The organism is Streptomyces sp. SAS_270 (genome assembly GCF_052543295.1).
Map to the genome: position 1 here is coordinate 1 of NZ_JBMNDS010000080.1, position 47,308 is coordinate 47,308.

At 71.4% G+C, this 47,308-nt stretch carries 38 protein-coding genes; 25 read left to right on the forward strand and 13 right to left on the reverse strand.

Translation table 11 applies throughout. From position 1 onward, the window contains the following. Window positions 1–880 (forward strand): NmrA family NAD(P)-binding protein (locus tag ACN6LB_RS36715; RefSeq protein ID WP_445029640.1); only part of this gene is annotated, 880 nt, incomplete at its 5' end. Here ACN6LB_RS36715 and ACN6LB_RS36720 read toward each other — a convergent pair. The 4 genes from ACN6LB_RS36720 to ACN6LB_RS36735 form a co-directional block, all read right to left on the reverse strand. Continuing rightward, window positions 873–1,523 (reverse strand): hypothetical protein, encoded by a 651-nt coding sequence (locus ACN6LB_RS36720; RefSeq protein WP_356133890.1) that lies wholly within the window; start codon window positions 1,521–1,523, stop codon window positions 873–875. The genes ACN6LB_RS36715 and ACN6LB_RS36720 overlap by 8 nt on opposite strands. Window positions 1,524–1,631: 108 nt before the next feature. Continuing rightward, on the reverse strand, window positions 1,632–4,085 hold the full coding sequence (locus ACN6LB_RS36725; protein ID WP_445029641.1) for a dolichyl-phosphate beta-glucosyltransferase: 2,454 nt from the start codon (window positions 4,083–4,085) through the stop codon (window positions 1,632–1,634). Further along, on the reverse strand, window positions 4,082–4,825 hold the full coding sequence (locus ACN6LB_RS36730; RefSeq protein ID WP_356133885.1) for a GntR family transcriptional regulator: 744 nt from the start codon (window positions 4,823–4,825) through the stop codon (window positions 4,082–4,084). Before ACN6LB_RS36730 ends, ACN6LB_RS36725 begins: the two co-directional genes overlap by 4 nt. Before the next feature lie 135 nt (window positions 4,826–4,960). Beyond that, window positions 4,961–6,316, reverse strand: a complete 1,356-nt coding sequence (locus tag ACN6LB_RS36735; RefSeq protein ID WP_356133882.1) for an aspartate aminotransferase family protein — start codon at window positions 6,314–6,316, stop codon at window positions 4,961–4,963. A gap of 185 nt (window positions 6,317–6,501) precedes the next feature. Between ACN6LB_RS36735 and ACN6LB_RS36740 the strand changes: the two genes are divergently transcribed. The 3 genes from ACN6LB_RS36740 to ACN6LB_RS36750 all read left to right on the forward strand — a co-directional run bounded on the left by ACN6LB_RS36740 (window position 6,502) and on the right by ACN6LB_RS36750 (window position 9,629). Continuing rightward, window positions 6,502–7,119 (forward strand): type 1 glutamine amidotransferase family protein, encoded by a 618-nt coding sequence (locus ACN6LB_RS36740; protein ID WP_445029642.1) that lies wholly within the window; start codon window positions 6,502–6,504, stop codon window positions 7,117–7,119. Next, window positions 7,116–7,583 carry a MarR family winged helix-turn-helix transcriptional regulator gene (locus ACN6LB_RS36745; protein WP_445029643.1) on the forward strand — a complete coding sequence of 156 codons (468 nt, stop codon included), beginning with the start codon at window positions 7,116–7,118 and terminating at the stop codon, window positions 7,581–7,583. The genes ACN6LB_RS36740 and ACN6LB_RS36745 overlap by 4 nt, the downstream gene beginning before the upstream one ends. A gap of 78 nt (window positions 7,584–7,661) precedes the next feature. After that, the gene (locus tag ACN6LB_RS36750) at window positions 7,662–9,629 is read left to right on the forward strand and encodes a protein kinase domain-containing protein (RefSeq protein WP_445029644.1); all 1,968 of its coding nucleotides are present in this window, start codon (window positions 7,662–7,664) and stop codon (window positions 9,627–9,629) included. A 242-nt stretch (window positions 9,630–9,871) separates the two neighbouring features. On the opposite strand, the gene ACN6LB_RS36755 is transcribed toward ACN6LB_RS36750, so the two are convergent. Further along, window positions 9,872–10,654, reverse strand: coding sequence for an SLATT domain-containing protein (locus ACN6LB_RS36755; RefSeq protein ID WP_445029645.1), 783 nt, complete (start codon window positions 10,652–10,654; stop codon window positions 9,872–9,874). 267 nt (window positions 10,655–10,921) lie between these two features. Between ACN6LB_RS36755 and ACN6LB_RS36760 the strand changes: the two genes are divergently transcribed. The 4 genes from ACN6LB_RS36760 to fxsT all read left to right on the forward strand — a co-directional run bounded on the left by ACN6LB_RS36760 (window position 10,922) and on the right by fxsT (window position 15,071). Further along, the gene (locus ACN6LB_RS36760) at window positions 10,922–11,266 is read left to right on the forward strand and encodes a YbaB/EbfC family nucleoid-associated protein (RefSeq protein ID WP_356133872.1); all 345 of its coding nucleotides are present in this window, start codon (window positions 10,922–10,924) and stop codon (window positions 11,264–11,266) included. A gap of 77 nt (window positions 11,267–11,343) precedes the next feature. After that, complete coding sequence (recR, locus tag ACN6LB_RS36765; RefSeq protein ID WP_356133870.1) at window positions 11,344–11,943, forward strand: recombination mediator RecR; 600 nt, start codon at window positions 11,344–11,346, stop codon at window positions 11,941–11,943. Further along, window positions 11,936–12,595 (forward strand): DUF5063 domain-containing protein, encoded by a 660-nt coding sequence (locus ACN6LB_RS36770; protein WP_356133868.1) that lies wholly within the window; start codon window positions 11,936–11,938, stop codon window positions 12,593–12,595. The genes recR and ACN6LB_RS36770 overlap by 8 nt, the downstream gene beginning before the upstream one ends. A 133-nt stretch (window positions 12,596–12,728) precedes the next feature. Next, window positions 12,729–15,071, forward strand: coding sequence for an FxSxx-COOH system tetratricopeptide repeat protein (fxsT, locus tag ACN6LB_RS36775; RefSeq protein WP_445029646.1), 2,343 nt, complete (start codon window positions 12,729–12,731; stop codon window positions 15,069–15,071). Window positions 15,072–15,077: 6 nt separating this feature from the next. On the opposite strand, the gene ACN6LB_RS36780 is transcribed toward fxsT, so the two are convergent. Beyond that, the gene (locus ACN6LB_RS36780; RefSeq protein ID WP_445029647.1) at window positions 15,078–15,809 is read right to left on the reverse strand and encodes a TSUP family transporter; all 732 of its coding nucleotides are present in this window, start codon (window positions 15,807–15,809) and stop codon (window positions 15,078–15,080) included. A gap of 32 nt (window positions 15,810–15,841) precedes the next feature. Continuing rightward, window positions 15,842–16,255, reverse strand: coding sequence for a hypothetical protein (locus ACN6LB_RS36785; protein ID WP_445029648.1), 414 nt, complete (start codon window positions 16,253–16,255; stop codon window positions 15,842–15,844). 78 nt (window positions 16,256–16,333) lie between these two features. Between ACN6LB_RS36785 and ACN6LB_RS36790 the strand changes: the two genes are divergently transcribed. The 7 genes from ACN6LB_RS36790 (at window position 16,334) to ACN6LB_RS36820 (ending at window position 22,422) form a co-directional block, all read left to right on the forward strand. Next, window positions 16,334–17,155 carry a helix-turn-helix domain-containing protein gene (locus tag ACN6LB_RS36790; RefSeq protein ID WP_445029649.1) on the forward strand — a complete coding sequence of 274 codons (822 nt, stop codon included), beginning with the start codon at window positions 16,334–16,336 and terminating at the stop codon, window positions 17,153–17,155. Then, a complete protein-coding gene (locus ACN6LB_RS36795; protein ID WP_445029650.1) occupies window positions 17,148–17,390 on the forward strand; it encodes a DUF397 domain-containing protein in 243 nt (80 codons plus the stop codon). Before ACN6LB_RS36790 ends, ACN6LB_RS36795 begins: the two co-directional genes overlap by 8 nt. A 293-nt stretch (window positions 17,391–17,683) precedes the next feature. Next, a complete protein-coding gene (locus ACN6LB_RS36800) occupies window positions 17,684–18,682 on the forward strand; it encodes a hypothetical protein (RefSeq protein ID WP_445029651.1) in 999 nt (332 codons plus the stop codon). A gap of 50 nt (window positions 18,683–18,732) precedes the next feature. Further along, on the forward strand, window positions 18,733–19,311 hold the full coding sequence (locus ACN6LB_RS36805; protein ID WP_445029652.1) for a Uma2 family endonuclease: 579 nt from the start codon (window positions 18,733–18,735) through the stop codon (window positions 19,309–19,311). A 41-nt stretch (window positions 19,312–19,352) separates the two neighbouring features. Then, window positions 19,353–19,745 (forward strand): hypothetical protein, encoded by a 393-nt coding sequence (locus tag ACN6LB_RS36810; protein WP_445029653.1) that lies wholly within the window; start codon window positions 19,353–19,355, stop codon window positions 19,743–19,745. Continuing rightward, window positions 19,742–21,775, forward strand: a complete 2,034-nt coding sequence (locus tag ACN6LB_RS36815) for an NB-ARC domain-containing protein (RefSeq protein WP_445029654.1) — start codon at window positions 19,742–19,744, stop codon at window positions 21,773–21,775. Before ACN6LB_RS36810 ends, ACN6LB_RS36815 begins: the two co-directional genes overlap by 4 nt. Window positions 21,776–21,924: 149 nt before the next feature. Then, window positions 21,925–22,422, forward strand: a complete 498-nt coding sequence (locus tag ACN6LB_RS36820; RefSeq protein ID WP_445029655.1) for an SgcJ/EcaC family oxidoreductase — start codon at window positions 21,925–21,927, stop codon at window positions 22,420–22,422. Here ACN6LB_RS36820 and ACN6LB_RS36825 read toward each other — a convergent pair. Together ACN6LB_RS36825 and ACN6LB_RS36830 are read right to left on the reverse strand one after the other, a co-directional pair. Next, on the reverse strand, window positions 22,388–23,686 hold the full coding sequence (locus ACN6LB_RS36825; protein WP_445029656.1) for a sensor histidine kinase: 1,299 nt from the start codon (window positions 23,684–23,686) through the stop codon (window positions 22,388–22,390). The genes ACN6LB_RS36820 and ACN6LB_RS36825 overlap by 35 nt on opposite strands. After that, entirely contained in the window at window positions 23,683–24,387 is a 705-nt protein-coding gene (locus ACN6LB_RS36830; RefSeq protein ID WP_356133844.1) for a response regulator transcription factor, read from the reverse strand. The genes ACN6LB_RS36825 and ACN6LB_RS36830 overlap by 4 nt, the downstream gene beginning before the upstream one ends. A 283-nt stretch (window positions 24,388–24,670) precedes the next feature. On the opposite strand from ACN6LB_RS36830, the gene ACN6LB_RS36835 reads away from it, so the two are divergent. From ACN6LB_RS36835 to ACN6LB_RS36850, 4 genes are all read left to right on the forward strand, one after another. Then, window positions 24,671–25,945 (forward strand): aspartate kinase, encoded by a 1,275-nt coding sequence (locus tag ACN6LB_RS36835; RefSeq protein ID WP_445029658.1) that lies wholly within the window; start codon window positions 24,671–24,673, stop codon window positions 25,943–25,945. Further along, window positions 25,945–27,018 (forward strand): aspartate-semialdehyde dehydrogenase, encoded by a 1,074-nt coding sequence (locus ACN6LB_RS36840; protein WP_356133840.1) that lies wholly within the window; start codon window positions 25,945–25,947, stop codon window positions 27,016–27,018. The genes ACN6LB_RS36835 and ACN6LB_RS36840 overlap by 1 nt, the downstream gene beginning before the upstream one ends. Window positions 27,019–27,412: 394 nt before the next feature. Then, window positions 27,413–28,093 (forward strand): SigE family RNA polymerase sigma factor, encoded by a 681-nt coding sequence (locus ACN6LB_RS36845; RefSeq protein ID WP_356133838.1) that lies wholly within the window; start codon window positions 27,413–27,415, stop codon window positions 28,091–28,093. 89 nt (window positions 28,094–28,182) lie between these two features. Beyond that, entirely contained in the window at window positions 28,183–29,376 is a 1,194-nt protein-coding gene (locus ACN6LB_RS36850) for a hypothetical protein (protein WP_356133836.1), read from the forward strand. A gap of 19 nt (window positions 29,377–29,395) precedes the next feature. Here the strand turns inward: ACN6LB_RS36850 and ACN6LB_RS36855 are convergent, their stop codons facing one another. Beyond that, on the reverse strand, window positions 29,396–30,250 hold the full coding sequence (locus ACN6LB_RS36855) for an SURF1 family protein (RefSeq protein WP_445029659.1): 855 nt from the start codon (window positions 30,248–30,250) through the stop codon (window positions 29,396–29,398). 159 nt (window positions 30,251–30,409) lie between these two features. Between ACN6LB_RS36855 and ACN6LB_RS36860 the strand changes: the two genes are divergently transcribed. Next, window positions 30,410–32,236, forward strand: a complete 1,827-nt coding sequence (locus tag ACN6LB_RS36860; RefSeq protein WP_445029660.1) for a prolyl oligopeptidase family serine peptidase — start codon at window positions 30,410–30,412, stop codon at window positions 32,234–32,236. A gap of 198 nt (window positions 32,237–32,434) precedes the next feature. Here ACN6LB_RS36860 and ACN6LB_RS36865 read toward each other — a convergent pair whose 3' ends face one another. Together ACN6LB_RS36865 and ACN6LB_RS36870 are read right to left on the reverse strand one after the other, a co-directional pair. Continuing rightward, a complete protein-coding gene (locus ACN6LB_RS36865; RefSeq protein ID WP_445029668.1) occupies window positions 32,435–34,468 on the reverse strand; it encodes an NAD-binding protein in 2,034 nt (677 codons plus the stop codon). A gap of 122 nt (window positions 34,469–34,590) precedes the next feature. Beyond that, window positions 34,591–35,415, reverse strand: coding sequence for an alpha/beta fold hydrolase (locus ACN6LB_RS36870; RefSeq protein ID WP_445029661.1), 825 nt, complete (start codon window positions 35,413–35,415; stop codon window positions 34,591–34,593). Between the two features lie 244 nt (window positions 35,416–35,659). Here ACN6LB_RS36870 and ACN6LB_RS36875 point away from each other — a divergent pair, with 244 nt between their 5' ends. Continuing rightward, the gene (locus tag ACN6LB_RS36875) at window positions 35,660–36,694 is read left to right on the forward strand and encodes an ATP-binding cassette domain-containing protein (protein WP_445029662.1); all 1,035 of its coding nucleotides are present in this window, start codon (window positions 35,660–35,662) and stop codon (window positions 36,692–36,694) included. Then, complete coding sequence (locus ACN6LB_RS36880; protein WP_445029663.1) at window positions 36,691–37,485, forward strand: ABC transporter permease; 795 nt, start codon at window positions 36,691–36,693, stop codon at window positions 37,483–37,485. Before ACN6LB_RS36875 ends, ACN6LB_RS36880 begins: the two co-directional genes overlap by 4 nt. On the opposite strand, the gene ACN6LB_RS36885 is transcribed toward ACN6LB_RS36880, so the two are convergent. Beyond that, window positions 37,463–40,666 (reverse strand): ATP-binding protein, encoded by a 3,204-nt coding sequence (locus ACN6LB_RS36885; RefSeq protein ID WP_445029664.1) that lies wholly within the window; start codon window positions 40,664–40,666, stop codon window positions 37,463–37,465. The two genes, ACN6LB_RS36880 and ACN6LB_RS36885, sit on opposite strands and share 23 nt — an antisense overlap. A 158-nt stretch (window positions 40,667–40,824) precedes the next feature. Between ACN6LB_RS36885 and ACN6LB_RS36890 the strand changes: the two genes are divergently transcribed. The 3 genes from ACN6LB_RS36890 to ACN6LB_RS36900 all read left to right on the forward strand — a co-directional run bounded on the left by ACN6LB_RS36890 (window position 40,825) and on the right by ACN6LB_RS36900 (window position 47,190). Continuing rightward, window positions 40,825–41,715 (forward strand): hypothetical protein, encoded by an 891-nt coding sequence (locus tag ACN6LB_RS36890; RefSeq protein ID WP_445029665.1) that lies wholly within the window; start codon window positions 40,825–40,827, stop codon window positions 41,713–41,715. A gap of 194 nt (window positions 41,716–41,909) precedes the next feature. After that, window positions 41,910–43,775, forward strand: coding sequence for a trypsin-like serine peptidase (locus ACN6LB_RS36895; protein ID WP_445029666.1), 1,866 nt, complete (start codon window positions 41,910–41,912; stop codon window positions 43,773–43,775). Window positions 43,776–43,953: 178 nt separating this feature from the next. Beyond that, window positions 43,954–47,190, forward strand: a complete 3,237-nt coding sequence (locus ACN6LB_RS36900) for a BTAD domain-containing putative transcriptional regulator (protein WP_445029667.1) — start codon at window positions 43,954–43,956, stop codon at window positions 47,188–47,190. Window positions 47,191–47,308: the final 118 nt, after the last annotated feature.

Consider the following 47,308-nt stretch of genomic DNA (forward strand, 5'->3'; position numbering starts at 1 on the left):
ACCCTCCCCCCCCCCCCCGCTGCCGGGCGGCCTTGAGGTCGTCGCGGGGACGCGTTCCCCGGCGCCCGGCTCGGGTGAGCGGCGTATCGACTTCGACGATCCGGCGTCCCTGGCAGACGGCTTCGCGGGCGTCGACGTCCTGGTGTTCGTCTCGGCCGGGTACGCCGAGGACGACGTGGTTCTGGCCCGGCACGGCGCGGTCGTGGACGCGGCCGCCGCGGCCGGGGTCCGGCATGTGATCTACACCAGCCTGGCCGGTTCCGGAGAGCGCCTCACCATCGCCGTCCCGCACCGCTGGACGGAGGAACGGCTGGCCGCGGCCCCGTTCGCCACCACTGTGCTGCGCAACGGGCTGTACGTGGAGGTGCCGGTCGGGCTCGCCGTCGCGGGCGCCGGACCGGCCGCCGGGACAGGCGTGTTCAGCGCGCCGTTCGGCGACGGCCGTATCTCGGTGGTGGCCCGCGAGGACCTCGCCGACGTCGCGGCCCGGGTGGCGCTGGAGGCCCACGCCGACCTCACCACCGGGACCCCCGGACGTCACGCCGGACGCGTCTACGAGCTGGAGGGCGTCGACGCGCTGCACGGCGACGACATCGCGGAGGTGCTGGCCCGCGAGCTGGGCCGTGCGGTGCGCTACGAGTCGGCGCCGCTGGGTGCGACGCGCGCCGCGCTCACGCGCAGCGGTCTGCTGCCCTACCAGGTCGGCCACGCCGTCTCGGTGTTCGCCAACCTCAAGGCCGGGTGGCTTGCGGCGGACGGCGGCGCGAGCGACCTGCCGGGACTGCTGACCGCCCCTCCGCGCCCGGTACGGCAGTTGATCGCGGATGCCGTACGGGCGGGCGGGAACGTCTCGCAGTCGGTGCAGAAGCCCCCTAGCTGAAGATGATCATCGATCCTTGCGCCAGGCTCCGTGTCGCCGCCGCGTGCAGGCCGAGCCAGACGTGGCGCTCGCGGGCGAACGGGCTGGAGTCGTACGGGGCGGGAGCCGCCGGTTCCTCCAGGGCCGTGGGGGCGGCCGGGGGCTGCGGGGGCACGGGCGGGTTCGCCGGGTCTATGCCGATCGACGGGGCCACGAACTCGAGTTCGCGCAGCAGCGTCTGGGAGGAGCCCAAGGGGCCGCCGCCCGCGAGGAGATCGTCGTTGGCGAGGGGGTGCGGGAAGTCCACCGGGACGTAGGCACCCGCGTGGTCGTAGTGCCAGACCAGGTGCGACTGCTGGGCGTTCGTCTCGAACATCTCCAGCAACTGTTCGTAGTCGCCGCCGAGTTCGTCCACCGGCGTCACCGCCAGGCCGCACATCTGCAGCAGGTACGCCCGGCGCAGGAAGTGCAGCGCGTCGTAGTCGAAGCCCGCGACCGGGGCGACCTCGCCGGACAGCCCCGGCATGTACTGGTACACCGGTACCGGCGGCAGGCCGGCCTCGGCCAGCGCCTTGTTGTAGAGCGCGAGTTCGTCGGCGAACGGGTTGTCCGGCGTGTGGCACAACACGTCGACGAGCGGGACCAGCCACAGGTCACAGGCCAACTGACAGCTCCTCTAGCTCCTTGGACGGCATATCGGTCAGGGCAGCGTAATGCGTGCGGGGCGCATCCCGTCCCCCCTCGGATGTGCTCGGGTTCGGCTTCTACGCGCTCAGTTCCCCGCGTGCAGGTCCCATACCCACACCCCGTCGACCCACTTCCCGGGCCGCCCCACCAACTGGTCCACCGCCTTGCGCAGCACCGCGTCGTTCGGCTGCGGGGCCAGCACCAGCGCGCCCGCCTTCCAGAAGGCGAAGTCGCGCTTCGCCTGGGCCCGCCAGTTCTTGCCGATGACCGGGGGGACGCCGGTGTAGCGGACGTCGCGCAGGAGGTTGGAGGTGTAGCGGGGCGCGGCGCCGTAGATGCCGATGCGATCCTTGCCGTAGGGGCCGTTGAAGTAGCCGCCGGGCAGCGAGAAGCCCAGGTCCGCCGCGGTCTGCCAGTGCAGCGCCTCCGCGTTGCCCGGGTCGGGCACAGGCACCGGGACGAGCGACTCGCCCTCGCCGACGTACGCCTTCCACGTCCCGTCGGCGATGAAGTCGGGCACGGCCACGCGGTCCACGGCCTTGAGGGGTGCGGGAACGAGCGGGATCAGCGCGGCCGCGACGGCGACGAGGCCGACGTACTGCGTGCCGAGGCCACGCACCCTGACCAGGCGTTCGATCGCGATCGCGACCAGCATGCCCAGGGCGGGCGCGCAGATCATCGCGACCCGTCCCTCGATCACCGACTCGAAGAGCGGCTTGTGCGCGAGCAGCGCCCAGGGGCCCGGCAGCACCACGTCCGTCAGCGGGATGCGGAACTTGGGGCCGAGCGAGAGGAAGGCCGCCGCGAGCGTCGTGAAGGCGAGCGCCTTGACGAGGGCCTGGTCCCACAGCCGTATGACGACCGCGAAGGTGAACACGGCGAGCGGCCAGCCGTAGAAGGCGTTCTGCTCGGTGGGGTTGAGGGAGAGCGCGTTCGCCGTCTCCGCGTTCCCGGCGACGAGCGAGCGCTCGGCGAAGGAGAGGAGGGCGAGGGGGCTGTTGCCGGCGTTGTCGCCGTGCAGCACGCTCTTGTAGCTCTGCGGCCCCGCGAACTGCCAGTACAGGGGGAACAGGACGAGGGGCAGACAGACGGCTCCGGCGATCGCCAGACCGTTCAGCAGCGGGCGCCAGGACTCCTTCGCGACATCCCTGCGCACGGCCGCGTAGCCGAGCGTGAAGAGCAGCAGCCCCATCGCGGCGAGCAGCAGCGGCTCCTCGCCGAGGAAGATCTGGTACGCCGCCATCAGCCCGAGCACGACCCCGTCGCGCACCACCCGGGTGCCCGCGCACAGCCGCAGCGCCCGGTCGATGATCAGCGGGACCATGAACAGGATCATGAAGTTCGGGTGGGCGTTGGCGTGGCTGACCATCGGGGGAGCGAAGGCCGCGAGGGCCGCGCCGAAGAAGGCCGCGACCCGGTGGCGTACGACCCTTTTCACGACCAGCCAGTACCAGGCGGCGGCCGTCGCGGCCAGGCCCAGCGTCATCACCAGGGTGAGCGAGACCGCCGGGCCGAAGAGCAGGGTGACCGGCGCGAAGGGCACCGACAGGCCCAGCATGACCGTGTTGGCCATGAGGTTCACGCCGTCGGGGAAGCCCTGGAGGGTGGTGAAGAGCGGGTTGCGGAAGTGGCTGACGTTGTCCGCGGTCACCGCGAAGAACCACTCCCACTGGTTCTGGTCCTGGAGGGAGTCGGGGAGGTAGCGGTTGCCGGGGTCCGTCCAGCGGCCGGAGTAGAGGGCCACGGCCATCAGGAGGAAGAGGGTGACCGCGAGGACGTCGGCGCGGCGTACCGAGCGGATCTTGAGGAGGGTCAGTTCGGCGAGGACGCGGCCGTAGTCGAGGGGCCGTACCTTCGAGCCGGGCTGGTGCGCCCAGCGGACCGGGACCTCGGCCACGGACCAGCCGGAGCGGCGGAAGTGCTGGAGGACCTCCACGTCTATGCCCCAGCCGTTGAGCCGGGACGCGGCGAACGCCTCGCGGGCGCGGTCGCCGTCGAAGAGCTTGAAGCCGCACTGGGTGTCGCGTATGCCGGGCACCGCGACGCTGCGTATCAGGAAGTTCCCGGCGCGGCCGAGGAACTCGCGCAGCCGGTGCTGGTGCGTCTCTATCGTCGCGCCCGCCGTCGCGCGCGAGCCGATCGCCGCCGCCTGACCGTCGGCCAGCGCCTTGTCGAGCCGCTCCAGCTCCTCGATGGGCGCAGCCAGGTCGGCGTCGGTGACCAGCACCCGGCGGCCGTAGGAGGCGGCGACGCCGAGGCGCAGGGCATGCCCCTTGCCGCGGTTGCGGGGGCTGGTGACGAGCTGGATGCGCGGGTCGCGGGCGGACGCGGCGGTGACGACGTCGCGGGTGCCGTCCGTGGAGCCGTCGTCGACGACGATCAGCTCCCACTCGGCCTCGGTGTCGTGGAGGTAGGCGGTGATCGCCTCCAGCGTCGGCGCGAGGCGCTGCTCCTCGTTGTACGCGGGAACGACGACCGTCAGGTCGAGGGCGGTGGCCGGCATGTCCTCTATGACGTCGGAAGCGGCGGTCGCGCTCATCCGGCGGATCCGTCGATTTCCGCGGATTCCCCACCGGCGGGCCCCGCGGAGGGGGCGGCCAGCCGCTCGATGAGGGCGAGCGAGTGCGCGTTGTAGGCGGCCACGATCGCGTGCGCCCCCTCCGCGTCCCGGTCCACGAGGGCGTCCACCAGTTCCGTGTGCTGCGACCAGAGCCGGCCCTTCAGGTCGGTCACCAGGCGCAGGTGCTGCACCGCGCACACCCAGGACTGCACGCGCAGGCGGTGCAGGAAGTCGGAGAGGTAGGGGTTGCCGAAGAGGCCGCTGAGCTCGCGCCAGAAGCGGAGGTCGTAGCCGATGAGGATGTTCAGGTCGCCGGCGCCGGCCGCGCGCTGGGCCTCCTCGCCGCGCCGCCGGACCCCGCCGAGGGCGGCCGCGATGCGGGGGTCGTCCAGCTGCTGCGCCCGGGCGCTGCGGAAGATGCCGTCGGTGACCAGGCTGCGGGCCTCGATCATGTCGCGGTAGTCGCCGAGCGAGTACTCGTGGACCTGGAAGCCGCGGTGCTGGACGGAGTCCAGGAGGCCCTGCGCCGACAGGTCGACCAGGGCCTCGCGGACGGGCGTCGCGGAGACGCCGTACTGCTCGGCGATCTCCTTCACCGTGAACTCCTGGCCCGGCTGGAGCCGGCCTGCCAGCACCTCGTCACGGAGTGCGTCCGCGATCTGCTGCCGCAGGGTGCTACGGGTTACGGCGCCATTGCCGCCGGTACCGGTGCCGGGCATGGTGTGTCGCTCCCCCATCGCGTACGGATACGTGGTCGTCGGCGCTTGCCTGTATCTACGAGCACGTCACCATACGCGGTGGGGTTCCCGGGACCGGCTGTCAGCCTGTCCGGAGGGTGAGCGGGCGGGGACGGGTCACACCGTGTGCTCGTCCGCCACGGACAGGGCCTCGTCCAGGGCCGCGAGCCCTTCCTTGGCCTCGGCCTCGGAGACGTTGCACGGCGGCACGACGTGCGTACGGTTCATGTTGATGAAGGGCCACAGTCCGTGGGCCTTCGCCGCCGCCCCGAACGCGGCCATCGGCGCGTTGTCGGCCCCCGCCGCGTTGTACGGCACCAGCGGCTCCCGGGTCTCCCGGTTCTTCACCAGCTCCAGCGCCCAGAAGACACCGGTGCCGCGGACCTCGCCCACGCTGGGGTGCCGCTCGGCCAGGGCGCGCAGCCCGGGGCCGAGCACGCTCTCGCCGATGCGCGCGGCCTGCCCGACGATGTCCTCGTCCTCCATCACGTTGATGGTGGCGACGGCGGCCGCGCAGGCGAGCGGGTGCCCGGAGTAGGTGAGCCCGCCCGGGTAGGGCCGCTTGGCGAACGTCTCCGCGATGGCGCCGGAGATGGCGACACCGCCGAGCGGCACGTATCCGGAGTTCACGCCCTTCGCGAAGGTCATCAGGTCCGGTACGACGTCGAAGTGGTCGGCGGCGAACCACTTGCCGGTCCGCCCGAACCCGGCCATGACCTCGTCGAGGATCAGCACGATGCCGTAGCGGTCGCAGATCTCGCGGACGCCGGTGAGGTAGCCCGGCGGCGGGGTCATGATCCCGGCCGTCCCCGGGATGGTCTCCAGGATGATCGCGGCGATGGTGGCCGCGCCCTCGAAGACGATGGTGTCCTCAAGGTGCTGCAGCGCCCGCTCGGACTCCTGCTGCTCCGTCTCGGAGTGGAAGGGGCTGCGGTAGAGGAAGGGCGCCCAGAAGTGCACGACCCCGGCCGCGCCGCTGTCGTTCGGCCAGCGCCGCGGGTCACCGGTGAGGTTGATCGCGGTGGAGGTGGCGCCGTGGTACGAGCGGTAGGCGGAGAGCACCTTCGGGCGGCCGGTGTGCAGCCGGGCCATCCGGGTGGCGTTCTCCACGGCCTCCGCGCCGCCGTTGGTGAAGAAGATCTTGTCCAGGTCGCCAGGGGTCCGCTCGGCGATCAGCCGGGCCGCCTCCGAGCGGGCCTCGACGGCGAAGGCGGGCGCGAAGGTGGTCAGGGTTGCGGCCTGCTCCTGGATCGCGGCGACGACCTTCGGGTGCTGGTACCCGATGTTGGTGAAGACGAGCCCACTGGTGAAGTCCAGATACCGCTTGCCTTCGTAGTCCCAGAAGTACGACCCCTCCGCGCCGGCGACGGCGAGCGGGTCGATGAGCTCCTGCGCGGACCAGGAGTGGAACACATGCGCACGGTCCGCGGCCTTCACGGCGGCGCCGGCCTGGGGGTTGGGCTGAGGGGTCATGCGCCCGAGCGTAAATGTCCGCGATACGGACGCGATATCGGCGTCCTGTCTGCGGTCGGGGGGTTTCCGCGACAGGTTGTCGCGTGGTGGGTCGGGACAGCCAGGGTCCCCTGCGCGCCATTGACAACATGCTGTCGAAATGACAGCATGTTGTCATCGAATGCAGGTCTGCCCGAGGAGGAGCGATGAGCACAGTGACCGCGAACCGCAAGCCCGTGCATCTCGCCGTGTACGACACCTTCGCCGACTGGGAGACGGGGCACACGACCGCCTACCTGGCCCGCGCGGGCTACGAGATCCGGACCGTCGGCCCCACCCGCGCACCGGTGACGAGCATCGGCGGCCTGCGCGTCGAGCCCGACCTCGCGCTGGACGACGTGGAGCCGCAGGAGAGCGCGCTGCTGATCCTGCCCGGCGCCGACCTCTGGGACGCGGGCGACGACCTCGCCCCCTTCGCCCGCAGGGCCCGCGCGTTCCTCGACGCGGGCACGCCCGTCGCCGCGATCTGCGGAGCGACCGCCGGGCTCGCCCGGGAGGGTCTGCTCGACGACCGCGACCACACCAGCGCGGTGTCGTTCTACCTCGCCGCCACCGCGTACAAGGGCGCCGAGCGCTACGTCGACACCGACGCCGTCACCGACGGGAACCTGGTCACCGCGGGCCCGACCGAACCCGTCGCCTTCGCCCGCGAGGTCTTCCGCCTGCTCGGCGTGTACGACGGTGAGGTGCTGGACGCCTGGTACCGGCTCCACCACGACTCGGACGCCGAGGCCTTCGCCGTGCTCCAGCAGGCGGCTCGGTGAGCCGCGAGCGTCAGGACCTGCTCAGCCGCACCGCACTCGGCGTCTTCCGGCTCAACGGCCAACTGCTCGCCGTGTCCGAGGAGTTGGCCCGCCCGGCCGGGCTCACCGCGGCCTGGTGGCAGGTGCTCGGCGCGGTGCTGCGCGAGCCGCTGCCCGTCTCCGGGATCGCCCGCGTCATGGGCATGACCCGGCAGGGCGTGCAGCGGGTCGCCGACCTGCTGGTGCGGGAGGGGCTGGCCGAGTACCTGCCCAACCCCGCCCACCGCCGAGCCAAGCTCCTCACGCCGACCGAGCAGGGCCGCGCCGCGATCGCGAGGATCGGCCCCGGCCACGCGGCCCTCGCCGACCGCCTGGCGGAGGCGCTCGGCGAGCCCGCGTTCGCGGAGACGGTACGGGTGCTGGAGCGGCTGTCGGCGGTGCTCGACGAGGTCACGGAGGGACCGAAGCCTGTTACGGAACCGTAGACACCGCCCCACCCACCTCCCCGGGGAGCCGCACTATCCTCGATCTGTTGCACACGTACGGGGGAGGGTGGCGCAGCGATGGAGAAGCTTGGGCCGGGGGATCCGCAGCGAATCGGCGCGTATCGGCTGCTGGCGCGGCTGGGCGCGGGCGGCATGGGCCACGTGTACCTGGCGCGGTCCGACCGCGGACGTACCGTCGCGGTCAAGCTGGTGCGCGAGGAACTCGCCGAGCAGGAGGAGTTCCGGGCCCGCTTCCGGCAGGAGGTACAGGCCGCGCGGAGGGTCGGCGGCTACTGGACCGCGCCCGTCCTCGACGCCGACACCGAGGCCCACATCCCGTGGGTGGCCACCGGCTACGTCGCCGGGCCCTCCCTCCAGGCCGTCGTGGGCCACGACCACGGCGCCCTGCCCGAGCGCTCGGTGCGCATCCTCGCCGCCGGTCTCGCGCACGCACTCCAGGACATCCACTCCGCCGGGCTCATCCACCGTGACCTCAAGCCCTCCAACGTGCTGGTCACGATCGACGGCCCGCGCGTCATCGACTTCGGCATCGCACGCGCCCTGGAGACGGTGACCGACGGCGGCCTCACCCGCACCGGTGCGCTCGTCGGCTCGCCCGGGTTCATGGCGCCCGAGCAGGTCCGCGGCGACCGGATCACGCCCGCGTGCGACATCTTCTGCCTGGGCTCGGTCCTCTCCTACGCCGCCACGGGCGCCCTTCCCTTCGGGGCGGCCAACAGCGGGGTGCACGCGCTGATGTTCCGCATCGCGCAGGAGGAGCCCGACCTGACGAACCTGCCGGAGGGCCTCACCGACCTCGTACGGGAGTGCCTGCGCAAGGATCCCGCCGGGCGGCCCACGCTTGAGGACATCCTGGAGCGGACGGGCGCGGAGGACACCGTCTCGGACGGGCGGACCCGCGATCCGTGGCTGCCGAGCGCGTTGGTGGCCCAACTGGGGCGGCACGCCGTGCAGTTGCTGGACACGGAGGATCCGGACGAGCCCGCCCCGCCGGAGCGGCTCGCGCTTCCCGCCGCCCCGCCGCCCACGGACCTGTCCAAGCCCCCGTCCACCGCCGCTCCCGCCGCTTCGGTACAGGACGCCCCCGAGGCCTCCCCGGAGCACGCTGCGGCCTCCGCCGACGACGGCCCGCCCGCGCTTCCGCCGGGGCCGCCGGCGTCGCTGGACCACCTGCCGACGATGATCTCGGGCACGAGCCAGCCCCCGCCGCCGGCCACCCCGCCCGCGGCGGGCCCCGGCCCCGTGCACCCCGCCTACGGCTATCCCCAGCAGCACCCGCAGTCGCCGCCGGTCCACCCCGCGTACGGCTACCCGCAGGCCGGCTGGGGCGCCGCCCCGACCCCGGGGTACGGTCCCGCCCTCGGCTCGACCCCGCCGTACGGGCCCGGCACAACACCCCCCTACGGTCCGGGAGTCGCCCCCGCCGGGCAGCCGGAGCCGCCGCGCCGGAACGGTCGTTCCACGGCGGTGCTGATCGTCGTGGCGCTGATCGTCGCGCTCGGCGCGGGCGGTTCGGTGTACGCGCTGATGCGGGACGACGGGAAGGGCGACGAGGCAAACCCCGGCCCGACCACCACGGCCCCGACGACACCGGGCCCGACCACGCCTGAGCCCTCGCCCACGAGTCCGACGACGACGCCGCCCACCACTACTCAGCCGCCGCAGGACGGGAAGATCCCGACGGGCTACCTCGGCACCTGGCAGGGGACCATCGACAACGACACCGGGCACAGCACCCGCAAGCTGGTCATCCAGCAGGGCGAGGTCGGCGACACGGTCGTCTCGGTCACGGCCGACGGCCCCACGAAGGACGGCGGCAGCTACCACTGCGTCTTCCAGGCCGAGTTGGCCGAGGCCCCGACCGGCGACGGCCCCCTGGAGATCGGCCCCTCCACCGTCACCGTCGGCGAGGCCCCCACCTGCAGCCCGGGCCAGGCCTCCGAGGTCACCCTCCTCCCGGACGGCCGCCTGCACCGCGTGACGAAGAACTCCATCGAGTCACTCACGTACACGAAGTCCGGCTGACCGGTATTCCCACCTGCTGGGTTCGCGCCTTCCAGCTCCGGCCGGGCGAGGTTTTTCAGCCCGTCCGGCGTTTGAGGACAAGCCCGTTCAGGGCGACCGGGGGCCTGGGGGGGGAGCCCCCAGGGACGGGGCCCCCCCCCCCCCCCCCCCCCCCCCCCCCCCCCCCCCCCCCCCCCCCCCCCCCCCCCCCCCCCCCCCCCCCCCCCCCCCAGGGACGGGACCCCGGGCCACAGGACCCGGCGTCACCGCGGCTCCGGCGGCCGCTGCCGAGGCATGTTCGGCCGAGCCCCCGGCGGCAGCGGAAACCGCCCGGGCGGGAGGGAACCCTCCCCCCGGGGAGCGACCACCGACGACTGCAACCCCAGCGGCGCAGCCCCCGTTCGGAACTCCACCATCCAGTCCGCCGTCTCCGCCCGCACCAGCTCCGTCACGTCCTCGGAGAACCGCCGCAGCACCCCGAGACACCGCTCCGCCGCCTCACCCGCGGTCCCCTCGGCGGGCCCCAGCACCTCCCGCACACTCTCGCTCGCCCAGTCGAACTGGAGCACCTGGAGCCGCCGCTGCACGGCCTGCGCGGTGGCCACGTCCCTTATCCACCCGGAGGTGACCCCGAAGAACCGGTCACCGGCCACGCACGCGACCGCGAGCAGCAGCGCCAGATATCCCCAGGCCGCGACCCCGCCGACCACGCCGGTGAGGTCGATCAGCGGCAGCGCGGCTCCGGCGACCGCCCCGAGCGCCGCCCCGCCGCGCAGCACCCGCGCACCCCGCCGCTTCCAGACCCGGTCGGCGAGGTACCACTCAGCGGTGCCGAGAGCCCCCCGCTCCACCCACCGGTACAGCTCGTGAAGCCGCTCGGCGGGCTCCCCCCAGTCGCCGAGCGGAAACGGCCGGCCGGTCAGGTCACCCGCAGCCCCCGGAATGCCGGGCAGCCCCGGCACTCCCGGCCGCGGACCCGCCCCACCGCCGTCCCGTCCGTCACCGTCCTGGAGCGGCCCCTCGGGCTGCATCTCCGGCTGGTTCACCCGGCACTCCCTACTGACGACATTGCGTGACGGCCCGTGAAGCCTGCGTGACGCCTGGTGCTGAAGCGCCGCCCCCTTCCTACCGCCCAATGGGTGGCGATGGACCGGTTTTCGCCACTTTTACGCCTGGACGAGGGTCTTGATCAGGTATAGGCCTGACCAGGTCCTCACTCGAAAGAGTGCTTGGGCGATGGGCCCGTCAACCACGTAGGCTCGGGCTGACGGGAAAAGTCCGTCCACACAGCCGTACGAAACCAGGAGCTGATCGTGATTCCCGGTGGTGGCCAGCCCAACATGCAGCAGCTGCTCCAGCAGGCCCAGAAGATGCAGCAGGACCTCGCGAACGCGCAGGAGGAACTGGCGCGCACCGAGGTCGAAGGACAGGCGGGCGGCGGCCTGGTCAAGGCCACGGTGACGGGCTCGGGCGAGCTGCGCGGCCTGGTCATCGACCCGAAGGCCGTGGACCCGGAGGACACCGAGACCCTCGCGGATCTGGTCGTCGCGGCGGTCCAGGCGGCGAACGAGAACGCCCAGGCGCTCCAGCAGCAGAAGCTCGGCCCGCTCGCCCAGGGTCTCGGCGGCGGCAGCGGCATCCCGGGCCTGCCTTTCTAAGACGGGCGGCGGCCAACTACCGTACGTACTGACCGGATGTACCGAAGGACTCCAGGAACAGGAAAGGGTGGCAGTCCGTGTACGAAGGCGTGGTCCAGGACCTCATCGACGAACTGGGGCGGTTGCCCGGCGTCGGTCCCAAGAGCGCGCAGCGGATCGCCTTCCACATCCTGCAGGCCGAGCCGACGGACGTCCGCCGGCTCGCGCAGTGCCTCATGGAGGTCAAGGCGAAGGTCCGCTTCTGCGCGACCTGCGGGAACGTGGCGCAGGAAGAGCTGTGCAACATCTGCCGCGACCCGCGCCGCGACCTCTCCGTCATCTGCGTGGTCGAGGAACCCAAGGACGTCGTCGCCGTCGAGCGGACCCGCGAGTTCCGCGGCAAGTACCACGTGCTCGGCGGCGCGATCAGCCCCATCGAGGGCGTGGGCCCGGACGATCTCCGTATAAGGGAACTCCTGGCCCGCCTGGCGGACGGCACGGTCACCGAGCTGATCCTGGCCACGGACCCGAACCTGGAGGGCGAGGCCACGGCCACGTACCTCGCCCGCATGATCAAGCCCATGGGCCTCAAGGTCACCCGCCTGGCCAGCGGCCTCCCGGTGGGTGGCGACCTGGAATACGCGGACGAGGTCACACTCGGCCGCGCCTTCGAGGGGAGACGACTCCTAGATGTCTGACGCCACGCTGCACGAGACCGGTCAGGACCCGGACGACTTCGCGGTCCAGATCGCGGACCAGGTCGCGAGCTTCCTCGTCGCGGTCGCCGAGATCGCCAAGGGCGACGAGCCGGACTCGGCCGTGCCCTTCCTGCTCCTCGAGGTCTCCCAGCTCCTGCTGGCCGGCGGCCGTCTGGGCGCGCACGAGGACATCGTCCCGGACGAGCGGTACGAGCCCGACCTGGGCCCGGAGCCGGATGTCGACGAGCTCCGCGAGCGCCTGGCGGTCATGCTCGAACCGATCGACGTCTACTCCGAGGTCTTCGACCCGTACGAGCCCCGCAAGGCGCCGGTCCCGGCCCGGATCTCGGACGACCTGGCGGACGTGATCGCCGACCTGCGCCACGGCATGGCCCACTACCGCGCGGGCCGCACCACCGAGGCCATGTGGTGGTGGCAGTTCTCGTACTTCTCCAACTGGGGCTCCACCGCCTCGGCCACCCTCCGCGCCCTTCAGTCCCTGGTCGCCCACGTCCGCCTGAACCAGCCCCTGGAGGAGCTGGACGGCCTCGACACCGACCAGGACCTCGGCGAGGAGGCCCTCGAAGAGGCAGCGGGCAAGGTCATGGCGGAGGAGATCGCGGGCCCGCTGGGGTTGCGGACGGTCAAGTAGCCCGACCGGCCGGAGCAGTTCAGCCGTAGCCGGGAATTGGGGTGCGGGCGGCGAGCAGCCGGGCCCTCAGGTCCGCTGCTCGACTCTCCGCACTCGCCTGACGTCCGGTTCGCCCGCGGGTCATGATGTGCCCATGAGTTCCCTGTTCGAGCGACGGCCCGGTGTGGCGGCATCCGGCGAGTCCGCCGTCGCCGCCGGCGGGAACATTGCCCAGGCGATCACCGGGCAGGGTGCGGTCGGCCTGCACATCGACGCCGACACGCTGACGATGCTGTCACCGGAGGCGTACCCGTCGCCCGAATCCGTCGACTGCCCGAAGGACTTGGCCAACATCCCTGAGCGGGCGGCGCTGTTCGTGGGTCGCGGCCGGGAACTCGCGCTGCTGGACGCCGCGTTGAACGCCCCGGGTCAGGCCGTCGTGCATGCGGTGCACGGGCTCGGTGGCATCGGCAAGTCCACGCTCGCCGCCCGCTGGGCGTCCGGCTTCGCCAGGGACCACGCGCCGGTGTGGTGGATCACCGCCGACAGCCGCGACGCGGTCGACGCCGGCCTCGCCGGTCTCACGGCCGCCCTGCGGCCCGCCCTGGTCACGCTGCTGCCCCAGGAGCAGTTGGCCGAGTGGGCCCTGCAGTGGCTCTCCTCGCATACCGGCTGGCTGCTCGTCCTCGACAACGTCGCCGACCCGGCGGACATCAAACCCCTTCTGGCCAGGGCGGCTTCGGGCCGGTTCCTGATCACCAGCCGCCGTGCGGGAGGCTGGCAGGGCATCGCCGAGCCCGTCTCCCTCGACGTCCTGTCCGTCGAGGACGCGGTGGACCTGTTCACCCGGAAGCGGGGCGGGGCCGACACCGGCCGTGAGGGGGTCGCCGAAGTCTGCGAGGAGCTGGGCTGTCTTCCGCTGGCGGTCGCGCAGGCGGCCGCGTACTGCGAGCAGACCAGCAGCACGGCCCGCGAGTACCTCGCCGAACTGACCGCCCACCCCGCCCACATGTACGCCGCCACGGACGAGGGCGGTGACAACGAGCGCACCGTCGCCCGCATCTGGCACCTGACCCTGGACCGGCTCGCCGACGACCCGCTGGCCGGCACGATCCTCCTGGTCCTCGCCTGGTACGCCTCCGACGGCGCCCCCCGCTCGCTCCTCAACGCCCTTGGCCCTTCCTACGCCGTACGCACGGCCCTCGGGCGGCTCAAGGCACACAGCATGATCACGTTGCACGAGGACACGGTGTCCGTGCACCGGTTGGTGCAGGCTGTGTCGCGCACTGCGGACGACGGTCGGCACCGAAGCGCCGAAACGATCGCGCGGGCCCGCGCGACGGCGATGGACGCACTGGCGGGGGCGCTGCCCGCGGACACCCGGGATCCGGCCGCCTGGCCGGTCATGCGTGCCCTGCTGCCGCATGTCGAGGCGCTGGCCGAGTCCGCGCCGCCCGAGACGGACACGGCGGCGATGGCGCGGCTGCTCACGAGGGCGGGCAACCACATGCTCTCCGTCGCGACCCGCCTCGCTCCCCGTGCGCTCGACCTGCTGCGCCGGGCCGAGGCCGACTGCGTACGGCTGCACGGCACCGAGGCGGTGGAAACCCTGGAGGCACGGACCGAGCTCACTCACGCCCACCGGATGAACGGCGACGTCGCGCAGGCCACCACGATGGCCGAGGAGACACTCGCCACCTGTCGCAGGGTCCTGGGCGACGACCACGAGGTGACGCTCTCGGCGCTCATGAACGCGTCCAAGACGGCCGCGCTCGCGGGGGATGTGGAGCGGGCGCTCCGACTGACCGAGGAGGTCATCGCCGAGTGCTCACGCGTGCTGGGCGAGGACGATCCCCGGACCTTCGCGGCACGCAACTCGCTGGTGTTGCAGATCGTCGAGACCGGTGACCTGGCGCGGTCGCGCGCCATGATGCAGGAACTGCTCGCCGACTGTGAGCGCGCGCTGGGTGCTGAGCACCCCGAGACGCTTTCCGCGCAGGCCATGGCCATCATGCTGGCTCAGGCACCCGACTTCCTGGGCGCCCCGGTCGGTGACCTGGTAAGGGGACTTCTCGGCGGTCTGGGGAGCCGCGAGGACCTCGGCACGGTGATGCGTGACTTCGTCGAGCAGACCGTGGCCGCCACGCCGCCGCAGCTGCCCCGGGCCTCCGCGGAGGATGTGGCACAGGCGGAGGCGTACGTCGCCACCTGTGTCCGCGTACTCGGTGAGGATCACGGCGACACCGCCGCCGCGCGCGTAGCGCTGATGCAGGTCTACACGGCCACGCGCGACGAGCGCTACAGCGAGCGGTTGCAGAGCCTCATCGTGGACATGTTCTCGGACCTCGGCGATGAACATCCGCTGTCCATCATGTTGTTCGGCCTGTTGGAGGGCATGGGAGACGCCGTCCGAGACCTGTCCGAGGAGGCACTCCTCCGACTCGAAGCTGCATACGAGCAGGGCACCGAAGCCACCGACGGCCCCGCCAAGCCTTAGTACGGCTCACAGCCCCCACAGCCCTTTGCCCAGGGTGCTGGCCCCACCCCCCAACGCCAGCAACAGCACAAGCTGCCGGGCCCGCCGCTCCGGCACGCGCTCCGCGAGCACCTTTCCGATCCCGGCCCCCACTGCCATGGCTGCCACGGCCAGCCCCCACACCGGGGCACCGAGCCGGGGGAGGCCGTTGGAGGCCACGGAGAACGCGTTGACGAGTACGCCGTAGAACTGCGCGTTCGGCACGAACTCCCGTACGGTCCAGCCCGCGTTGACGGCGTACAGGGACACGGGCGGGCCGCCCACCCCCGCCGCAGAGTTCATGAACCCGCCGGCGGCTCCCGCGACGACCGCGCCCCGGCCGCCCCGCAGTGCGGGCGCCCGTACGCCCCGCATCACCACGACCACGGCCACGCACACCAGCAGCCCCATGCCCACCAGCAGCACCGACTCGGGCAGCCGCCGCGCCACCCAGCTCCCCAGCGGCACGGTGCACGCGGCGGCGGCGCACAGCGGCACCATCGCGCCGAGCCGCACCCGTCGCCAGCCGCCCGCGAGCCCGACACAACTGATCGCCCCCGCCACACAGTTGGCGAGTACGACCCCTTCGGCCGGACCGAGTACGAGCACCAGCGCGGGCACGGCCACCAGCGCGAACCCCATCCCGGTCAGCCACTGCACACAGGACCCGAGCAGCACGATCCCCGTCAGCAACGCCTCGCCCGCCCACCCACCGGTCACGCCCGGCATCCTTCCCGCCCGGGCAGCCGTGATCAATCCCCGGCGACGGCCCTGAGCAACTCCGCGTCCACGTATGGCGATTCGGGCGTCGGCTCGGAGTACCACCGCAGTGGCCAGGTGTTGCCGTCCAGCGCGGGGATCCCGATGTACGTGATGGTCCGGCACCCCGCCCCACCGAACCGCTGCACCCCGAGCGGCCACTCGTGCCTGCGCACCTCGCCGGGTGCGAGCAGGAAGTACATCCACCGGAGCCCGGTCGCCTCACAGACGACGGGCCCCGCGTCCCCGTCGGCGATCTCGATGAGCCGGGCAGCGACCAGCTCCCCTCGTACACCCTCGATCCGTACGGCGTCGAAGTGGACACCGGTCACCCGGAGTTGATGCCCGGAGGCGGGGACCCAGTCGGGCTGCCAGTCGGCGTCGTGAATTGCGTTGGTCATGGTCACACGGTGGCGGTCAGGGGGCTACGCTCGGTAGCGACTGAGGTGATACACGCCGGGTTGTATCGGTCGGAGGTGCGTGCTGTGTCGGGCCAGTACAACTCGAATTCCCAGGCGCCGGTTGCCTGGCGCTACACGGGCAACCAGATGAAGCGCTGGCGCACCAAGGCGAACGTGAGCCGCGAGGAACTCGCCGCCGCCTCCAACTACTCCCCCGACACAATCAAGTCGATGGAGCAGGGCGTACGGATGCCGACACCACGCGTGTTGGACGCGGCGGACGAGTTGTGCCAGGCAGAGGGGTTGTTGAGCGCGGCCAAGGAGTACCTGAGGCGGGAGCCGTTCCCGGCGCGGGCCCAGAACTTCATGGAGCGCGAACGGGAAGCGACCAGTCTCTGGTGGTACGAAACCACGCTGATCCCAGGGCTGTTGCAAACGAAGGAGTACACGCGGTCGTTGATTGCGAACCGCATCCCGCCTCTGGATGTGGAGATGGTGGAGGAGAGAGTCGAGGCGCGTATGGAGCGGCAGGACATCCTCACCCAGCGGAAGCCGCCCGTGGCCATCAGCTTTGTCCTCTTCGAACCCGCCCTGTACAGCCCGCAGGTGAACGCCGAACAGCTTCGCTGGCTGGTGGAGGTCTCGCGCTTCCGGAATGTCGCATTGCAGGTGCTTCCCTTCGAACGGGCCATCAGCGACGCGCTCATGGGGCCAATGGTGCTGCTGGAGACCCGTGACCACGAACGGTTCGCCTTCACAGAGGGACCGTTCGCCAGCGAGCTTTCGACAGACCTAGAGGTTGTCAGCCGCGTGAACCAGCGGCTTAGCATGATCCGCGCGCAGGCACTCAGCCCCGCTGAGTCAGCCCCTTTCATCGAGCGGATGGTGGTGGATCGTCATGAGTGACCAGCTGGCGTGGTTCAAGTCGAGCTACAGCGATGACGAGGGCGGAGCCTGCGTCGAAGTAGCTCTGTCTTGGTTCAAGTCGAGCTACAGCGACAACGAAGGCGGCGCCTGCGTCGAAGTCGCGTTCGCCGCCGCCATCCATGTCCGAGACTCCAAGAACCCCTCGGGCCCCGAACTTCACCTCACCGCCCCCGCCTGGGCCGCGTTCATTTCCGCAGTTCAGCCCGGAGCTTGAGCCCCGGGCTCCGAGCTCCTCCATTGGGCTTTTGGGTTTCTGGGCTGGTTGAAATCCAACCCAACCAACCAAGTCTGTACGTGAGTTGAGCCGTCGTAACCCGAAAGGGTGACGTTCCGTGATCGGCTTGCGTCGGAAGGTAAAGCCGCCCTAGGTTCGCGGCAAACAAGCAAATAGTTCGGCCCCGGTCGGTGCTACGAACACCGGCTCCGGGGCCTGACCTACGGATCGAAGAGGACTCGATCGTGGCTTACGCCCAGCCTAGCCCTGCCCTGCCGTCCCCGTCGCATCCCATGGCCAAAACGGGCTATGGAAAACGCGCCGCAGGTGACGAAGACCCGCACGCGGACCCGGACTTCGCACACCTGAGCCCCCAAGACCGTGAAATCGCCGTCTTCGTCGACCACCTCGAAGAGGGCCACGCGATGGGCCACAAGGCGATCGCGGCGGAACACCCCCGCTACGGCCAGCAGGCATCACGCTCGTCACTCGGCCGCATCACGCTCGCCGGCCATCTCCGCTGGATCAAGGAACACATCACGGTCGAGGACAACTCGATGCGGTGGGTGACGCGTACGTATTGGTCTCGTACGCCCAGGTCACTGGAGTGGTGGGCGAATTTCGCCCGCGAGCTGGACGGCAAGGACGTCACCGAGGACTACCAACCGGGCCTGGCCCGAGTTGAGGAAGCACCCCCGCAAGCCGAACAGCCCGAACAGCCCGAACAGGCCGAGCAGGTCGAGCAGGTCGAGCCGCACGAAGCGGCTCCCGAGCAGGCCGACGAGCCCAGCGAGGCCTACCGCACCCTCGCCGAACTCCGCGCCACCGACCCCCGTATGCCCCTGTCCGCATCCGACTGCCGTGCCCTCGAACCCAGAGCAGCGGAGTGGCTCTCTCGTGGTGCGACCCCGCACGACATCACCAAGGCCCTGACCGACGGGCTACCGCCCGCCGTCAGCAACCCGGGCGGACTCGCCCGCAATCGATTGGAGTCGAAGATGCCCCCGAAGAAGGCGAAGGTACGGCAGAAGGCCGCCCGTCGTGCCCAGGTGTCCCGCGTGATCATGGCGTGTGGTCTGTGCGACGCGGACGAGCGGACGACGGAGATCGTCAGCGGGCTGTGCCGGGAGTGCCTCGCCGAGATCGAGGCGGAAGGGCCGGTGCGCGTTTACGGGGCCGTCCCGGAGACGTTCCTCCCCGGCCCCCGAGTCAACGGTCTGCCCGGCGCCGACGAGGTCATCGACGTCACCGACCGCGTCAACGCCCTGCGCCGCGCGGCAGGGCTGCGGTGAGCGTGCAGGACGTGCCGGTCAGGGCACCATGGAGTCAAGGAGGCGACGCCATGACCCCCAGGACCGAGCACCAGCCGCAGATGTCCGTCGAGGACTTCGAGGAGTTGGAGCGCCATGCCCCGGACACCGTGTGGCTGGAGTTCATCAACGGAAAGGTAGCGGTCAAGCCCATGGCGGACGGCAACCATCGCGAGATGATCGCGTGGCTGCAACGGGTGTGTATGCAGCATCGCCCCGATCTGTGGCTCCACTCGGAGAGCGGCCTGAAGACGGAGCAGTACCGCAAGGGACGCGCCCGTGCGGATGGCGTTCTCGTACCTGTAGGAGGCCTCAAGGGGCATGGCGAATGGTCGGAAGCCGAGGGTGCTCTGATGGCCGTGGAGGTCACCTCGTACGACTCCGACATCAACCAGCGCGACCGGGTGGACAAGCCGGACGGCTATGCAGCTGCCGGTATCCCGGTCTATCTCCTCATCGACCGTGACGACGGCTCGGTCGTCGTATTCAACCAGCCGGAGGGTGGTCGCTACCGGCACGAGGAAAAGCTGCCGTTCGGTGCTGCCGTGAAGCTGCCCGAGCCGGTGAACATCACCCTCGACACCGAGCCACTCAAGGAGTTCGTGGACTGAGAACGCCTGCGCCTCGGCGGCCCGAACGCGATGATGTTCCCATGACGGTGCGGTCAAAGGCGTTGATGTGGACGGGAATCGGGCTCTGTGCGGCAGGGGCCGTGGGGCTTGTCGTGGGTGGGGTGCTCGACGTTCAGGCGGCGGATCCGTGGGCGAGTGTGGCGGGGAGCGTTGCGGGGCTGATCGGGCTTGCGCTCACGATCTATGCGCTCATGGGGCAGACCGCGGCCGGGGCGGTTACCGCGAGCGGTGAGCGATCCATCGCCGCGGGCGGCAGCATCGGCTCCGCCGCGACGGGCAACGGTACGACCGCCGCGGCCCCGCCCTCGATGCCCCCCTCGGCCCCGCCGCCCGGAGGCACGGTCACCGCCTCCGGCGACCGTTCCGTCGCGGCGGGCGGTGACATCGGGAGCGTGTCGACGGGGGACGCGTGAGCGCGGAGGCGGCGGGGGAGCGGTCCGTCGCCGCCGGCGGTGACATCGGGAGCGTCTCCACCGGTGACTTCGTCACCCAGATCGCACAGGCAACGGTGCTGCCCGCCGAGGCATTCGGAACCGGACCGTGCACAACGAAGGTGCTCCATCTCCCGGACCGGACGGCACAGTTCGTCGGGCGCGAACGCGAACTGCGGTTGCTGGGCGAGGCGTTCGGTGAGGCCGGAGGAGTCGTCGTGCACGCCGTGCACGGGCTGGGCGGCATCGGGAAGTCGACGCTGGCCGCGCGCTGGGCAGCGGACCGTACGGCGGACTTCAACCCGATCTGGTGGATCACCGCCGAATCGCCGGCCGAGCTGGACGCGGGCCTCGCCGCCCTCGGCCGCGCCCTGCGGCCCGCCCTGGTCGGCGTCCTCACGGAGGAGGCTTTCCGGGAGTGCGCGATCCAGTGGCTGTCGTCCAACGACGGCTGGCTGCTCGTACTGGACAACGTCTCCGACCCGTCCCACATCAAACCGCTGCTCGCGCGGGCGCCGGACGGGCGGTTTCTGATCACCACCCGGCGGGGGGCGGCGAGTTGGCGGGGGACCGCCACGCCGCTGGACCTTGACGTCCTCCAACCGGCCGAAGCGGTCGAGCTGTTCGGCCGTATTTACGACGGCCCTGTCGACGGCGTCGAGGAGCTGTGCGCCGAACTGGGCTGCCTGCCCCTGGCCGTCGACCAGGCGGCGGCGTACTGCCGCGAGGCGGGGGTGACTCCGCGCACGTACCTCGAACTTCTGGCCCGGCACCCGTACGACATGTACGCCCTGACAGCGGAGGGCGGCGACGCGCAGCGGACGGTGGCCCGGGTGTGGCAGGTGACGCTGGACCGGCTCGCGGACACGCCGATGGCTGCGGGCATCCTGCGTGTCATCGCCTGGTGGTCGCCGGACGGCATTCCCCGGGCCTATCTGGAGAGGCTCGCGGGCAGCCCTCTTGAGCTGACGGAAGCGATCCGCCGCCTCGCCGCGTACAGCATGATCACCCTGCACGGAAGCGCGACGATCTCGGTGCACCGGCTGGTCCAGGCGGTGGTGCGAACCCTCATTCCGCGGCTGACCGACACGATGCGCGAGGTCTCCGCCCTGGTGCTGCACGCCTCCCTGCCCGGCGGCCTCTGGGGCGAGGCCACGCTGGAGTGGGCGACCCACGTCGAGACGCTGGCGAGCCATACGGCCCTCGACTCCGAAACCGAGGAACTGACCCGGCTCTTCCTCGAAGCCGCCCTCCGACTCGCGAGGACCTACCCGGAGCGTGGCACGGCCCTGTGCGAGCGGGCAGCCGCGTTTGTCGGGCGCAATCCGGGGACGGACGTGGAGCTGGTCCTCGACGCGCTCCAGACGGCGGCCATGATCCATATGGCCCAGGGCGACGCGATACGGGCCCGCCGTGTCCTCGAAGAGCAGATCGCCCTGGCGGACCGCGAGTTCGGCGAGGATCATCTGTACGCCTTCCAGGCGCGGGGCGCGCTCATCTCCGTACTGATGGGGCGGGACCGGGCTGCTGGGGAGTCACTTGCCTCGGAGACGCTGGAACGTGCCATGCGGGTCCTGGGGCCCGAGAACATGCTGACCCTCCACTTCCGCGTACAACTGAACGACCTGGCCACCGAGATGGTCGACCTCCCGGCCATGGAGGCCAGGCTCGCGGAGGCGGAGCGGGCAACGGGGGTCGGCAGTCCCTTCTCCGCTGGATTCCGGTATCGGTATCTCGACGCGCTGACGGAGGCAGGGGAGTACGAACGGGCCGTCGTGCAGGCCGAGAAGCTGGTGGACTGGTACGGGGCCGAAATGGGGACCATGGACCGGGTGACCATGCAACTGAGGTCTCAGCATGTGCTGTTGCTGGTGCGCGTCGGCGAACCGGAACGTGCCGCCGAGCTTCTGCCCGACCTCATCTCCGAATGCATCGGGGCGATGGGTGATACTCCCGAAGGGCGGGTCCTGATCGGGGATCTGACTGCTCTGCTCGCTGCGATCAGCGTGTAATCACCCCGCCACCCTCCGCACTTTGGCCGCCCCTTGTACCGCCCCTGTACGTCCGTTGCACCACCCCTAACCAGCGCAAAGCGAGTCTGGAGTCACTCCTCCGGAAGACACCGGAACGGAGAAGCCAACTCGCCGCACTGGAGCCAGCGATGACCCGCAAGACCCGCATCCGCGCCGCCCTCGTCACCGCGGCCGCCCTCGCCACCACCGTGACGGCGAGCGTCGGTATCAGTGCCGCCGGCACGGAGAAGGACAGCAAGCCGACCAAGAAGCAGATAGCCGCGCTGTTCGTCGGCTGGAACGCCGCCCTGCAGACCGGTGACCCGGAGAAGGTCACCGAGCGCTACGCCGACGACGCCGTGCTGCTGCCCACCGTGTCCAACAAGATCCGGACCGACCACGCCGGGATCGAGGACTACTTCGAGCACTTCCTCCAGAACAAGCCTGTCGGCAAGAAGACCAAGACGATCATCAACGTCCTGGACAAGAACTCCGCCATCGACACCGGGTCGTACGTGTTCACCCTCACCGACCCCAAGACCGGCGAGAAGCGCAACGTCAACGCCCGCTACACCTTCGAGTACGAGAAGCGCGGCGGCGAGTGGCTGATCGTCAACCACCACTCCTCTGCGATGCCCGAAGGCTGATCGCCACGCAGAGCCCTCCACCGGGAGCGTCCCGCAGGGCCACGGTTCCGCCGTCGTCGGTCACCAACTGCTTGACGACGGCGAGGCCGAGACCCGAACCGGAGCGCCCCGTCAGGCCCTGGCCGCGCCAGAAGCGGTCGAAGGCGCGGGACTTCTCGGGGTCGGACATGCCGGGCCCCTGATCCAGCACCGACAGCACCACCTCGTCGCCCCGGGGCTCGTACCGGACCGTGATCGTCGCGCCGTCCGGCGAGACCTCCAGGGCGTTGGAGAGCACGTTGTCCAGGACCTGGTCGAGATGACCGGGACTGGCCAGCACAAGCGGCCGGCCGTCGGCAACTCCCCCAAGAGCGATGGTGACACCTCGCTCGTCGGCGGCCGGTCTCCACACCGAGAGGCGTTCGGCGACCACGTCGTGCAGGGACAGCGGTTCCGCCGCCGTCACCTTCGCCTCGGCGCGGGCCAGCACGAGCAGCCCGTTGACCAGACGGCTCATCCGGACCACCTCCGCCGTCGCCTGCTCCACGTCCTCCCGTACGAAGTCGTCGTCCACCCCGTCCGCGATGTTGTCCAGCGACAGCCGCAACGCGGTGAGAGGCGTACGGAGCTGGTGCGAGGCGTCCGCGACGAAGATGCGCTGCGCGGCGACCAGCGTGTCCAGCCGTTCCGCGCCCTGGTTGAGCGTGCGGGCGAGGGTCTGCGTCTCCGAGGGGCCCGTCACGGGCGAGCGGGCCGTCAGGTCGCCGTCGCTGAACTTGCTTGCCATGTCGTTGAGTTGACGCAGCGGGCGGGTCAGCCGGCGGGCCACCAGCGCGCCGAGACCGGCCGCCACCGCGAGGACCGCCACGGCGAGGATCGCCCGGAACCCCCAGATCTGCCACAGCCGGCGAGTGAGGTCCGAGGTCGGATAGCTGATCCGGACCGCGCCCACGATCCGGCCGTCGGCCGTTTTCGCGGGCGCCGTCGCCGTGAGGGCCCCGCCGCCCCAGTGCGCCGTCGCGCGCGCGGGCGCATCGGCGGCGGGGAGCACCTTCATCGTGCCGGGCGTCTCCTGGGCGTACCGCTCGGACATCCGGGTCAGCGTGGCCTTCGAGGCCGTCGAACCGTCCGACAGGAGCAGCGCCATCGCGGCCGCCTCCCGCCGTACCGAGTGCTCGGTGTCGCCGCGCAGCTGCGCGGTCAGCGTGAACGCCACCGGCACGGTGAAGGCCGCCAGCGCCCCGGCCACCAACAGCACGTAACTGACGATCAGTTGGCGGATCATGCCGAGGGCGCGCCCTTCTCCTCGCCCGTGTCCCCGCCCGCGATCTCCAGCCGGAAGCCCACCCCGCGCACCGCCTCGATCGTGATCGCGCCCGCCAGCTTCCGCCGCAGCGCCGCCACATGGACGTCGAGCGTCTTGGTCGGCCCGAACCAGTTCGCGTCCCAGACGGCTTCCATGATCTGCTCGCGCGACATCAGCGCGCCCGGCTCCTCGGTGAGGAACGAGAGCAGGTCGTACTCCTTGGGCGCGAGCGCGACCTCGGCGCCGTCCAGGTGGACGCGGGCGGCCTTGCGGTCCACGGTCAGCCGGGAGCCGTACCGGTCGGGTCCCGGCGCCTCGGCCGTACGCGGCTGCACGCGGCGCATCACCGCCCTTATCCGCGCGATGACCTCCCGTACGCCGAAGGGCTTCGAGACGTAGTCGTCGGCGCCCAGCTCCAGACCCACCACCCGGTCCGTCTCGTCGCTGCGCGCGCTGATCACGATGATCGGCACGTCACCGCGCCCGCGCAGCGCCTTGCAGACGTCGAGACCGTCGGTGTCGGGCAGCCCGAGGTCGAGGAGCACGACGTCGTACGGGCCCGGGTGGGCCAGCGCCGCGGCGCCCGTGGTCACCCACTCCACCTCGAAGCCGTAGCGCAGCAGGCCGCGTCTGAGCGACTCGGCGACCGGTTCATCGTCTTCCACCAGGAGTACGCGCACGAGACCGAACCTTAGTGCTTGAAAATTAAGTCACAGCCCTCCCGTGTGACACGCCGCACTTTTCCGAGTGGGCCGCCCACGAGCAGGGCAGATGCCGTCCTGGAGCGGCCGAAGATGCCGGTAGGAAACCGGAGGAAGCCCGAAGGAAACCCAGATGATCGCAGGGTGAGCGGGACATCTCACCATGCGATATCGGGGCAGGGAATTTCGGCCGCTCGTTAGACTGAGCCGACCGCAGTACATGTGTATGTGCGGGTAGAGACGGACTGAGCGAGGAGCGCACGTGGGCCTTGTCGTGCAGAAGTACGGAGGCTCCTCCGTAGCCGATGCCGAGGGCATCAAGCGCGTCGCCAAGCGGATCGTGGAAGCGAAGAAGAACGGCCACCAGGTGGTCGTCGTCGTTTCCGCGATGGGCGACACGACGGACGAGCTGATCGATCTCGCCGAAAAGGTGTCTCCGATGCCTTCCGGCCGGGAATTCGACATGCTGCTGACCGCCGGGGAGCGGATCTCCATGGCCCTGCTGGCGATGGCGATCAAAAACCTGGGCCACAGCGCCCAGTCGTTCACGGGCAGCCAGGCAGGCGTCATCACCGACTCGGTCCACAACAAAGCCCGGATCATCGACGTCACGCCGGGCCGCATCCGGACCGCGCTGGACGAGGGCAACATCGCCATCGTCGCCGGTTTCCAGGGTGTCTCCCAGGACAAGAAGGACATCACCACGCTCGGCCGCGGCGGTTCGGACACGACGGCCGTGGCCCTCGCGGCCGCCCTCGACGCCGAGGTGTGCGAGATCTACACCGACGTGGACGGCGTGTTCACCGCCGACCCGCGGGTGGTGAAGAAGGCGCAGAAGATCGACTGGATCGCCTTCGAGGACATGCTGGAGCTCGCCGCGTCCGGCTCCAAGGTGCTGCTCCACCGCTGTGTGGAGTACGCCCGCCGCTACAACATCCCGATCCACGTGCGCTCGTCCTTCTCGGGACTGCAGGGCACCTGGGTCAGCAACGAGCCGAAGCAAGGGGACCAGAAGGTGGAGCAGGCCATCATCTCCGGTGTCGCGCACGACACCTCGGAGGCCAAGGTCACGGTCGTCGGTGTTCCGGACAAGCCGGGCGAGGCCGCCGTCATCTTCCGCGCCATCGCCGATGCCGAGATCAACATCGACATGATCGTGCAGAACGTGTCCGCCGCCGCCACCGGTCTGACGGACATCTCCTTCACCCTCCCCAAGACCGAGGGCCGCAAGGCCATCGACGCCCTGGAGAAGGCCAAGAGCGCGGTGGGCTTCGACTCGCTGCGCTACGACGACCAGATCGGCAAGATCTCCCTGGTCGGCGCCGGCATGAAGACCAACCCGGGTGTCACGGCGGGCTTCTTCGAGGCGTTGTCCGACGCGGGCGTGAACATCGAGCTGATCTCGACCTCCGAGATCCGCATCTCGGTCGTCACCCGCGCCGACGACGTCAACGAAGCGGTGCGCGCCGTCCACACGGCCTTCGGTCTCGACTCCGACAGCGACGAAGCCGTCGTCTACGGAGGCACCGGCCGCTGATGGCCAGTGCTCGTACGGGACGTCCGACGCTGGCGGTCGTGGGAGCGACCGGAGCCGTCGGCACGGTCATGCTCCAGATCCTGTCCCAGCACGCGGACATCTGGGGCGAGATCCGCCTGATCGCCTCACCCCGCTCGGCCGGCCGCAAGCTGGCCGTGCGCGGCGAGGAGGTCGAGGTCGTGGCCCTGTCGGAGGAGTCCTTCGACGGGGTCGACGTCGCGATGTTCGACGTACCGGACGAGGTGGCCGCGCTGTGGGCGCCGGTCGCCGCCGCCAAGGGCGTGGTCGTCGTCGACAACTCGGGTGCCTTCCGGATGGACCCCGACGTGCCCCTCGTGGTGCCCGAGGTGAATCCGCACGCGGTCCGGCTGCGGCCGCGCGGCATCATCGCCAACCCCAACTGCACGACGCTCTCCATGATCGTGGCCCTCGGCGCGCTGCACGCCGAGTTCGGGCTGCGTGAGCTGGTGGTCTCCTCGTACCAGGCGGTGAGCGGCGCCGGACGCGCCGGCGTCGACACCCTGCGCCGGCAGCTCTCCCTCGTCGCGGGTACGGAGCTGGGGACGAACCCCGGTGACGTACGGCGGGCCGTGGGGGACCTGACCGGGCCGTTCCCCGAGCCGGTGGCACTGAACGTGGTGCCCTGGGCCGGGTCGCTGCGCGAGGACGGCTGGTCCTCGGAGGAGATGAAGGTGCGGGACGAGTCCCGCAAGATCCTCGGTCTGCCCCGGCTGCCCGTGGCCGTCACCTGCGTCCGCGTGCCGGTGATCACCACGCACTCCCTGACCGTCCACGCCCGCTTCCAGGGCGAGGTCACCGTCGACGGAGCGCGCGAGATCCTCGCCACGGCGCCCGGGGTCGTCCTCTTCGACAACCCCGCCGCCGGTGAGTTCCCCACCCCCGCGGACGTGGTCGGCACCGATCCCACCTGGGTGGGGCGGGTCCGCCGGGCACTCGACGATTCGACGGCACTCGAACTGTTCGTGTGCGGGGACAACCTGCGCAAGGGCGCCGCACTCAACACCGCACAGATCGCCGAACTGGTCGCGGCCGAGCTCAGAGCCGCCCGATGAGCCCGCCGTCCTGCATGAACCCCGTGCCGCTCACCGTGAAGTTCTCCGCCCGGAGTGTCCGACAGCCGGAATCTTGCTGGCGATCCATGGATAAGTTTGTAGGATCTGTGTGAACTTTGTGGCCCGGCCATGGTCCGGACCACTTGGACCCGGGATGCCTGGCGTTCGAAGAAATTGCTCCCCGCCCTCCGCAACCGTGCGGAGGGCGGGGAGCGTCTTTGCGGACGCCCTTCAGGGGGCATCCGGGGCGCCACGGCATATGGGGCATAGGGGAAGAGCGGGTACGTATGACGGCACTTGGGGCATCTTCAGGGGTGCGATCGGGCGCGGGGCCTGACGCAAAAGTGATGCCTGTCTCGTACAACCCTTACGGGGGTAGGCGTGTCCAACTGGCGTGGCAGAGGTTCTCGAATTCACCGCGGTACAGACGAGGGGTACAGCCCTTCGTCCACCCCGCCGACCCCGCAGCCCCGGCACGCCCGGCGGCATGCCGGTGATCGCGCCGATGCCCGCAGCGCGGCCGACCCGCATACCGAATCAGCGTGACGGCGCCGAAGGCCCCGTCGAGGACAGCCTGGCGGCCGGCACCACGGTCGACCACCTGACCGAGACCTACCGCGCCCACTACCGGTCGCTCCTGGGTCTCGCGGCTCTCCTGCTCGACGACACCGCCTCCTGCGAGGACGTCGTCCAGGAGGCCTTCATCCGCGTGCACTCCGCACGCAAGCGGGTCCGCGACCCCGAGAAGACGCTCGCCTATCTGCGCCAGACCGTGGTGAATCTTTCGCGGTCGGCCTTGCGCCGACGCATCATCGGCCTCAAGCTCCTCTCCAAGCCGATGCCCGACATGGCGAGCGCCGAGGAAGGCGCCTACGACCAGTTGGAGCGCGACGCCCTGATCAAGGCGATGAAGGGCCTCCAGCGCCGCCAGCGCGAGGTCCTGGTCCTGCGCTACTTCGCGGACATGACCGAGGCTCAGGTCGCCGAGACGCTGGGTGTGTCGCTGGGGTCCGTGAAGGCGTACGGCTCGCGCGGCATCGCGGCGCTGCGCGTCGCCATGGAGGCGTCGGCATGAGCGGGTACGGGAAATGGCGGCGACGCGACGAGGACCCGCGCCCCGGACACGAGCACGAACACGAGCAATCGCACGCTGGGAACGAAACTGTGAATCACGGCCCCGAAGGACAGGATCACGGCGGGCAGAGCCCGGGTGACCACGACCTCGACGGCCAGGGTCTGAACAGCCATGGTCTGGACGGACTGCTGAGCGCCCTGGGGCAGAGCCCCGCGAGTGGCGAGGGCAGCCGCTCTCAGGGCGTCAAGCAGGGCTTCAAGGCCGGTCAGGGCTTCGACGAGCTCGGCTCGGACGAGCTGGCGCTGCGCAGGCTGCTGCACCAGGCCGTCGACGAGATCGAGCCGACCGACGGCACGCTGGAGCACCTGCGGCGCGCGGTACCGGCCAGGCGGGCCCGCAAGCGCCAGGCCGTCGTCGGCATGGCGGCCGCCGCGCTCTTCATCGGCACGGCGATCCCGGCCCTCGTCCACGTCTCCAACGCCACCGGGTCCGACGCCGACCCCTCCATCGCCGGCAACAGCTCGCAGACACAGGGCGGCTCCAGCCAGGGCAAGGAGACGGACGGCGGTTCGCGCGCCTCCGGCGGCTCGTCCAGCACGTCCAAGGGCACCGACAAGGGCAAGGACGGGAAGAAGGACAGGGACAAGGACAAGGGTCCCGGCACCGCGACCGGCGGTGCCAGCGCCGGCCCTTCGGCCTCGGTGGCGGTCGCGTCCGAGTGCACGGCGACACAGCTCGGCGCAGGCGCCACTTCCGTCGGCACCCCTGACTCCACCGGCGCGATCTACGGCTCGCTCCCCATTTCCAACATCTCCACCACCGCCTGTACGGTCACGGGCGCGGGCGGTGTGTCCACGGCTGTGGCAGGCGCGGCGGACGCGTCCAAGGTCAGCGTGGTCAACCATGTGGCGGGCGACGCGGCGGTCGGGCTGCCCGACCCCGCCACGGAGGTCGCCCAGCTGCTGCTGCAGCCGGGAACGTCCTACGTGGTGAAGTTCGCCTGGGTTCCCTCGGAGACGTGTCCGACCACTGGTGGAAGCACCGGGAGCACGGACCCGTCACCGGACCCGACGCCCACGGAGGGCTCCACCGACACCGGCGGCACGACCACCACCACGGACGGCACCACCGGCACGTCGGCCCAGCTGGTCAGGGAGGACGGGGTGGCCGACGGCAGCGTCACCGTCTCGCTCACCGCACCGGTGGGCTCGCCCATGGCCTCGGCGACCGTGTCCAACGCGTGCGCGGGGACGGTGTACCGGACGGGGATGCTGGCGTCCTGAGGACCGGACCGGTCCCGGGTTACGGGACCGGGGTGCCGGCGGCAGGGGCCTCGGTCCCAGCCTCGGTCTTGGTCTCGGCCCCGGCCTTGGTCCCGATCTTGGACTCGGTCCCGTCGGGGATGATCCCCAGCTCGGCGTCGCGGGCGAACTCCACCTCGCGGCGCAGCAGCCGGAACCACATGAACACCACGAAGCCCGCGAAGACGAACCACTCCCCGGTGTAACCGAGGTTCTGGAACGCCTTCAGGTCAAGCCCGGTGTCGTCGGGCGTGGTGGCGGGCACCGCCTTCATCCCGGCGTCGGCGTCGGCGAGTGTGATCCAGGCGTCGTACAGCTGCTTGTACGGCACGAGGTTCACCAGGGACGCCGAGCTGATCACGCCGGTCTGGCCCGCGGGAAGACCCCCGGCGGCGTTGACCCCGTTCGCCCCCGGGCTCTCCGGTGCCTGCAGCGCGCCGGTCACCGTGACCTCGCCGGTGGGCGCGGCCGGCGCCTTCGCCGGGTTCGCGTCACCGGGCAGCCAGCCCCGCACGACGGGCAGCACCGAGCCGCCGTCCGTGCGCAGCATCGTCAGGACGTAGAAACCGTGCCTGCCGTCGAGCTCGCGGTCCGGCACGAGCAACTGCTTGCCGTAGCGGCCGGTCGCGATCGCCTGCTTGCCGGAGGTCACCTTGTCCACGGGCAGCAGCTTCGCCAGCGGCCGGGCGGCCTGCGTCTTGGCGGCCTCGGCCTGCTCACCGGCGCTGCGATGGTCCTGCACCCGGTCCTCGAACCGCCCCAACTGCCATGACCCCATGAAGATGCAGAAGGGGATGGCCAACAGCACGAAGACGTTGATCCCCCACCAGCGGGGCGTCAGCAGAAACCGGTACACGCCTTCCACGGTACGGGGCAGGGGAGCGGGGCCGGGTCGCGGGGTCGGGGGCGTCCTCGCCTGCCCACGATCGGACCGGCTGCCGGCCCGGCAGGTGAGTTGTCCACAGGCTGCGGATCTCGGCGGCGGATTGTCGTGCAGGGCAGGCACTATGGGGCCATGACTGAGAGCAACGCGGCCGGGCCGGCCGTCGAGACCACGCCCGACGAGACCATGCCCGACTGGGAGAAGCGTTTCCGGGCACCGCGGGTGTCGCTGCCGGACTGGGCGGAGGACGCACCGCACCGCTCCCTGTTCGTCTCGAACGCGACAGGGACGTACGAGCTGTACGCGTGGGACCGCTCGACCGGTGAGCAGCGCCAGGTCACCGACCGGCCGAACGGCACGACGGACGGGGTGCTCGCGCCGGACGGCGAGTGGATCTGGTGGTTCGACGACAAGGACGGCGACGAGTTCGGCGTCTGGCGGCGCCAGCCCTTCCACGGCGGCCCCGACGAGGAGGCGACCCCCGGCCTCGACGCGTCGTACCCCTCCGGACTGGCCATCGGGCGCGACGGGCGCACGGCCGTCGTGGGCCGCTCGACGGACGAGGACGGCTCGACGATCCATGTGGCCCGGACCGGCGAGGCCCCGGTGGAGATCTACCGGCACCGCGAGTCCGCCGGCGTGGGTGACTTCTCCCACGACGGTTCACTGATCGCGATCGAGCACACCGAGCACGGCGACGCGATGCACTCGGCGCTGCGGGTGCTGCGCCCGGACGGCACGACGGTCGCCGAGCTCGACGACACCAAGGGCGGCACGGTCGAGCTGGGCCTTGAGGTGCTGGGGTTCGCCCCGGTCGACGGGGACACCCGCCTGCTCATCGGGCACCAGCGGCGCGGCCGTTGGGAGCCGCTCGTATGGGACGTCGTGACCGGCGAGGAGAGCGACCTCGCCCTCGACCTGCCGGGCGACGTGGCCGCCGAGTGGTACCCGGACGGCTCCGCGCTGCTCATCGCCCACGGCTTCGAGGCCCGCAGCGACGTATGGCGCTACGACCTGGCCTCCCGCGCCCTGGAGCGCGTGTCCACGCCGCCCGGCACGGTGTCCGGGGCGACGGCCCGGCCCGACGGCAGCGTGGAGTACCTGTGGTCCTCGGCGGCCGAGCCGTCGGTCGTCCGCTCCACGACAGGTGACGTGGTCCTGGACCCGCCGGGGCTGAAGTCCCCGGGATCCGTTCCCGTGGAGGACGTGTGGGTGGAGGGCCCCGGCGGTCGCATCCACGCCCTGGTCCAGAAGCCCGCGGGCAGCACCGGCCCCCTCCCCACCGTCTTCGACATCCACGGCGGCCCGACCTGGCACGACAGCGACGCGTTCGCGGCGGGCCCGGCGGCCTGGGTGGACCACGGGTACGCGGTGGTCCGCGTCAACTACCGCGGCTCCACCGGCTACGGCCGCGAGTGGACGGACGCTCTCAAGCACCGCGTCGGCCTCATCGAGCTGGAGGACATCGCGGCGGTCAGGGAATGGGCGGTGACGTCCGGCCTCGCGGACCCCGAGCGCCTGATCCTCACCGGCGGCTCCTGGGGCGGATACCTCACCCTGCTCGGCCTCGGCACCCAGCCCGACGCGTGGACCCTGGGCATCGCGGCAGTTCCGGTGGCCGACTACGTCACGGCCTACCACGACGAAATGGAAGCCCTGAAGGCCATGGACCGCACCCTCCTCGGCGGCACCCCCGAGGAGGTCCCGGCCCGCTTCGAGGCCTCGTCCCCCCTGACCTACGTGGACGCGGTCAAGGCCCCCGTCTACATCTCCGCCGGCGTCAACGACCCCCGCTGCCCCATCCGCCAGGTGGAGAACTACGTCGACCGCCTCGCCGCCCGCTCAGCCCCCCACGAGGTCTACCGCTACGACGCCGGCCACGGCTCCCTCGTCGTCGACGAACGCATCAAACAACTCCGCCTGGAACTCAACTTCGCGGAGAGGCACTTGGGGAGGTAGGGGTCGGGCGAAGCCTCGTCACTGCGGGCAATCGTGCCGCTGGGGGCGGCACGGGTGGGCGCAGCAGCACCTCGTAAGCGCCGAGTTGCGTGACCCACCCCCGGCCGGCACCAACCCCGGGTGCGAAGGAAGCAGGGGGCACCCGGGGTTTGCCCACCCACCCCGGGTGCCCGGCGACAAGAGGGCGCCCCACCCCACCTAAACCCCCGGAGGGACCCGGCGGCGACCCAACAACTCCGCAAGGCCCCGCCGAGTCGCAGCCAGCACCACCCGGTCCTCCCCACGCAACACGTACGTGGAGGGAAGGTCCCACACAAGCCCGGCCCCACCCCCACCGGACGTGTCCGACGAGGAGCCGGCCGCCCGATCGGCCCGACGGTCACCCGGCGCCGCCGTGTCCAGCGCAAGCACCCGCCAGGCCCCCGCCCGAAACGCCTCCCCCACGGTCCGCCCCTCCAGCTGAGGGTGACCGGCGACATCCACGGCAGCGAACAACAGCACCCGCCGCTCCACCGGAATCGCCCCGAGGATCTGCCGCCCCATCATGGCCCCGGCAAACGCGGGCGCGGCCAGATGGGACACACTCCGACTCCGGGTGAGCGCCTGCGGATGCGCGGCTCGCAGGGTCCGGTACACGGCGGTGGCGAAGTCGTCGTCGTACAGCCGCAGCACCACCCGTAGATCGGGCCGCACGGACCGCGCGTACAACACGGCCTCGAGATTCATCGTGTCCGCGCTGGTCAACGCGAGCAGCGCATGCGCCCGTTGGATCTTGGCGGCCTCCAGCACCCCTTCCTGCGTCACATCGCCGAGGACCACCGGCACCCGCAGCCGCCGGGCCAGTGCCAGCCCCCGCGCGTCGGGGTCGGCCTCCACGCACACCACGGGGATCTGCAACTCGCGCAACCGCGCCAGCACCCGCGTACCGATCTTCCCGAGCCCGAGGAGCACCACATGCCCCGACAGCCCGCGCGGCGGACGCCGCAGCGCGGACCCGCTCCGGAACGTCCCGAGGGCCTCCAGCACCGCGGCCAGCAGCACGGGAAGCAGCAGCAACCCGACCATTCCGGACAGGAGTTGGAGGAGCTGCCGTCCGATCGGCTGCCCGAGGGCGGGATCGTTGATGGAGAAGAGATCCAGCAGCGTCAGATACGTCGCGTGCAGTGGGGACTCCCGGGTGACCGCCATCGACGCGATCGCGAGGGCGACCACACAGGCCACCAGACCGGCGAACGACCACCGCAGCCGGCGTGAGAAGAGCGAGGCGAACGGTACGACACTGCGGCCCGCGGACAACGCGGGACCGGAGTACGACACTGTTTCGAGTACAACGGTGCCCCGCCCGGTCGCCGCGGCCACCGTCCGTTCGTCGGGCAGGAGTTGGGGTCCCTGGGAGCCGCTGCTCTCCGATCCGTCGGCCCCGGCGGGGTCGCTGGTCGTGGCGGACAGCAGCGCGAGCGTGCAGAGCCCGGGGTCGGCGACCTGCCCCGGCCCGGGCGGCGGCCGTTCCATGGCCCGCAGCATCAGCCCGTCGGTCTGGACGACCTTGCTGGTACCGGCGACCGCGGTGGCGGCGAGGGCCGGAGCGGCGGTGTCGGCGTCGGAGAGAACAGTGGTGGAAGCGTCACCCCCACCGAACGCATCCCCACCGAACGCACCCCGGGAACCCGCCCCTTCGCCGGCGCCCCCACCCGCGCCCGCACCCCCGGCTCCGATCCCCGTGGCCAACGCCGAGGCCTGATCGAGCAGTTCCTCGATGTGCTGGCCCAACCGCCGGTTGTAGAGCCGGATGACGAGCCGCAGTCGCGGATTGAGCCGCCGTGCGGTGAGCGCGGCCCGGATGTTCGTCTCGTCGTCGTCATGGACGAGGGCGAGCGCGGCGGCCCGTTCGACCCCGGCGTCCGCGAGCACGGCCTCGGTGAGGTCCGCGGCCTCCAACACCCGCTCGGAACCGGGTGGTTCGGAACTCCGTACGCCCCCGGAGCCCCCGCTCCCACCGGCACCCGCGCTGCCGCCCGTGTTGGCGCCCGTGTTCCCGCCGCCGTTCCCGGCGGCCCGGGTCACGGCCGCGGACACCCGGTCGAACAGGGTCGAGGCGCGGGCCCGCCCCACCACCGGCGGCCGCACCGTCCGCTGGTCGGGCGGCACGACGAGGGTCACCTGCTCGCCGTAGACCCCGCGCAGCTCTGCCGCCAGCCGGTGCGCCAGGGCATCGTCCCCGCACACCACCATGTGCGCGCCGCCGACCGACCCGCTCTGACCCTGCTGACTCTGGTTCGGAAGGCTCGCCACAAGGGAGAAGACTGCCTCACCGGCACGCCTGGTTCCACAGTGACCTGCGAGGAGATCCGCTTCTAGCGATCCCGGCCCGCACCTTGGATGAAGCGGATCACGCCGGCCACGTAGTCCTGGGGGTGGGTGACATGGGGAACGTGGCCGGCGCCCTGGAGGGTCCGTACGTCGGCCTGCGGCAGGGCGCCCGCGAGCTTGCCGATGATGGCGGCGAACCAGGGCGGACTCTCGGTGCCCCCGGTCAGCAGTGCCGGGCCGGTGTAGCCGGACAGGCCCGCGAGGTCGAGCACCGGCCAGCCGGGGTCGGCCTGTTCGTCCAGGAAGGTCGGGGCGTTGCGCACGAACGTCTCGCGAACCTGATCCGGAACCTGCTCCCAGGCGCCCGGCCCGAAGGCGACCTCCTCCACGAACTCCCGTGCTCCGGCGAGGGATTCACCCGCCCGAAGCCGGTCGAGCACGGAGTCGATCCTCCGGCCGGCCGCGTCCATGAGCGGCTGAAGGTCCGGATCACCGGCCACGACACCCATCAGCGGGGGCTCGTGCGCGATCAGCCCGCGGAACAGTTCGGGCCGCCGAGCGGCCAGCCCCAGCGTGGTCGATGCTCCGAAGGAGTTGCCCGCCACATACGCCGGCGCGAACCCCAGCTCCTCGATCAGCGCCCCCAGGTCGTCCTCGTCCTCGGCACGCGACCCCTGCCCCGAGGGCCGCTCGCTGAGACTGTGCCCGCGCCGGTCGTAGACGAGCACGCGATACCGCTCCGCCAGCGCCGGCAGGACCGCCCGCCAGTTGTCGTGATCCCCCCAGGACCCGTGCACCAGCACCAACGGCTCCCCGGAACCGGCGATCTCATGAAACAGCTCGACCCCGTTCACCCGCACTCGTCCCATGACCGGTTCTCCTGCCGTTTCTCCCACCGTGCCCCTGCGACCCTCGGCCGTCCTCCCATTCACCCACCCCGCCCCTGCGCACGCACCCCGAGCGCGCCAAGTAAGCCGGCCGCCGGTACGACTCCCGGGGCGCGGTCGCCCGCACCCTCCCTGACCTGCGGGTTTCAGCATCCCATCAACGGCCCTGGTCGGCTGAAACCGCATTGAAGCCCCGCTGAACCGCCTCGGCCGCAAGCTCTGCGGCATGACGACGACAGACCACGAACTCGCGATCACAGCCACCGGGCTGCGCAAGTCCTACGGGGACAAGACCGTCCTCGACGGCATCGACATCCACGTACCCGCGGGCACGGTCTTCTCCCTGCTCGGGCCGAACGGCGCGGGCAAGACCACGGTGGTCAACATCCTGTCCACCCTGATCACCGCGGACGGCGGGCAGGCACGGATCGCCGGGCACGATCTCACCGCCGAGGCCCAGCGGGTACGCGCAGCCATCGGGGTCACCGGACAGTTCTCCGCCGTGGACGGCCTGATCACGGGGGAGGAGAACATGCTCCTGATGGCCGACCTGCACCACCTCTCCCGTGCGGAGGGGCGGCGGGTGACCTCCGAGCTGCTGGAGCGGTTCGATCTCGTCGAGGCCGCGAAGAAGCCCGCGTCCACCTACTCCGGCGGTATGAAGCGCCGCCTCGACATCGCCATGACCCTGGTCGGCAGCCCGCGGATCATCTTCCTCGACGAGCCGACCACCGGTCTCGACCCGCGCTCCCGCCACACCATGTGGCAGATCATCCGCGAGCTGGTCTCCGGCGGCACCACCGTCTTCCTCACCACCCAGTACCTCGACGAGGCCGACCAACTCGCCGACCGCATCGCCGTGCTCGACGCCGGCAGGCTCGTCGCCCAGGGCAGCGCCGCGGAGCTCAAGCGGCTCGTGCCCGGCGGCCACGTACGGCTGCGGTTTGCCGACCCGGCGGCCTACGAGCGGGCGGCGACCGCGCTGCGCGAGGCCACGCGGGACGACCAGGCGTTCACCCTGAACATCCCCAGCGACGGAAGCCAGCGCGAGCTGCGCGCCATCCTCGACTGGCTGGACGCCGCCGGCATCGAGTCCGACGAGCTGTCCGTGCACACCCCGGACCTGGACGACGTCTTCTTCGCCCTGACCGCAAGCCCCGTACCCGCGCAGCCCGCCGACAGGCCTTCGCAGACCACCGACAAGCCCTCGCAGCTCGCCGACAGGGCGACCGTCCGAGCCGACCAGGAGACCGTCCGATGAGCACCGCGAGCCACGCCTTCCGCGACAACATGACCATGCTGCGGCGCAACCTGCTGCACGCCCGCCGCTACCCCTCCCTCACCCTGAACCTCCTGCTCACCCCGGTCATCCTGCTGCTGCTGTTCGTCTACGTCTTCGGCAACGTGATGAGCGCCGGCATCACCGGCGGCCACGCGAACCGCGCCGACTACGTCGCCTACCTGGTTCCCGGCATCCTCCTGCTGACCGTGGCCATGACCTCGCTCGGCACCGCGGTGGCCGTGTGCACCGACATGACCGAGGGCATCATGGCCCGGTTCCGCACCATGGCGATCTCCCGTGCCTCCGTGCTGATCGGCCATGTGATCGGCAGCGTGATCCAGACGCTGATGTCTCTGGTGCTGGTCCTGGGTATCGGCCTGGCCATCGGCTTCCGGCCCGACGCGACACCGGTGGAGTGGCTCGCGGCGGCCGCTCTGATGACTCTGGTCAGCCTTGCGCTGACCTGGCTCTCGGTCGGCATCGGCCTGATCAGCCCCAACCCCGAGGGAGCCAGCAACATCGGGACGCCGCTGGTGATGCTGCCCTTCCTGTCCAGCGCGTTCGTTCCGGTGGACGCCATGCCGGGCTGGTTCCGCTGGTTCGCCGAGTACCAGCCGTTCTCCTCCGCCATCGAGACCCTGCGCGGGCTGCTGCTGGGCAGCGGGATCGGCACCAAGAACGCGGTGCTCGCCGTCGGCTGGTGCCTGGGCCTGACCGTGCTGGGCTACCTGTGGTCCAAGGCGAGGTTCAACCGCGAGCCGCGGAACTGAGCTCGCGCAGTGCGGCCGCCCGCAACTCCTCCCGGTCCAGGGTGGCGTACGTCGACCTCGCGTCGTCGTAGGCCGCCCTGTCGGCGTTCTCGGCGGCCTGCCGGGACCGGGCCGAGGACAGGGTGGGGTACTCCCGTACGGCGGGCATCCGCTCCGCCAGCGCCAGCAGCCGTACGGCGCTCGGGTCGCCCCCGGCCACGCCGACGAAGCCGAGCGCCAGCAACACCGTGCCGTACACCGGCAGTTCGGCCGGAGAGACGTCGCCCGAGGAGCCGTGGAGCATTCCGAGCAGCCGTTCCCGCAGCCGCTCGGCCAGCCCGGCCACCGGTTCGAGGCGGCCGCACTGGGCGTGCGCCGACAACGCGGCGGCCTGGATCGTCAGTGACCACGGGTCCACGAACGGATCGTCGGCATGCAACAGGCTGCCCTCCCGCATCTGCTCCACGGCCTGCCGCCACAGTCCGAGCCCGACCTCGCTCAGCCCGCGGGCGAGTGCGATCTCCGCGCGGGCCGGCAGATCCGTGCTGTAGGTCTCGACGGACTCCGGCTGCTGATCGAGCGCCGCGAGTCCCAGCCAGTACTCCGCCTCGTCGATCTCCCCGCGCTGCAGACAGGCGAGCACCAGCCCCCAGCGCACCCCGATCGAGTCCGACCAGTCGCCGGCCTCGTCGAGCGCGCTCAGCGCGGCCCGCAGATGGCCGTACGCCTCCGTGCCGCGCCCGGACTTCAGGCACAGCTCGCTGATCCGCCCATGGCTCAGCAGCCGCATGGCCGGATTTCCGAGCGGCCCCAGCGCGACGAGCATCCGGCGGGCGCACTCCAGCGCGCGTTCCGTCTCGTGCTCGGTCTCCCACACATAGCTGGCGACGCCCGCCGCCATGCCCGCCAGCATGGGCGCGTCGTCGTCGCAGAGTTCCTGCAGCCGTGTGTAGTGCGGCGGGTGCATCTCCGGGAAGGCGCACAGCACGATGGCCAGCGCCCGCGCGAGCGTGTCCGGCGGGGCGGGCGGCAGCCGGCGCAGCGTGACGAGATGGCGTACGGCGTAGGGGCCGCGGCCCATGAAGAGGCTGGTCGTGCACACCGTCGCCGCGCTGCGAGCCGTCTCGACGTCCACGGCGCTCTCGGGGTCGCCGCGGTCCTCGGGCTTCCCGGTGCCGGGACGGAAATGGGACAGCGGCCCGGCGGTCTCGTCGGCGAGGGCGGCGAGGCGGGCGTAGTTGGAGCCGGTGGCCCACAACGAGCCCAGGGCTGCGGTGAGGGCGGCGGTGGTGGGCCCGTCGGCGCGGGCGAGCGCGTACCGCAGGGCCAGGACGAGATTGTCCTGCTCGGCCCGGATGCCGATCCACGGGCGCAGCGGGCCGTCGCCGAACAGCACGTCGTGGTGGGCCCGCCCGAAGTCCCGGGCCCAGAGAAGGAACCGGCCGGTCACCGCCTCCTCCTCACCGGCCTCCGCGCGCCGGGCGGCACTGAACTCCCGCAGCGTCTCCAGCATGTGGAAGCGCACTCCGGCAGTCCCTCCGGAAGAGCCCCCGGAAGAGCCCCCGGAAGGGGTTTCGCTCACCTTCACCAGGGACTGGCCCGCCAGTTGCTCCAGCAGCGTCAGCGCGTCCCCGTTCTCACCGAGCACGTACTGAGCCGCGTCCTCGGTGAAGCCCCCGGGGAACACCGACAACGCACGCATCGCCGCCCGCCCGTCGGCCTCCAGGAGATTCCAGCTCCACTCGACGACGGCCCGCAGCGTGCGATGCCGCTCGGGCGCGTCGTGGGCGCCGCCGCGCAGCAGCGCGAAGCGGTCCCTCAGCCGGCGCGAGATGTCGTCCACGGAGAGCACCCGGACCCGGGCCGCGGCGAGTTCGACGGCCAGCGGCAGCCCGTCCAGGTGGCGGCAGATCTCGGCGACCTTGTCGGCGGGCAGTTCCACGCCGGGCCTGGCGGCCCGCGCCCGCTGCCCGAAGAGCTCGACCGATGTCGCCGGCGAGAGCTCCGGCAGGGCGTACACCGACTCCGAGGTCAGTCCCAGCGGCGCCCGGCTGGTGGCCAGCACCCGCAGCTCCTTCGACCGCGAGACCAGTGCCTGTACGAGATCCGCCGCGCCGGGGATCACCTGTTCGCAGTTGTCCAGAACCAGCAGCGCGGGCCCGGCGCCCAGGGCGCCGACGACGCCGTTCACCGCGTCCCCGGCGAACTGCCGGCCCTCTCCCGCACCGACGGCGGAGGCCACCTCACCGGCCACGTCGTCGTCGGCGAGGACACCGGCCAGGCTGACGAAGTGCACGACGGGCTGCTCGGCCGCCCGGCTCACCGCGTGGGAGAGGCGGGTCTTGCCCAGCCCGCCGGGACCGACGAGCGTGACCACCCGCACCTCGCGGAGCAACGCGCCCACGGCGGCGATGTCGGCATCCCGCCCCAGCAGCGGGTTCGGCTCGTGCGGAACACCGTGGCGGACCCGGGGCACGTCAGCGCTCAGCAACTCCTGGTGCACGGACCTCAACTCGGGGCCCGGATCGGTGCCGAGCGCATCGCGCAGCCCGCGGCGGTAGGTGTCGTACCGGGTCAGTGCCGCGGCCCGGCCTGCCGTGGCGGCCTCGCAGCGCAGCAGTTCCGCCAGCACCTCTTCGTCCCGCGGCAGCTCCCGGGCCACCCCGGCCAGCGCCGCCACGGCCTCCTGCGGCCGCCCCAGCCGGGCGAGGGCGAGCGCCCGGGAGCGGACCAGCGAACGGAAGGTCCGCCGCCGGTCGACGCGGAGGGCGACGACCGGATCGTGCAGGTCCTCTCCCGCGCCCGCGCCCACACTGCCGTCCCAGAGAGCCAGGCCCGCCCGGGCCTGCGCCAGTGCGCCCTCGTGATCCCCCGCCCGCGCGCGCTCGGCACTCGCCGCCTCGTGCAGCAGCAGCGCGGAACTGTCGACCTGTGTCTCCTCCAGCGCCAGCCGGTACCCCGTCGACGTGCTCACGATCAGCTCGGCGCCCACCTGCGCCCTGAGCCGCGACACCAGGATCTGCACCGCCTTGCCCGGCCGCTCCGGCAACTCCTCCGGCCACAGACCTGCCACCAGTCGACCAGTACTGCATCCGGTGCGGAGATCCTCCGCGAGCAGGCCCAACAGCCCGCGCAGCCGTGGCGCGGTGATCTCCTTGCCGCGACAGGCGACCCGGGACAGCAGAGCCAACTCGGTGGTCACGCCCGAAGTTTATTGCTCATGGTCGGTGACGACCGCACATCTTGAGCTCCGGCCACCGGCAACCTACCGCGCGCTCCCGCCCTCTTCCTGGTCGACGGATCCGATACGGATTCGATGGGGTCGTACCGGCCCAACCGTCGCCGACCGAAGGGGATTCGTTGTTCCGCAACGCTGTCAGGGCCGTGGGCGCAGCCGGTCTTGCCGTGGTGTCCCTGCTGGGGGCGGCGGCGGGAGCATCGGCCGAGGGCGCGAACCCGCCCCCGGCCGACAGCTCGTCCGCGGCGGTCCGCCTGGAGTACCACGTGCCTCAGGGCAGGACCCTGGAGGCGGGTGACGGGCTCTGGTTCAGCATCGAGGGAATGCGACCGGGATGGGACTCGGTCGAGGTCACCTCGCCCGCCCTTCAGGAGCCGATCACCTTGACTCCCGTGAAGAAGGGGTCGACGCAGTCGGTCCAGAAGGACGAGCCGGGAACGGACCACCGCATCCGCCCGGGTCTGCGCCCGGGCACCTATCCGGCCACCGCGACCAGCCATGGCCGTACGGTCGCCACCGCGCGACTCAAGGTCACGGCCGAGGGTTCGGCGGAGATCAGCCGGTTCGTCATCGGCCCCGCGGACGCGTTCCCCGGCAGCGACACACCTGCGCCCGTACGGCCGGGCAGTGACGTCCGGGTGGTCCTCACCGACCTGCGGGCCGCCCCGGGAGAGGACTCCCTGACCGTCACGTCACCCCTCTTCGACGGCCCGCTGACCATCCGGACGGACAGCTCGGACGACCCGGGCTGCAAATGCGACGACGGCGGCACGGTCTACGCGGGCCGCACACGGCTGCGGGACGACCTGTCCAAGGGCCGCTACACGCTGACCGTGGTCAGTCACCACGGGCAGCAGACCACGAAGCAGCACGTGGCGGTCGCCGGCGAGCCCGCCGCGCACGGCCCGTCCCGGGTGGTCACCGGTGCCGTCGCGGCCGCGGGAGTGGCCCTCGCCGTCGGCGGCGTGATCGCGGTGCGCCGCCGCTCCCGGAAGACCGCTGCCTCCGAGTAGACGGCCGACCCGGCAGCCGCAGCCCGCCCTCAACTTCCTTTGCCTGCCCCAGTGTTCCTCGGTTCCCCTCCGGCCGCTTCCGGTCCGGAGGCAGTTGTCCCCTGACCAGAAAGCGTTCCTTGCCTACCTCTCACAGACGAATATCGCGCCTTGTGGCCCTCGGGGCCGGAACCGCCCTCTTCCTGACAGGAGGGGTGAGTCTCGCCCAGGCCCAGGCCCAGGCCCAGAGCCAGCCCCAGGCCCAGCCCCAGGACGTCACACCGTCACCCCCGACGCCCCGTCCGTCCTCGGTGACGGCGCCGTCCGGCGAGCCGTCCTCCGGACCCACCGGGACAGCGACCGGCGACGCCGACGCCGACGGCGCCTGGTCGGACGCGGACGCCCTCCGCTTCTGGACACCTGAACGCATGGACTCGGCAACCGACCCGGCACTGCCCGCGCAGAAGGCGAGCCCGAGCGCCAAGTCCGGGCAGCGGCGGGCGGATTCACGCGGTTCCGCGGCGGCGGCCGACATGCCGACCGCGGAGCACTTCCTCGGACTGAAGTCCGTCGGGACGATCTTCACCTACACCACGGACCCGACCACCGACCGGATGCACGCACACAAGTGCTCCGCCAGTGTGGTGGAGAGCCCCGGGCACAACCTGATCCTGACCGCCGGGCACTGCGCCGGAGGCATGGCCGTCTTCGTTCCGATGTACGCCGCGGAGTACACCCTCGACAAGCAGCCGTTCGGCTTCTACCGGATCTCCACCTGGTTCACCGACAACCGGTACGTGCACAACACCAAGAAGCCGATCTCCGACCTGGACTTCGCCTTCGGCCGGCTCGAAGCGTCCGGCAGCGGCAAGCAGGCGCAGGACGTGGTGGGTGCCAGCAAGCTGCTGCGCACACCGGCCTACCTGAACAAGGTCACGATGGTCGGCTACCCCTCCAGCCACAACCCCGAGGACCACGGCGTACGGTGCCCGACGCAGACGGAGGCGCTGCCGGGCTTCTACCAGATCCAGGCCAAGTGCCGCGGCATGTGGGGCGGTGTCTCCGGCGGCCCCTGGTTCTCCCGGGTGGACTGGGCGAAGGGCACCGGCGACATCATCGGAAACGTCGGCGGGTACAACGGCGGCGGCAACGACGAGAACGTGGACTGGCTCACCTACAGCCCCATGCACGGCGACTGGTTCTTCCGCCTGTACGACGAGGCGAAGAACAACGAGCACCTGACGCACGGCACCACCTACGACCAGCCACCGCTGCCGTACTCCATGGGCGGCGGCGAGACCTGGTCCCACGCCAGGCTGCTGGCCTCCGGTGAGTACACCGGTGACGGCAAGGGCGACCTGATCGTGGTCTGGACCGACGGCGAGGTCACCCTGTACACCGGCGACGGCAACGGCGGCTTCACCGGCGAGCGCCGGCTGGCGGCGCCCGGCGCCACCTGGAAGGGCGTCAAGTCCCTCACCGGCGGGGACTTCTCCGGCGGCAACGGCTCGGACCTGCTGGTGGTGTTCGACTCCGGCGAGGTCAGGATCCTGCCCGACGTCGGCACCAAGGGCGTGAGCGGCGGCATCAAGCTGGCCGACGCCGGTTCCGTCTGGAGCCACGCCGACCAGATCACCGCGGGCAACTTCGGGACCGCGAACAACGTCACCGACCTGCTGGTGCGCTGGAGCGACGGCGAGGTCTCCGACTACACCGCCGTCGGCGACAGGGGCTTCGGCACCGAGCACCAGCTGCTGAAGGCGAACGACACCTGGAAGCACGCCACCCTGGTGACGGCGGGCGACTTCACCGGCGGCAAGAACTGGGAGACCCTGGTGCGCTGGTCCGACGGAGAGGTCTCCCAGTTCCAGGAGACCGGCCCCGGAGGCCTCGGCAAGGAGGTCAAGATGGCCCCGGCCGACAGCATCTGGTCCCACGACGCGGTGATGACGGCGGGCAGCTACGACTCCAACGGCTGGCCCGACGACCTCGTCGTGCGCTGGTCCGACGGCGAGACCAGCATGTACGCCCACACGGGCGCCACGTTCGGCGCCGAACGCATGCTCGTCGCCCCGAAGTAGACACCCCACCGCACACTCACCGCCCGACCGAGAAGCCGACCAGCGCCGCCCGGCGCCGTCCCGCGCCGGGCGGCCCTTTACCGGGGGCGTCAAGTGGGTGATGCTGACCCGGCGTTGGAGCGATGATCGACACGGCAGGCCGGTCGGTCCGGAGGGGGAGACCGCCGTGGTGCGCGTGGTGCTGCTTGGACCGATTCAGGTGTACGCCGATGAAGTGACGCCGGTCGAGGTGGGCGGCGTCCGGCTGCGGATGCTCCTGGCCAGGCTCGCCCTCGAAGAGGGCCGCTCGGTGCCGGTGGACTCGCTCGTCGACGGCCTGTGGGGCGAGGAGCCGCCCGCCGACGCGGCCAACGCGCTGCAGGCGCTGGTGTCCCGGCTGCGCAGGGCGCTGGGCGGCTCCGCGGCGGTGCGGTCCGCGTCCGGCGGCTACCAGCTCTCGGTACGGGCCGAGGACGTGGACGTGCACCGCTTCGAGGAGCTGGCCGCCCGGGGCAGAAGGGAACTCACCGCCGGGCGGCCCACCGAGGCGGCCTCGCTGCTCGCGACCGCGCTCGGGCTGTGGCAGGGCGCGGCGCTCGCCGATGTCCTCGACGCCCCGTTCGCCGGGCCCGTCGCGACCCGGCTCGACGATCTGCGGACCGCGGCGGCCGAGGACCGCTGCGACGCCGAGCTGCGGCTCGGACGGTACGGCGAGGTGCTCGCCGACCTCGAAGCGGCCGGTGCGCAACGGCCGTTGAGCGAGCGGGTCGCCGGGCTGCGGATGCGGGCGCTGTCCGCGGCCGGACGGCAGTCCGACGCCCTCGCGGTCTACGAGTCCATACGGGAGCAACTCGGGGACGAGCTCGGCGTAGATCCGTCGGCCGAGCTGCGGGACATCCATCTGGCCCTGCTGCGGGGCGAGTTGGAGACACCCGCCGAGCAGGCCGAGGCCGCCCCGAGCCGCCTCCCTGCCAGGCTCACCAGCTTCGTCGGCCGGGACGGTGAACTAAGCCGGCTCGCCGGGCAGTTGACCCGCGGCAGGCTCGTCACCATCGTCGGCCCCGGCGGCGCGGGCAAGACCCGGCTCTCCCTCGAAGCGGCCACCCGGGACCGCGCCCACGCCCGCGGCCGGATCTGGTTCGTGCCCCTCGCCGGTGTGAGCGCACCGGACCAGCTGGCGGACGCGGTCCTCGGCGCCCTCGGCTCCACCGACGGTCGCCTCTACGACGCCGGCCAGGGGCAGCGGGCCACTCCGGCCGAGCGGATGGCCGGGCTCATCGGCAGCGGCGACGCCCTGCTCCTGCTCGACAACTGCGAGCACCTCGTCGAGGCGGCCGCGGAACTCACCGCCGAACTCCTCGACCAGATCCCGGAGTTGCGGATTCTCGCCACCAGCCGCGAGGCCCTCGCGATCACCGGCGAGTCCCTGTGCCACCTCGGCCCCCTCGACGTGCCGACGGGGTCACCGGAGCCCGCCGAGGCCGCGCAGTCGCCGGCCGTCCGCCTCTTCGTCGACCGGGCCGCCGGGGTCCGGCCGGACTTCACGCTCGACGACTCGACCCTCGACGCCGTGGTCGAGGTCTGCCGTCGGCTCGACGGGATACCGCTCGCCCTCGAACTGGCCGCGGCGAAGCTTCGCTCGATGAGCGTCGAGCAGATCGCGCGCCGCCTCGACGACCGCTTCCGCCTTCTCTCCTCGGGCAGCCGCACCGCCCTGCCCCGCCAGCGCACCCTGCTCGCGCTCGTCGAGTGGAGCTGGGACCTGCTCGACGAACCCGAGCGAATCCTCGCCCGCAGACTGGCGGTGTTCCCGGGCGGCGCGACCGTCCCGGCGCTCGAAGCGGTCTGCGCCGACCCGTCGCTCCCGGCCGCCGACATCCCGTACATCCTGGACGCCCTGGTGGAGAAGTCGCTGGTCGACGCCGTGGACGAAGGGGAGGGCGAGCCGCGCTACCGGATGCTTGAGACGGTACGCGCGTACGCGGCGAGGCAGCTCGCCGACGCCGAGTCCGGGGACGCCGTCACCCGGCGCTACGCCGCGTACTTCCTGGCCCTCGCGGAGGAACACGAACCCCGTCTCCGTACCGGCGAACAACTGCGCGCGATCGAGGTCTTCGACGCCGAGCACGACAACCTCGTCCTCGCGTTGCGCTCGCTCGTCGACGCCGGGGACGGAAACCTGGCCGCACGCTTCGCCGGGGCGATGTTCTGGTACTGGGGGATCAGGGGGATGAGCACCCAGCTCGACACGTATGCGGCGGAGACGGTCGGGCCGGAATCCGTACGGGGACCGGATTCCGTACGGGGACCGGATTCCGTACGGGCGGGGGATCCCGTACGGCCACAGGATTCCGTACGGTCAGGGGACGGTGTACGGGCACTGGGTTCCGTACGTCCAGGGGACGGCGGACGTCCGGCCGTCGAGGGCGAGTCGGCGACGGCACGTGAGTTCCACCCGGGTGTACTGCTCCTGCGGATGTCCCAGGTCTCCTTCCCCGCGGCCGGTTCAGGACCGGGCGGCAGCCCGGACCACGACCCCCTCGACTCGCCCGACCCCTGGGTGCGGGCCGGCGCCCATCTGGCACGGGACTTCGCCCTCACCGAACAGGGCGACCTGGTCACCGGCGCCGATTCCCGGATCGAGGCCCTGCGCGGATTCGAGGAGGTGGGCGACCGCTGGGGGCTCGTGATGAGCCTGCTCCCGATCGGCCGTGACCACTCCCTGCGCGGCGAGTACCCCGAGGCCATCGCCACCTTCGAACGGACCGTGGCACTCAGCTCCGAACTCGGCACCGAGGACTACCTCTACCTCAGCAAGGCCAGACTCGCCCGCGAACGCCGGCGCAGCGGCGACCTGGCAGGCGCCTTCCGCGATCTGCACGCCGCACACCGGCAGGCCCGCGCGCGCGGACAGCTGCGCCTGGAGGCCAACATCCTTGTGGGCCTGGCCAATGTGCACCGCAGGGCCGGTGACCTGGCGCAGTCCGACGCGACCCTCGACCGCCTTGAGGCGCTCAGCGCCCGGCGCGACTCCCTCAGGGAACTGGCCCGCGACCTGATCGTCAGCACCCGCATCGAGAACCGTCTCGCCGAGGGGGACGCCGTACAGGCCAGAGCCCTGCTGCCGGTGGCGGCCGGCGCCCTGTTCGGCCAGGGAGCGGGCGCCGCGCTCGCCTGGGTGGCTGAACTCCTGGGCGGCCTGCGGACATTGGAGGGTGCTCCCGAGGACGGCGCCAGGTCGCTCGGCATGAGCCAGGTGATGCGCGGCGCCTTCGACTGGGGCGAGCCGGAGTGGCGCGAACTGGTCGACCGCATCGTGGCGACGCTCGGCGAGGACGGCTTCAAGAAGGCGTACGAGGAGGGGGCCGCGTACTCCCGTGACGACGCGCTGCGCTGGCTGGAGGCGGAGACGTTGCGGGCGGCACCACGGAGCTGACCGGGCTTCGCGCACGGTCATGCGGAAGGCCGGTGAGACGCGCCCGGTCATGCGGAAAGCCGGGTGAGGCGTGCACGGTCATGCGGAAAGCCGGGCGGGGCCCGCACTGTGGGTGCGG

Coding starts and splice junctions, on each gene's coding strand:
- ACN6LB_RS36725 (WP_445029641.1), bottom strand. CDS start 4,085: ATGAGCGCGACCGCCGCTTCCGACGTCATAGAGGACATGCCGGCCACC.
- ACN6LB_RS36730 (WP_356133885.1), bottom strand. CDS start 4,825: ATGCCCGGCACCGGTACCGGCGGCAATGGCGCCGTAACCCGTAGCACC.
- ACN6LB_RS36735 (WP_356133882.1), bottom strand. CDS start 6,316: ATGACCCCTCAGCCCAACCCCCAGGCCGGCGCCGCCGTGAAGGCCGCG.
- ACN6LB_RS36740 (WP_445029642.1), top strand. CDS start 6,502: ATGAGCACAGTGACCGCGAACCGCAAGCCCGTGCATCTCGCCGTGTAC.
- ACN6LB_RS36750 (WP_445029644.1), top strand. CDS start 7,662: ATGGAGAAGCTTGGGCCGGGGGATCCGCAGCGAATCGGCGCGTATCGG.
- ACN6LB_RS36770 (WP_356133868.1), top strand. CDS start 11,936: ATGTCTGACGCCACGCTGCACGAGACCGGTCAGGACCCGGACGACTTC.
- fxsT (WP_445029646.1), top strand. CDS start 12,729: ATGAGTTCCCTGTTCGAGCGACGGCCCGGTGTGGCGGCATCCGGCGAG.
- ACN6LB_RS36795 (WP_445029650.1), top strand. CDS start 17,148: ATGAGTGACCAGCTGGCGTGGTTCAAGTCGAGCTACAGCGATGACGAG.
- ACN6LB_RS36800 (WP_445029651.1), top strand. CDS start 17,684: ATGGCCAAAACGGGCTATGGAAAACGCGCCGCAGGTGACGAAGACCCG.
- ACN6LB_RS36805 (WP_445029652.1), top strand. CDS start 18,733: ATGACCCCCAGGACCGAGCACCAGCCGCAGATGTCCGTCGAGGACTTC.
- ACN6LB_RS36810 (WP_445029653.1), top strand. CDS start 19,353: ATGACGGTGCGGTCAAAGGCGTTGATGTGGACGGGAATCGGGCTCTGT.
- ACN6LB_RS36820 (WP_445029655.1), top strand. CDS start 21,925: ATGACCCGCAAGACCCGCATCCGCGCCGCCCTCGTCACCGCGGCCGCC.
- ACN6LB_RS36825 (WP_445029656.1), bottom strand. CDS start 23,686: ATGATCCGCCAACTGATCGTCAGTTACGTGCTGTTGGTGGCCGGGGCG.
- ACN6LB_RS36840 (WP_356133840.1), top strand. CDS start 25,945: ATGGCCAGTGCTCGTACGGGACGTCCGACGCTGGCGGTCGTGGGAGCG.
- ACN6LB_RS36860 (WP_445029660.1), top strand. CDS start 30,410: ATGACTGAGAGCAACGCGGCCGGGCCGGCCGTCGAGACCACGCCCGAC.
- ACN6LB_RS36865 (WP_445029668.1), bottom strand. CDS start 34,468: ATGGTGGTGTGCGGGGACGATGCCCTGGCGCACCGGCTGGCGGCAGAG.
- ACN6LB_RS36870 (WP_445029661.1), bottom strand. CDS start 35,415: ATGGGACGAGTGCGGGTGAACGGGGTCGAGCTGTTTCATGAGATCGCC.
- ACN6LB_RS36875 (WP_445029662.1), top strand. CDS start 35,660: ATGACGACGACAGACCACGAACTCGCGATCACAGCCACCGGGCTGCGC.
- ACN6LB_RS36880 (WP_445029663.1), top strand. CDS start 36,691: ATGAGCACCGCGAGCCACGCCTTCCGCGACAACATGACCATGCTGCGG.